Annotated in this window: 60 protein-coding genes and 1 pseudogene; 44 read left to right on the top strand and 17 right to left on the bottom strand. The window is 55.5% G+C overall.

Annotated features, from left to right (window positions below; translation table 11 throughout):
* Positions 1-63 precede the first annotated feature (63 nt).
* The 25 genes and pseudogenes from K1Y77_RS17340 (at position 64) to K1Y77_RS17225 (ending at position 24,153) form a co-directional block, all read left to right on the top strand.
* Positions 64-1,047: a major capsid protein gene (locus K1Y77_RS17340; RefSeq protein ID WP_264431587.1), complete on the top strand. Its 984-nt coding sequence runs from the start codon at positions 64-66 to the stop codon at positions 1,045-1,047.
* An 11-nt stretch (positions 1,048-1,058) separates the two neighbouring features.
* Positions 1,059-1,367: a hypothetical protein gene (locus K1Y77_RS17335; RefSeq protein ID WP_264431586.1), complete on the top strand. Its 309-nt coding sequence runs from the start codon at positions 1,059-1,061 to the stop codon at positions 1,365-1,367.
* Entirely contained in the window at positions 1,367-1,948 is a 582-nt protein-coding gene (locus tag K1Y77_RS17330; RefSeq protein WP_264431585.1) for a hypothetical protein, read from the top strand. Before K1Y77_RS17335 ends, K1Y77_RS17330 begins: the two co-directional genes overlap by 1 nt.
* Before the next feature lie 7 nt (positions 1,949-1,955).
* Positions 1,956-2,378 carry a phage tail terminator protein gene (locus K1Y77_RS17325; RefSeq protein WP_264431583.1) on the top strand — a complete coding sequence of 141 codons (423 nt, stop codon included), beginning with the start codon at positions 1,956-1,958 and terminating at the stop codon, positions 2,376-2,378.
* 59 nt (positions 2,379-2,437) lie between these two features.
* Positions 2,438-2,665 carry a hypothetical protein gene (locus tag K1Y77_RS17320; protein ID WP_264431580.1) on the top strand — a complete coding sequence of 76 codons (228 nt, stop codon included), beginning with the start codon at positions 2,438-2,440 and terminating at the stop codon, positions 2,663-2,665.
* Complete coding sequence (locus K1Y77_RS17315) at positions 2,646-3,608, top strand: hypothetical protein (protein WP_264431578.1); 963 nt, start codon at positions 2,646-2,648, stop codon at positions 3,606-3,608. The genes K1Y77_RS17320 and K1Y77_RS17315 overlap by 20 nt, the downstream gene beginning before the upstream one ends.
* Positions 3,609-3,727: 119 nt before the next feature.
* Entirely contained in the window at positions 3,728-4,072 is a 345-nt protein-coding gene (locus K1Y77_RS17310) for a hypothetical protein (RefSeq protein ID WP_264431576.1), read from the top strand.
* Positions 4,024-4,407 carry a DUF1799 domain-containing protein gene (locus K1Y77_RS17305; protein ID WP_264431574.1) on the top strand — a complete coding sequence of 128 codons (384 nt, stop codon included), beginning with the start codon at positions 4,024-4,026 and terminating at the stop codon, positions 4,405-4,407. Before K1Y77_RS17310 ends, K1Y77_RS17305 begins: the two co-directional genes overlap by 49 nt.
* A 72-nt stretch (positions 4,408-4,479) precedes the next feature.
* Positions 4,480-5,862 carry a WYL domain-containing protein gene (locus tag K1Y77_RS17300; protein ID WP_264431572.1) on the top strand — a complete coding sequence of 461 codons (1,383 nt, stop codon included), beginning with the start codon at positions 4,480-4,482 and terminating at the stop codon, positions 5,860-5,862.
* A gap of 2 nt (positions 5,863-5,864) precedes the next feature.
* Positions 5,865-6,326, top strand: a complete 462-nt coding sequence (locus K1Y77_RS17295) for a hypothetical protein (protein WP_264431570.1) — start codon at positions 5,865-5,867, stop codon at positions 6,324-6,326.
* An 89-nt stretch (positions 6,327-6,415) separates the two neighbouring features.
* Positions 6,416-11,452 (top strand): annotated as a pseudogene (locus K1Y77_RS17290) (EF-hand domain-containing protein); the annotation flags it as partial.
* Between the two features lie 231 nt (positions 11,453-11,683).
* The gene (locus K1Y77_RS17425) at positions 11,684-13,891 is read left to right on the top strand and encodes an EF-hand domain-containing protein (protein WP_406567296.1); all 2,208 of its coding nucleotides are present in this window, start codon (positions 11,684-11,686) and stop codon (positions 13,889-13,891) included.
* Positions 13,888-15,372, top strand: coding sequence for a hypothetical protein (locus K1Y77_RS17285; RefSeq protein ID WP_264431566.1), 1,485 nt, complete (start codon positions 13,888-13,890; stop codon positions 15,370-15,372). The genes K1Y77_RS17425 and K1Y77_RS17285 overlap by 4 nt, the downstream gene beginning before the upstream one ends.
* Position 15,373: 1 nt before the next feature.
* The gene (locus K1Y77_RS17280; protein WP_264431565.1) at positions 15,374-16,243 is read left to right on the top strand and encodes a hypothetical protein; all 870 of its coding nucleotides are present in this window, start codon (positions 15,374-15,376) and stop codon (positions 16,241-16,243) included.
* Positions 16,240-16,917 (top strand): hypothetical protein, encoded by a 678-nt coding sequence (locus K1Y77_RS17275; RefSeq protein ID WP_264431563.1) that lies wholly within the window; start codon positions 16,240-16,242, stop codon positions 16,915-16,917. Before K1Y77_RS17280 ends, K1Y77_RS17275 begins: the two co-directional genes overlap by 4 nt.
* A 9-nt stretch (positions 16,918-16,926) precedes the next feature.
* Positions 16,927-17,424 carry a hypothetical protein gene (locus tag K1Y77_RS17270; protein ID WP_264431561.1) on the top strand — a complete coding sequence of 166 codons (498 nt, stop codon included), beginning with the start codon at positions 16,927-16,929 and terminating at the stop codon, positions 17,422-17,424.
* A gap of 9 nt (positions 17,425-17,433) precedes the next feature.
* Entirely contained in the window at positions 17,434-18,483 is a 1,050-nt protein-coding gene (locus K1Y77_RS17265; protein WP_264431559.1) for a hypothetical protein, read from the top strand.
* Positions 18,484-18,534: 51 nt separating this feature from the next.
* The gene (locus K1Y77_RS17260; RefSeq protein WP_264431558.1) at positions 18,535-18,894 is read left to right on the top strand and encodes a four helix bundle protein; all 360 of its coding nucleotides are present in this window, start codon (positions 18,535-18,537) and stop codon (positions 18,892-18,894) included.
* A gap of 263 nt (positions 18,895-19,157) precedes the next feature.
* Complete coding sequence (locus K1Y77_RS17255; RefSeq protein ID WP_264431556.1) at positions 19,158-20,216, top strand: reverse transcriptase/maturase family protein; 1,059 nt, start codon at positions 19,158-19,160, stop codon at positions 20,214-20,216.
* Complete coding sequence (locus K1Y77_RS17250) at positions 20,198-20,839, top strand: DUF4376 domain-containing protein (RefSeq protein ID WP_264431555.1); 642 nt, start codon at positions 20,198-20,200, stop codon at positions 20,837-20,839. The genes K1Y77_RS17255 and K1Y77_RS17250 overlap by 19 nt, the downstream gene beginning before the upstream one ends.
* A complete protein-coding gene (locus K1Y77_RS17245; protein WP_264431553.1) occupies positions 20,829-21,101 on the top strand; it encodes a hypothetical protein in 273 nt (90 codons plus the stop codon). Before K1Y77_RS17250 ends, K1Y77_RS17245 begins: the two co-directional genes overlap by 11 nt.
* Before the next feature lie 353 nt (positions 21,102-21,454).
* Complete coding sequence (locus K1Y77_RS17240) at positions 21,455-21,667, top strand: hypothetical protein (RefSeq protein ID WP_264431552.1); 213 nt, start codon at positions 21,455-21,457, stop codon at positions 21,665-21,667.
* A 303-nt stretch (positions 21,668-21,970) separates the two neighbouring features.
* A complete protein-coding gene (locus K1Y77_RS17235; protein WP_264431550.1) occupies positions 21,971-22,918 on the top strand; it encodes a hypothetical protein in 948 nt (315 codons plus the stop codon).
* A gap of 612 nt (positions 22,919-23,530) precedes the next feature.
* Complete coding sequence (locus K1Y77_RS17230) at positions 23,531-23,806, top strand: hypothetical protein (protein WP_264431657.1); 276 nt, start codon at positions 23,531-23,533, stop codon at positions 23,804-23,806.
* Between the two features lie 44 nt (positions 23,807-23,850).
* Positions 23,851-24,153: a hypothetical protein gene (locus tag K1Y77_RS17225; RefSeq protein WP_264431654.1), complete on the top strand. Its 303-nt coding sequence runs from the start codon at positions 23,851-23,853 to the stop codon at positions 24,151-24,153.
* 219 nt (positions 24,154-24,372) lie between these two features.
* Here K1Y77_RS17225 and K1Y77_RS17220 read toward each other — a convergent pair whose 3' ends face one another.
* The 17 genes from K1Y77_RS17220 to K1Y77_RS17135 form a co-directional block, all read right to left on the bottom strand.
* Entirely contained in the window at positions 24,373-24,516 is a 144-nt protein-coding gene (locus K1Y77_RS17220; RefSeq protein ID WP_264431652.1) for a hypothetical protein, read from the bottom strand.
* Between the two features lie 66 nt (positions 24,517-24,582).
* On the bottom strand, positions 24,583-24,843 hold the full coding sequence (locus tag K1Y77_RS17215) for a cupredoxin domain-containing protein (RefSeq protein WP_264431650.1): 261 nt from the start codon (positions 24,841-24,843) through the stop codon (positions 24,583-24,585).
* 2 nt (positions 24,844-24,845) lie between these two features.
* Entirely contained in the window at positions 24,846-25,088 is a 243-nt protein-coding gene (locus K1Y77_RS17210; protein WP_264431648.1) for a hypothetical protein, read from the bottom strand.
* A 37-nt stretch (positions 25,089-25,125) separates the two neighbouring features.
* Positions 25,126-25,776 (bottom strand): ParA family protein, encoded by a 651-nt coding sequence (locus K1Y77_RS17205; protein WP_264431646.1) that lies wholly within the window; start codon positions 25,774-25,776, stop codon positions 25,126-25,128.
* 194 nt (positions 25,777-25,970) lie between these two features.
* The gene (locus K1Y77_RS17200; protein WP_264431644.1) at positions 25,971-26,186 is read right to left on the bottom strand and encodes a helix-turn-helix domain-containing protein; all 216 of its coding nucleotides are present in this window, start codon (positions 26,184-26,186) and stop codon (positions 25,971-25,973) included.
* Positions 26,183-26,986 carry a hypothetical protein gene (locus K1Y77_RS17195; RefSeq protein ID WP_264431642.1) on the bottom strand — a complete coding sequence of 268 codons (804 nt, stop codon included), beginning with the start codon at positions 26,984-26,986 and terminating at the stop codon, positions 26,183-26,185. The genes K1Y77_RS17200 and K1Y77_RS17195 overlap by 4 nt, the downstream gene beginning before the upstream one ends.
* A gap of 221 nt (positions 26,987-27,207) precedes the next feature.
* Positions 27,208-27,465, bottom strand: coding sequence for a hypothetical protein (locus tag K1Y77_RS17190; protein ID WP_264431640.1), 258 nt, complete (start codon positions 27,463-27,465; stop codon positions 27,208-27,210).
* Between the two features lie 14 nt (positions 27,466-27,479).
* The gene (locus K1Y77_RS17185) at positions 27,480-28,262 is read right to left on the bottom strand and encodes an ORF6N domain-containing protein (protein ID WP_264431638.1); all 783 of its coding nucleotides are present in this window, start codon (positions 28,260-28,262) and stop codon (positions 27,480-27,482) included.
* A gap of 254 nt (positions 28,263-28,516) precedes the next feature.
* Positions 28,517-28,753 carry a hypothetical protein gene (locus tag K1Y77_RS17180; RefSeq protein WP_264431635.1) on the bottom strand — a complete coding sequence of 79 codons (237 nt, stop codon included), beginning with the start codon at positions 28,751-28,753 and terminating at the stop codon, positions 28,517-28,519.
* Complete coding sequence (locus K1Y77_RS17175) at positions 28,750-28,881, bottom strand: hypothetical protein (RefSeq protein ID WP_264431634.1); 132 nt, start codon at positions 28,879-28,881, stop codon at positions 28,750-28,752. Before K1Y77_RS17175 ends, K1Y77_RS17180 begins: the two co-directional genes overlap by 4 nt.
* A complete protein-coding gene (locus K1Y77_RS17170) occupies positions 28,881-29,573 on the bottom strand; it encodes a hypothetical protein (RefSeq protein WP_264431631.1) in 693 nt (230 codons plus the stop codon). The genes K1Y77_RS17175 and K1Y77_RS17170 overlap by 1 nt, the downstream gene beginning before the upstream one ends.
* 166 nt (positions 29,574-29,739) lie before the next feature.
* A complete protein-coding gene (gene rdgC, locus K1Y77_RS17160) occupies positions 29,740-30,891 on the bottom strand; it encodes a recombination-associated protein RdgC (RefSeq protein WP_320055290.1) in 1,152 nt (383 codons plus the stop codon).
* Positions 30,881-31,447 (bottom strand): hypothetical protein, encoded by a 567-nt coding sequence (locus tag K1Y77_RS17155; RefSeq protein WP_264431629.1) that lies wholly within the window; start codon positions 31,445-31,447, stop codon positions 30,881-30,883. Before K1Y77_RS17155 ends, rdgC begins: the two co-directional genes overlap by 11 nt.
* 10 nt (positions 31,448-31,457) lie before the next feature.
* Complete coding sequence (locus K1Y77_RS17150) at positions 31,458-31,739, bottom strand: hypothetical protein (protein WP_264431626.1); 282 nt, start codon at positions 31,737-31,739, stop codon at positions 31,458-31,460.
* Positions 31,740-31,744: 5 nt separating this feature from the next.
* Positions 31,745-32,182 (bottom strand): hypothetical protein, encoded by a 438-nt coding sequence (locus K1Y77_RS17145; RefSeq protein ID WP_264431624.1) that lies wholly within the window; start codon positions 32,180-32,182, stop codon positions 31,745-31,747.
* Entirely contained in the window at positions 32,175-32,432 is a 258-nt protein-coding gene (locus K1Y77_RS17140; RefSeq protein ID WP_264431622.1) for a hypothetical protein, read from the bottom strand. The genes K1Y77_RS17145 and K1Y77_RS17140 overlap by 8 nt, the downstream gene beginning before the upstream one ends.
* Positions 32,433-32,573: 141 nt before the next feature.
* Positions 32,574-33,227, bottom strand: coding sequence for an XRE family transcriptional regulator (locus K1Y77_RS17135; RefSeq protein ID WP_264431621.1), 654 nt, complete (start codon positions 33,225-33,227; stop codon positions 32,574-32,576).
* Between the two features lie 191 nt (positions 33,228-33,418).
* On the opposite strand from K1Y77_RS17135, the gene K1Y77_RS17130 reads away from it, so the two are divergent.
* From K1Y77_RS17130 to K1Y77_RS17040, 19 genes are all read left to right on the top strand, one after another.
* A complete protein-coding gene (locus tag K1Y77_RS17130; protein ID WP_264431620.1) occupies positions 33,419-33,643 on the top strand; it encodes a hypothetical protein in 225 nt (74 codons plus the stop codon).
* Entirely contained in the window at positions 33,640-34,212 is a 573-nt protein-coding gene (locus K1Y77_RS17125) for a hypothetical protein (protein ID WP_264431619.1), read from the top strand. The genes K1Y77_RS17130 and K1Y77_RS17125 overlap by 4 nt, the downstream gene beginning before the upstream one ends.
* Positions 34,203-34,613, top strand: coding sequence for a hypothetical protein (locus K1Y77_RS17120; RefSeq protein ID WP_264431618.1), 411 nt, complete (start codon positions 34,203-34,205; stop codon positions 34,611-34,613). The genes K1Y77_RS17125 and K1Y77_RS17120 overlap by 10 nt, the downstream gene beginning before the upstream one ends.
* Complete coding sequence (locus tag K1Y77_RS17115; RefSeq protein WP_264431617.1) at positions 34,610-34,849, top strand: hypothetical protein; 240 nt, start codon at positions 34,610-34,612, stop codon at positions 34,847-34,849. Before K1Y77_RS17120 ends, K1Y77_RS17115 begins: the two co-directional genes overlap by 4 nt.
* Positions 34,836-35,168 carry a DUF1064 domain-containing protein gene (locus tag K1Y77_RS17110; protein ID WP_264431615.1) on the top strand — a complete coding sequence of 111 codons (333 nt, stop codon included), beginning with the start codon at positions 34,836-34,838 and terminating at the stop codon, positions 35,166-35,168. The genes K1Y77_RS17115 and K1Y77_RS17110 overlap by 14 nt, the downstream gene beginning before the upstream one ends.
* Positions 35,169-35,170: 2 nt before the next feature.
* On the top strand, positions 35,171-35,599 hold the full coding sequence (locus K1Y77_RS17105) for a hypothetical protein (RefSeq protein ID WP_264431613.1): 429 nt from the start codon (positions 35,171-35,173) through the stop codon (positions 35,597-35,599).
* Positions 35,596-35,757, top strand: a complete 162-nt coding sequence (locus K1Y77_RS17100) for a hypothetical protein (protein WP_264431611.1) — start codon at positions 35,596-35,598, stop codon at positions 35,755-35,757. Before K1Y77_RS17105 ends, K1Y77_RS17100 begins: the two co-directional genes overlap by 4 nt.
* A gap of 76 nt (positions 35,758-35,833) precedes the next feature.
* On the top strand, positions 35,834-36,226 hold the full coding sequence (locus K1Y77_RS17095) for a hypothetical protein (RefSeq protein WP_264431610.1): 393 nt from the start codon (positions 35,834-35,836) through the stop codon (positions 36,224-36,226).
* Positions 36,227-36,619 carry a hypothetical protein gene (locus K1Y77_RS17090; protein ID WP_264431608.1) on the top strand — a complete coding sequence of 131 codons (393 nt, stop codon included), beginning with the start codon at positions 36,227-36,229 and terminating at the stop codon, positions 36,617-36,619.
* A gap of 103 nt (positions 36,620-36,722) precedes the next feature.
* Positions 36,723-37,991 (top strand): tyrosine-type recombinase/integrase, encoded by a 1,269-nt coding sequence (locus tag K1Y77_RS17085; protein WP_264431606.1) that lies wholly within the window; start codon positions 36,723-36,725, stop codon positions 37,989-37,991.
* Between the two features lie 230 nt (positions 37,992-38,221).
* Positions 38,222-38,767: a glycoside hydrolase family 24 protein gene (locus K1Y77_RS17080; RefSeq protein WP_264431603.1), complete on the top strand. Its 546-nt coding sequence runs from the start codon at positions 38,222-38,224 to the stop codon at positions 38,765-38,767.
* Positions 38,768-38,777: 10 nt separating this feature from the next.
* Positions 38,778-39,137 carry a phage holin family protein gene (locus K1Y77_RS17075; protein ID WP_264431601.1) on the top strand — a complete coding sequence of 120 codons (360 nt, stop codon included), beginning with the start codon at positions 38,778-38,780 and terminating at the stop codon, positions 39,135-39,137.
* Positions 39,134-39,556, top strand: a complete 423-nt coding sequence (locus K1Y77_RS17070; RefSeq protein ID WP_264431600.1) for a hypothetical protein — start codon at positions 39,134-39,136, stop codon at positions 39,554-39,556. Before K1Y77_RS17075 ends, K1Y77_RS17070 begins: the two co-directional genes overlap by 4 nt.
* Positions 39,557-39,958: 402 nt before the next feature.
* A complete protein-coding gene (locus K1Y77_RS17065; RefSeq protein ID WP_264431598.1) occupies positions 39,959-40,459 on the top strand; it encodes a DUF1441 family protein in 501 nt (166 codons plus the stop codon).
* Positions 40,452-42,527, top strand: a complete 2,076-nt coding sequence (locus tag K1Y77_RS17060; protein ID WP_264431596.1) for a phage terminase large subunit family protein — start codon at positions 40,452-40,454, stop codon at positions 42,525-42,527. The genes K1Y77_RS17065 and K1Y77_RS17060 overlap by 8 nt, the downstream gene beginning before the upstream one ends.
* A gap of 11 nt (positions 42,528-42,538) precedes the next feature.
* Positions 42,539-42,766: a gpW family protein gene (gene gpW / locus K1Y77_RS17055; protein ID WP_264431594.1), complete on the top strand. Its 228-nt coding sequence runs from the start codon at positions 42,539-42,541 to the stop codon at positions 42,764-42,766.
* A gap of 1 nt (position 42,767) precedes the next feature.
* Positions 42,768-44,264: a phage portal protein gene (locus tag K1Y77_RS17050; RefSeq protein WP_264431592.1), complete on the top strand. Its 1,497-nt coding sequence runs from the start codon at positions 42,768-42,770 to the stop codon at positions 44,262-44,264.
* A gap of 2 nt (positions 44,265-44,266) precedes the next feature.
* On the top strand, positions 44,267-45,445 hold the full coding sequence (locus tag K1Y77_RS17045; RefSeq protein WP_264431591.1) for a head maturation protease, ClpP-related: 1,179 nt from the start codon (positions 44,267-44,269) through the stop codon (positions 45,443-45,445).
* A gap of 35 nt (positions 45,446-45,480) precedes the next feature.
* A complete protein-coding gene (locus K1Y77_RS17040; RefSeq protein WP_264431589.1) occupies positions 45,481-45,849 on the top strand; it encodes a head decoration protein in 369 nt (122 codons plus the stop codon).
* Positions 45,850-45,853: the final 4 nt, after the last annotated feature.

Raw genomic sequence — 45,853 nt, 5'->3', positions numbered from 1 at the left:
CACTGATTGCCCGTTCTGGGCAATTGATAACCGCAATCCATTAAAGAGAAAGAGAGGCTTACTATGCCTGGTGTTTTTGATTCCGATATTTTCACGATGGTATCGCTAACGGCGGCCATCAATGACGTTGAATACCTGCCCAATCAGATTGGCTCTTTGGGCCTGTTTGAACCCGCCGGAGTTAGCACCACCAGCGTGCTGATTGAAAAGGACGGTGAAAAATTGGGCTTGGTTGAGAATAAATCCCGTGGCGCGCCGGGCACGGTAATCGGTGGCGATAAGCGCTCTGGGTTTACATTCACCACCGCCCACTTGCCGACGACTGCCACAGTACTAGCGGATGAAGTGCAGAACGTGCGGGAATTTGGTAGTGAAGACTCGATGAAGGCAGTGCAGTCGGTGGTCAATCGCCGCCTAGCGAAGATGGCGCGCTTTATCGACATTACCCACGAATATCACCGCATTGGTGCCATGCAAGGTAAGGTGCTGGACTCTGACGGCACGACAGTCATTTATGATTTGTATCAAGTGTTTGGGATTACTGAAAAAAGCGTAGTTATGGCCCTTGCTACCGCAGGAACTGATATGCAGGGGAAATGCCTCGACATCCTCGAAAAAATAGAGGAGGGGCTTGGCGGGCTTTCTTTCACTGGCGCAACCGCCATGTGTGGCAAGAGTTTTTGGCGCAAATTCATTAGCCACAGCAAAGTCAAAGAGGCATACGAGCGTTATCAAAATGGTGAGCGCCTGCGTGCCGACCCACGTGATGCCTTCTATTTTGGTGGCATCTACTGGGAGCGCTATCGCGGCGGCGGTAAAGTGAAAATCCCAGACGATCAAGCGCGTGTTGTACCGCTTGGCGTGATGGATCTATTCATTAGCCGCTTTGCCCCTGCACCTTACGGCAGCACCGTTAACACGCTTGGGCTACCGTTCTACGCCTCTTCTGATATGTTGCCTCACGACAAAGGGGTGGAGCTAGAAGCGCAATCCAACCCGGCGCACCTTTGCACCCGCCCGCAAGCGTGTATCAAGCTCACTGAGTAAGCGGGTGCCCCATGGCCTTCTTTGACCAGTACGCTAGCCGCCTGAACGAGGCGGCTATAAAACACCTCAGCGATGGCCTTTGCACTTACCACCCCGTCCCCAACGCCGCCGACGTTATCGACGTGCCTTACCAGTTCGATAACGATTTTGAAGTGATCGACGAGAACGGGTTAGGTCGCAAGGTCAAAACCCTGCTAGTGCCGGTGGCGAAGGTGGGCGAGGTAGACCGCCGTGCGGAGTTTACCGTCAATGGCCGTCGCTGGCGCTATGGCTCAATCGTGGAGGACGACGGCGCGTTTGTCAGAATCGAGGTGACGTAATGCGCTATCAATACGACATCAACGAGCTACAGGCACTGAAAAACCGCTACGACCCCAAAACGGTCGAAAAGGCGTTTCAGCAATCGCTTGATCGCACCCAGCGGAAAGCCGCAACGCACATATCAAAAGCGGTGCGGGATGACTATCACGTCAGCGTTGCCGATATTAAAAAGCGCCTCAAAATTCAGCGGGCACGGCGCGATGCGTCGCGCTCGCTGCTGTATACGGGGCGTAAGCTGCCGCTAGATAATTTCAAACCGAAAACCACCCGTGCCCGCGTGGTTATGGCCACCAGCAAGCGCGGCACCAAGTTTAAAACCCGCAGGCGCGGTGCCAGCGTGCAAGTGCGCAAAGACACCGGGCGTCAGGTGGTCAAGGGCGGCTGGTTTGCCAAAGGACGAATCTGGCGGCGGGCGGATAAAGACGACAACGCCAGCAAGCCCACTATGCAGTTTGGCCCCTCAATCCCCGGCATGGTAGCCCACCACAGCGTTATCGATAGCGCCCAAGACATGGTGCGCGAAGATCTGCCCCGGCAGTTCAGCGGGCGTATGGACTACCTGCTAGGCCAGAGAAAATGAGGAACCCATGCAGGATTACGACATAACCAACGCCCTAAAAGCCCGCGTTGCTAGCGAATGCCCAGGGTTTGCAGTGGTTGATGAGGCGTGGTTTAGCGAGCCTATCGACGACTACAACGACAAAACGCCCGCCGCTTACGTCTATCTAGCGGAAGACTCAGCGGAAGCCGCCAACGAACTCAGCCGCCGTCAAGCGACAGCGCAGGTTTATGGCGTGTTCATTATTTGCGAAACCGGCGACACGTTTCGCGCCCAGCGGCATCAAGTGCGGGAAGCGCTGTTTGGCTGGCAGCCCCCCGGCAGTAGCGGGGTAATGGCGTTTCACAGCGGGCAAATGCAGGAAATACGCGGGCGTTATGTCTGGTGGCGTGAATACTGGACGCTCGAAACCCCTAACGCGCTAACCGCGTCCCGCACCGTCACCATCTAACCCGCCCCACAACCCAAAGCCCCCGCCGCGTGCGGGTTTTTTTATGCCCGGAGGAAACCATGCCTACCAAGCAAGGCGGAAAATTTCGCCGCAAAAACGGCGAGCTAACGCAAGTGAGCGAGCCAGCTAAGCAGCAACGCTACGGCGCTCACGCTGAACACCCAAGCAAAGTGGAAAGCGGCAAGCACAAAGCCGCAGCCCCCGCCGCCGCGCCTGCCGCAGCCCCTAGCAGCGCAAAAACAGTCACCAACGTAAAGGGTAAAGACGATGCCAACGCCGCTACTTGAGCGAAAAAAAGCCATCGTGGTATGTCTGGAAACTGAGTACGGCGTAGCCCCGGCGATTGAAACCGGCACGCTGATGCTAGCCACTGAGCTGAGCATTACGCCCTACCAAGGCAATACCGTTGAGCGAACGCGCATCCGCCAGGAAATGGGCGGTTACGCGCAAATTAACACCGGCCCCAATACGCAGGTGCAGGTTACCGTGCCTTGGAGCGGTAGCGGCACAGCCCCAGTCATTGGTACAACGGTTGTGCCACCTGCTTGGGGGCTGTTAGCGCGCGCGTGCCAGATGCAAGAAGTGGAAGACCTGGATGCGGGCGAAGTGACCTATGCCCGCACAAGCAACGAGGGGGATTCGCTCACAATCTACTACTTGCATGACGGCCAACAGCAGTGCGTAAAAGGCGTTCGCGGCACCGTGACAGGCAGCGCGGCGACCGCCGCGTTACCTACGCTGGCGTTCACTATGACAGGTTTGTACGAACGCCCAACTACGGTATCGCCCATCACGCTGAGCGTTGAAAATCAGGCCGATGAGATCCCGGTGAATTTCGAGAACACCACCGAGTTCACATTGCTGGGGCATGAGGCTATCGGTCAAAGCTTTAGCTTTGACCTGGCTAACACGGTGACCTACCGCAACTTGGTTAACTACGAAGGTGTTCATATCACCGATAGCGCCCCCACCGGGCAAGCGGCATTCCAAGCGCCGCGTATCGCTGATTTTGATGTGTTTCAAAAGATCGAATCACACCAAGTGGTTACCACCGGCGCGGTGGCGTTCTCGCACGGCACGGTGCCCGGCAACATTGTCGGCGCGCGCGGGCCAAAAGTGCAGATGGCCAGCATGACCACGCAAGACAGCGACGGCATTACCCACGTGCAAAGCGACCTGCGCTGGCTGTCGGTGGAAGGTGACGACGAGCTGGTATTGTTCGCCAAGTGATGAAGGCGTGAACTAATCACGCATAGCTAAAAAGCAAGCAACTAACGACGCCACGCCCGCTTTATGCGGGCGTCGTCGTTTCTAGCGTTCCCAAAAAATGAAACCCAGGAGTATTACCCATGGCTGCAGCCTATGTTGTTGGACTCGCTACCGTATTTAAAACCGTTGCTATCAAGCGCCCAGGTCGCGAAGAAGAGGAATTTACCGCTGAAATTCGCGTGCGTGATATTGACGAGCAAGAAGCGTTACAAGAAAAGCAAAAGAATGGCGAAATTAAAGGGTTTGAGCACGTGATTGATGACGTGATTACCCTAAGCGGCTTTGCCGACGCAGACGGCAACGACCTGAAAGTGACGAAGGAAATGAAGGCCAAGCTGGTCAAAGACCCCTATGTATTGATGGGCTGTGTGCGCGCGTGGAACCATGTGCAGCAAGGCGTGCCGGAGTACACCGCAAAAAACTAAACGACCTTGGGCGCACGTGGGCGGGCGCTCAAGGTAGTACGAAAAACGAGCTAAAAAGCGACTTAGACGCTTGGGGAGTCACCATCCCTGAGCGTTACAAGAAGCCCACCAGCGTTGTTATTTGGCCCTGCAACGTTACCGCGTTTAACGTGTTTCGAGATTGTGCCAGCCAGTGGCGCTACCTAACCCCGCCCATGGGCAGCCCGGTGCCTATGGGCATCGAGCGTAGCCAGCTAGAAAGCACCATGCGTATGCTGGGCGTTGAGGATCAGCGCGACACGCTGCGTAAAATCCAGCATATTGAGGCTGGCGCGTTGGAAGTGATGCGAGGGTGATAAAAGAAAATTAGCAAAGCTGTTAGTGCTCCTTTATGGTTTTTACGGGAACCATAACAAGGGGGAAGGAGCATGGATTTGTCACTGTATGAAGATCCTCAGACAGGCCGCTTCAAGCCTAAAAAGCTGTCGATCACGAAAAGCCCAATAAAAATTAAAGATGTAACCGACCTCTCTAATATGCGAGAGGATTTAAAAGGGTTGCTGATGAAGGAGGCTGAGCCAATATTCAATCAGTTTTTCAATGATGAATATGCTCATGAGCTTGAGGTGGAGGAGGTAGATTCCGCTTTCAACCGCGCAACCAAAGAAACGCTTGGTGATCTTTACTGTTTCAAGGGGCATTACTCGGATCTCGAAGAGCTTTTATTAATGGGGGATGATGACGAATCAATGTCTCTTAGCCTTTCTGAGCAGCAGACGCACCAAGCCCTAAAGCTAAATCTTATCCGTCGATGGACGCCCTCAGCAAAAGGGGATTGGTTGTCACTGCTTATGCGCGGCCACACGGTGCCAGAGTTGAAGGCGTTGATGATAGGTAACGGCCTTGAGCCAAAGGGTAAGAAGCCAGATTTAGCCAGTGATTTAGCCGCCTTTGCGTTAGTCAATCCAGAGAAAATGCCGCCCACTCATGAGTTTTTGCCGGGCGACGGACTTGAAGCCGCATTAAAGGAAACGGTCACTAATATGGTGTTCGTTTTGAGCGGCGAAATCGAAAGCCACCCTTATTACTACCAATACAACGTTTGGTCTGAGCTTATGAGGGAATGGCCTACCTACGAGTGGCCTTGGCTTCCTAACATCATAAGTTCGCATGGTGGGGCACCTGCGTCGGCTGCCGTGCGTGATCGCGGGGTTAGGAAGAAGGTTTCGTCTAGAGATTCGTTCGAGCCCGATGATTGGAAAGAAACGTCTGCGCCTGCGGCTCGCTTAGAAATATCAGTGCCAAAGCGAACTGTCGAGCAGCCTCGTGTCATTTCTACACCCCAGCCGCCGAAGCCAGCGCCTTCAAATAGTGAAAGCGCTTGGGCGGCAAATGACTTTGAGGAGCCGATAGAGGTGCTTTTCAAATACCAGGGCGAGCGGGATTCAGTACCTAAAGAAAGGCATGTTCAAATTGATCTGGTGTTTGCTAAAGGTGGGCGCGTATTCCTGAAAGGCATGTGTTTGAAGAGCCAAGGCATGAAGATGTTTATGGTGGATCGCATAAAGGGTGGCGTGGTAAGCCCTGCTACGGGTGAGCTGATAGACCCGCGTGAGTTCACCAGGGTAGATGATTTGCGGCAAGCTCTTGCGCAACTGAAAACAAGGCCAGCCAATAAAATCGTTAGCCCGCCAGCATTTGAGCATGCTCAAGAAAACACTGCTAAGGCAATTCCCGAAGAGCCTTCAAAGCCAGTAACCGTTAAAAAGCCCAGTTTTATTAGTCGCTTGCTTGCCAAGCTGGGGGGCTAAACGTGTTGAAAAAAGAATGGAGTCTCATTCTAGTATTTATATCGAAAATCGCTTATGGCGATGTAGTTGTTATTGATACTCACGTTTCAAAAGACCCTTTAATCTTTGAAGTGACAATAGAAAATGCCTCAGATACCGCAGTTGCGAGAGGGTATATCGCAGCTCACTTTGTAACCCCAGGGCGAGAAGTGCCTTGGGTAAGCTCTTGGGAGCAGCATTACTCAGTACCAGGGGGTGTTGAAAATGGGGAGGCTTATACGCTTGAGCTGTCAGCGCCGCCTGAGATTGCTGATATACAAGATTATGAAGTAACTGCTGAGGTATTTTTTTTCTCAGCTTTTAGCGAAAACAGAGCGCCCTTAAACGATGACGCAGAATTTGTGGCGGCAGAGTTAGAGCGGCAGCGTCTTGAGTCAGAAGCTTTGCAGGCTGATCTTGATGAGATGATGAAAGTTGGTGAATAGCCAGAGCCCCGATCATAAGTAATTAAAACCACTTTAATAATGCCCGCCGCTTGGCGGGTTTTTTGTGCTCGTAATTTGAGGTAACCCCTATGTCACGTCGATATACCACTGAGTTTGTAATCAAAGGCGACAGCTCTAGCGGTGTAAAGGCGTCGCGGGATCTGCAGCGAGCCAATGCCGACTTAACACGGGAAATGCAGCGCGCCGAGCGCCAAGGCGATGAGATGGCCGCCAGTTTTGAGTCTGCGGGTATCCGCGCTCAGAAGCTGGCCACGTTTACAGCCGCCGCCACGGCAGCCGTTGGCACAATGGCAGTTAACCAGACCCAGAATATTGCCCAGCAAGACGCGCTGGCGCAATCGCTGGGCGTTAGCCTGCAAACCCTGCAGCGCTGGGAATTTGCCGCCAAGGCTGCAGGTATGCAATCTGGCGCAATGGGGGACATCTTCAAAGATACCGCTGAAAAAATCGGGGACTTTGTTAATACCGGCGGCGGTGAAGCGGCTGATTTGTTCGAGGTGTTAAACCTCAATATCCGCGATTTGATGGACTTAAGCCCAGACAAGCAGCTGCTGGCCGTTGCTAAAGCGTTTGATGAAGTGGGCAACCGGGGCGCGAAAATCGCTTTTATCGAGGGCTTGGGTAACGATGCCACCCGATTGCTGCCGCTGCTTGAAAACAATGCCGAGGCGTTGAGAGAGCAGCTAGGGATTGCTGATCAGCTGGGGATCACAATACCGGAAAGTGATATTCAGGGCATACGTGATGCAAGCCAAGCATTGAATGAGCTGACGGGGCTTGGAACTGCGTTTGCCAATACTGTTGCGTCTGAATTGGCCCCGGGCATTGCCAAGCTTTCTGGTGATGTGCAGCAGTTTGTTACTGACATGGGCGGCATGGAGTCTGTTGTCGATCGTGTAGCAGATGGCACCCTGCTATTAACTGGCGTACTGGCAGGGCGTTTTGCTGGCTCGCTGGTTACAGCTACAGCTGCCACGTTATCAAAAATTAGCGCTGACCGTGCCCATATTGCCGCTCTTGCGGAAGCGCAGGCAATGGAGGCCTCACGTGCTGCGACCTTGGCGCGAACGGCGTCTAATTTGCAAAGCATCGCTGCCCAGCGTGCGGCTAGTGCCGCCCAAGAGGCCGCTCAGGAGCGTAACGCCGCAGCGATGGATGCACAGCGCCTGCAACGCTTGCAGGCGCAGCTAGCCGCAGAGAAAGCCCTGGCCGCGCAACGGTTGGGCGAACAGGCGAACGCCGCTGGCCGCATGCAGGTGCAGGCCCGCATTAACCAGCTACACACGGCAGAGCTGGGCGCTATTAACCAGCTAACCGCCGCCAACGGGCGGCTTGCCCGGGCAGAAGCCGCCGCCACCTCTGCTAAGAAGTTAGCCTCGGCTGCTAGCGTAGAAAAAGCACGCGCAGATACCGCCGCTACTGCAGCCGTAGGCGCATATACCGCTGCAACAAGCGCCGCCGCGCGCGCCAATGGTGTTCTGGCAACGTCTGCCCGCGTGGCGGCTGGTGCTATGTCTCTAGTGGGCGGTCCGATGGGTGCTGCCGTATTGGCCGGTGGCGCGATTTACTATTTTCGCGAAGAGCTGGGTCTTGTAGCGCCAAAGATTCAATCTGCGACTGATCGCGTAGACGACATGACAAGCGCGCTGGATGCTAATTCAGAAGCCGCGCTTAAAAATGCAAGGGCAATGCTGGAGGCTGAGCGACAGTTTCAGCAGTTCCGGCAAGCTACGCTGGCTATGGATGTTTCGCGTCAGCAGCAGGTAGTTGCCGATGAGCAACGGCAATGGGATGCCGTAGGCGGTCAAGAAGCTTTTGGGATGGGCATGCGCAGTGAGGCTCAGCAAAAGCTATACGATTTGCGGCTTGAATTATTAGACACCCGAAAGGCTATTGATGCAGCGGGCGGTTCTGTCACTGAGATTGATGCAAAGCTTGAAGAATTAGAGAAAACCACCCGTAATTTAATTACGCCGACTGGCTATTTGGGCGATGCTAACAAGTCTGCCGAAGCTGCCGCCCGCAAGGCTCAGCAAGTCGCCGAAGCCCAAGCAAAAGCGCTGGTGGGCATTCAGCAGGAGATGGACCCGCTGCTGAAAGACCACGCTGAATACGTAGAGCGTTTGGGCGTGCTAGATAAAGCCCTAGCCGATAGCACGATCAGCGAAGAAGCCTATGGCGAAGCGGTGCGCTGGAACGCTGAGCAGTACCAGCGGGCGGCCACCGGTGCCGAGGATTACGAGAAACAAACTGAAACGCTGGTAAGCACTTACGACCGTCATAATCAAAAAGCCCTACAGCTACAAACCGCGCTTGAGCAGATTAACCAACGCTACCGCGCGGGCGAGATAGACGGCGAGCAGTACACGCGCATGATCGGCGGCATCCGCGATGAGATGCAACAGCTGGCGTTAGAATCTGACCCCGCCGCACAGGAGATGGCGCGCGCGTGGGAAGAGGCTAGCAACCGCATTGATGAAACGTTTGCCGATGCCTTCACCGGCGCGTTTGATTCGTTCGATGATTTTACTGATCAACTGCTAGACGGCTTTAAGCGCTTGCTGGGCGAGCTGGCATATCAAGCCACGCTCAAGCCCATTGTTGTGCAGTTTACGCAGCAAATGGGCGGCGCGCTGGGAATACCTGGCGCTGGCGGTGCTGGCGCTGGCGACGGCTTGGGCGGCCTAAATATTGGCTCGCTGAAAAACGGCTTTCAGGCGCTTCAAAGCGGCGTGGGTGGCATTCAGTGGGTGGGTGCTGGTGGTGCGCAGGCGTATGGCGGCACAGGCTTTGCTAATGCGGCAACGTCTGGCACAGGTGCAACCGGCTTCATGGGCGGCAGCCTGCAGAATTTTAGCGGCATGCAGGGCTTAGCCAGCGGTGGGGCGGGCGCGGCGGGTGGCTACTTGGGCACTAAAGCAGGCGCGGCGCTGTTCGGAAAAGAGGCAGGCAGTTCGTTTGGCGCGACGGCTGGCGCGGTCATTGGTACATATTTTGGCGGCCCGATAGGGGCGTTTGCGGGTGGCACCATCGGCGGTGCGCTTGATTCCCTGTTCGGTAGTAAAAATCGCGCACCCTCGTTTGATTTAATGACGACCGACCGCGACCCAAACACTATTTTTGAGGATGTTCAGCACGGTGTAAAAGCCAAAAGCGCGTTCGGTAACGTCGGCTTTCACGGCGGTAACACAAATCGGCTCCAAGAAACCTTTGGCTCGTTCGGCAAAGCGACTGATTTTCTTGAAGCTATCGCGGCGAGTGATAATTTGCTTGCTAGCCTTGCGCGCTCGCCAGAAGAACTGAACGCGATGAGCGATGCAGTAAAGAGCGTGCGCATCACATCAAGCGACGCCGCTGGCATTGCAGAGCAGTTGGGTAAGCGGACAATTGCGGCTGTCAATGCCATCGACGGCGAGTTCGGTGATTTTATCGGCGGCTTGGGCAGCGATGTCGATACAATTGTTGCCCGCGCTCAGTCAGCGATGAGCGCCCTGAATCTGCTCGGATCAGCGAGTGTTAATCTCAACCTGCAGTTCGATGCCTCGGCATCCGGCGCACTGCGCGCGGCTGACAGTATCGCGCAATACGCAGGCGGCGTTGAGCAGCTCGCCAGCCTGCAGAGCAGTTACTACCAAGCGTTTTTCACCGATGCTGAGCAGGCAACGATTCTGCAAGGGGATCTAAGCCAGACCCTTGCAGGTATGAATCTAGTGCTGCCGCAAACTCGCGACAGCTACCGCCAGTTGATTGAGTCTCAAAACCTCAACACCGAGGCCGGCCAGCGTAATTACGCGCAATTGCTGCAGCTTGCCGGGTCGTTCGACCAGTTGCAAACACTGCTTGAGCAAACGGGCGGGGGCGTTCACCGTTTCGGTGATCGTCTTAGCGAGCTAAACGACAAAATAGGCACGCTAGAGGACGACGTGCGCAGCGCCTACCAAGCGTTTGAAAATCAGGCGTTTGGTCAACAGCTGGCGCTGCTTGAGTTGGCGGGCGACAGCACAGCGGCATTAGCGCTACAGCGCGAGCGCGAATTGCTCAGCATTGACCCGCTGTTGCATGAAACGCAGCGCGTTATCTGGTCAATTGAGGACGAAACCCAAGCCAAGCAAAACGCCATCGGCGCGGCTAAAAACTATGCCGCCTCGCTAGCGCAGGTGAGCGACCAGCTAGCTAGCACGTTTAACGGTATTAACGCGTGGGTAGACCAGCAAAACGCCACCGGCGGCACGCCGCGCTCCAACCTGGGCGAAGCCCAAGCGCAGCTTGACCGGCAATTGGAGCTAGCGCGAAGCGGCGACCGCGACGCGCTACAGTCAATCACGCAATACGCCGACCGTGTGCTGCAAGCCAACGACACCTACAACGCCAGCGGCACGGCGGGGCAAGCGATTCGTGATGATGTGCTAGCCGCGCTGGAAGCGCTTCCGGAGCAGATCAGTCCGGAAGAGTACATAGCAGAGGAGATTAAACAAGCATTACGCGAGCAGACCCAGGGCATTAGCAGCCAATTGGGCGATGTGTTGCGAGGTGACAATCCGAGCAAAATCGCGGGCAACTTGGCAGGCTACTTTACTACCCTGGCGGGCGGTATCGACGGCGTGCTAACACGCGAGCAGCTCGCTATCGTGATGAGCGGTAAAGCGACGGATGCCGAGCTGCAGGCGATTATGCGCGCGGTAGACCTCAACGGCGACGGCGTGATGGATGGCTTAGAGAGCGTCATCATTCAGTCGCTACCTACAGATGCCGTACTAGGCACGGTGCTGCGTAACAAAATGAATGAGCTGGACAAAAACCAGCTGACTCATGCGCAGATCCGCACTGCACTATCACCCATCGCCACCGATGCCGAAATTGACCGCTTGATACGCGAAGTGGACGTAAACGGCGATGGCATCGTTACCCGACAAGAGCTAACGAACAAGCGTGTGGGCGGCTTGGCGGGCGGTATTGCTAAGAGCCTAAACCCTGCGTTTGACATGCTCGACGGCAATTTAGACGGCAAATTAACGTTTGCCGAGCTGTCAAAAGGCCTAGATGGCATCGCGACCGACAAAGAGCTGCGCAGCATTATGCGCGCGGTGGATCTGAACGGTGACGGCGTTATCAGCGGCTTAGAGAGTGTCATCATTGCGGGCATGCCCACCGACAGCATTTTGGGCAACGTGCTGCGCGGAAAAATGAACGAGCTGGATAAAAACCAGCTGACTCATGCGCAGATCCGCAACGCGCTATCGCCTATTGCCACGGATGCCGAAATTGACCGCTTGATACGCGAGGTCGATGTAAACGGCGATGGCATCATTACCCGACAAGAGCTAACGAACAAGCGCGTGGGCGGCTTGGCGGGCGGCATTTCGGGCAGCCTGTCTAGTTATTTTGGCTCGCTTGAAGATGGAATTGGCGGCGTTTTGACGCGGGACCAGCTTGCTAAAGTAATGGGCGGCAAAGCCACCAACGCCGAGCTTCGCGCGATTATGCGCGCGGTAGATCTAAACGGTGACGGCGTTATCAGCGGGTTAGAAAACGTCATCATTGCCGAGATGCCGACTGATAGCATTTTGGGCACCGCGCTGCGTAACAAAATGAATGAGCTGGACAAAAACCAGCTGACTCATGCGCAGATTCGCACCGCACTATCACCCATTGCCACCGATGCCGAAATTGACCGCTTGATACGCGAGGTCGATGTAAACGGCGATGGCATCGTTACCCGACAAGAGCTAACGAACAAGCGCGTGGGTGGCTTGGCGGGCGGTATTGCTAAGAGCCTGAACCCTGCGTTTGACATGCTCGACGGCAATTTAGACGGCAAATTGACGTTTGCCGAGCTGTCAAAAGGCTTAGACGGCATCGCGACTGATCAACAGCTGCGCAGGATTGTGCGCGCAGTGGATCTAAATGCCGACGGCGTTATCAGCGGCTTAGAGAGTGTCGTTATTGCGGGTATGCCCACTGACAGCATTTTAGCGGGAGTGCTAACAAAAGAGTCGAAGCGGCTGGGCAAAGAGCAGTTGACGCAGGCAGAGGTTCGGGCCGCGTTAAAAGGTCTGGCAACTGACGGACAAATCAACTCGCTGCTGAATAAAACGGACGTGAACGGGCACCGGATATGGAGCCGACAGGGCGCGACTAACAGCCGCTTGGCGGGGCTTGCTAAAGGCATCGGAAGCGCGCTTTCGCCGATGTTTAGCGACATTGATACAAGTCTTGATGGTCTGATTGATTACAAGGAGTTCAGCAAAGCGTTTAGCGGCATGGCGACTGATAAGGAGTTGCGCAACATTTTCGGTAAGCTAGACGAGGATGGTAGCGGGACGATTGATCGGTTAGAAGCGCTGGCGCGAACGGGAGAAGGGACAGAAGACAACACCAAGAGCTTGGAAGAGCGAGCTTACGATCAGCTAGCATCGCTAAATGGCTTAGTGGGCGAGATGAGTCGCACAACTGATCAGTTTGTAGGGCTAAACAGCAACATCGTTAGCCTGAAAGACTCGATCAATGCGCTGGGTGTCGCTCAAGCCGATATAGCTCGCATCGAGCGCGAGCGTAAGGGTGCAGAGATTGCAGCTCAAGCAGGTATGACGCTGGATCGTCGCAATCAGCAGCTGGGTGAGCGCGGCGCTGTGCGCGGTGAGATAGACAGGATCAACGATGCGTACAAAGGCATCAACATGGGGCAGGTCAAGTACCGCGCTCAGCTTGATTTAAAAGATGGGCTTGACGGCTGGCATACAGCTAAAGACGGGAATCAGGCCAACTGGGAGGGCTGGGAGTCCGACTTTGACCGCTTTGTCGGCACGCTGCGTGATGCAAATCTAGGCGCGATGAGTCAGTCAGAGTTTGATAAGTGGGTTGCGCAGCGTGAGAAGCAGTCAAAAGGCATGTGGTCTGCGACGCATGTTGAAACCGTCGCTGAACGTGTCCGTTCGCAAGAAATATTGCGCCGGCATTCGATTGAGATGGCTCAGCTAGACAGCTTGAGGGAGCGTCTAGAAAACGCTAACAGCTTAATCAGCAGCTTTAACGACAGCATCGTGCAGTCGCGGCGAGACTACAAAGAGGCAACTGGAAAAGCCGCGCCGTTTGCGAAGGGCGGCGTCTTCGAGATGGGCAGAGTAGCGACTAACTCTATCGTCTCAAGCCCAACGCTGTTCGACATGGGATTGATGGGCGAGGCAGACCCGGAGGCGATTGTGCCGCTATCGCGTGGCGATGGCGGGCGACTGGGCGTTGACGCCACTGGATTGATGCGCATCCCTGATGGCCCGCTAGAGCTGCCCATGCCTGATATGCCTCTACCGCAATTCCCCCAGCTAGGCAGTAATGACGTGCTGCAGGTGCTGCAAGACGTTAAGCGCGAATTGCAAGAATCACGCAAGGAAAACAAGCGCTTGCAGGAAGAAAATAACCGTCATGCCGCCGCCGCCGTCGCAGTTCAGCAGGCAGGCTTTAACGGGCAAATCAACGAGCAGAAAAAGAGCAACGCGGCGCTTGGCACGATGGCGAGCAAGGCGCGGCTTGAGGGGGCGCGTCGATGATCTGGCTACTACGGATAGACGATGCGCTAGACGATGCGGGCGCGACGGTCACGCTGCGCTTTGCGTCTGGGGAGTATCGCGACCCCGACGGCTACGGCTGGCGGGTGGGTATTCAGCAAGCGGGGCTATATAGGGCAGGGCTATTTGCGGGCGATATTATCCGTAATGCCTCGCGCTCTGGCTACGGCGAAACCACGCTGATTAACGTCGATGGCCGCTTTGATTATCTCGCAGACGTGGCGATGGATGGCCGCGTAGCCGTTTTATCGCTCGCGACGGATGACGGCGTCGAGGAAGCCTGGCGCGGCACCGTGTCCCGCGTTGGGTTTGAGCGCGGCATTGTGTCGATTACGTTGCGTGACCCGATTGAGTTACTGCAGTTACCGCACCCCAACACCCGCTACGCAGGCACGAACGTTGCGCCCGATGGGCTTGAGGGTACCGACGACGACATAGGCGGCACCGTCAAGCCGCGCCTGTATGGGCAAACCCGTAACGCCGCGCCGGTGTTAGTCAATGAGCAAAAGCTGATTTATCAGATTAGCGACATTGATTGCACCGTTATCGCTGTGTACGACAACGGCGTGCGGCTAGATTTTGCAGGCACGTACGACAGCGCGGAAGACCTGGAAAATGAAGGCCCGCTGCCTGGATTTTGGGAAGACTGGCAGCCGCCGCGCGGCAAGTGGCGGCGCTACCAGGGCTATATACGTCTCGGCACGCCGCCCAGCGGGCAGTTAACGGTGGCCGCCAACGGCGCTCAGCAGTTAGCGGGTGATGTGATGGCCGCGATAGCCAGCGATGCAGGGCAAACGCTACACAGCGATGACGTTGCCACGCTCAACGCCTTGGGACAGTTGCGCATGCTGGTCACCGACGAAACCAGCACAGCGGATCTGCTCGACCGCATTGCTGTCAGCGTGGGCGGCTACTGGCGCATCGATGCCACCGGCACTATTCGTGCGGGCGTCATTGAGCCACCCACTGCCCCAGTATTGACGCTACGCAAACACCAGATCCTGCAAATCACACGCGAGGCAACAGGCGCGGGCGATAACGGGCTGCCAGTGGGGGCGGTGGTGGTGGAAGCCGACCCGATTGAGGTAACGCAAACCGATTTGGCGGGCGCGGTCACGGAAGGCAGGCGCGCGCGGCTTGAAAAAGCGGTGCGTGAAGCGGTGGCCACCAGCACGGCAACGCAGGCCCGCCACCCGCTGGCGGGTGAATTGCGCATTAGCTCACGGCTAGCGACTAGAGCAGAAGGTAAAGCGGTGGCGGATCGTGTGCTGGCGCTAACGTCCGTGCGGCGGGATAGCGTGACAGTTGAGGCCCGCGTAACGAGCGCCGCAGGCCTGCGCATTGGCAAAGGACTGCGATTGGAAACGCCGCGCCTTGGCTACAGCGCTGGCCGTAATTTTCTGATTGTAGGCAGAGAGATAGATGCCTCCAACAATCGTCTCACACTGACGCTATGGGGCTGATATGAGCGATAGACACAGCACGTTTTGTTGGCCCAACTACGTCAACGAAGGCACGTTAAGCGGTGGGTCATGGAGTAGCGAGCTACCTCGCGACAATCTGCAAGAGCCGATATTTGCAGAGGTCGCAGAAAGCGCCGATTTGAATACCGCTAGCACGCAGTTTGACGTGACATTTCCGCGTTTTCGAACCGTGGCGATGGCGGCATTAGCGCAGCACAATCTGACAGTAGCGGCGCGCTGGCGGATGCGCATTTTTCGCGACACCGCTGCAACGAATGAAATGTGGGATAGCGGTTGGCGCGATGTTTGGCCCGCCGTTTACTCAAGTAGCGAGCTTAATTGGGAAGACTCCAATTTTTGGAGCGGTAAACCATTTGAAGAGGATCGGCAGGATTTTACGCCGCTGGCGTGGATGTTTGCCGATGCGCCCCAGGTGTGCCGCCGCGTGCGTATTGAGATTGATAACCCGACCAACCCCGACGGCGTTGTACGCATCGGGCGGGCGTTTGTTGCCAATGCCTGGCGCTCACAGTTTAACGCTAGCTGGGGCATTCAATACGGGTTAGATATTGGCACCACGTTCGAAACGGCTGACAACGCAGACGAAACCGAATACGCGGACCCAAAAAGCGCACGACGTACCGTATCGCTGGATCTGTCGCACTTATCCCAGGAAGAAGGGTTTTCGCAGATCCACGCGATGATGCGCCGCCAAGGGCTGCATAAAGAGGTGTTCTACACCGAAGAGCGCACGCCAGGGCCGCAGTCGTTTGCGAAATCCTTTATCGGCAGGCTATCTAGCGTTAACCCGCTGACGAATCCCTATCACGCTAACTATACCAATGCGGTCACGCTGCGGGAGATCCTATGACGCCACGCCAGTATGTGGGCCTGCGTATCTCAAACGACGCGGAAGCGGTGCCGACGCTTAGCGATATTGACGAAGGGGATCTAGCTATCAACCTCGCCAGCGAGCGCATTTACATGCGGTTTGGCGAGCAGATCCGCGACATTACCGACCGCTATACCCGTGCTGAAATGGATCAGCTACTAGAAGGTAAGGCGGATGCCACGCACGGCCACACATGGACTGAAATCAGCGGCAAACCTGCCACAGCGACGCGATGGCCTGCGTTTAGTGAAGTGACAGATAAGCCAGCTAGCTACCCGCCCACCGCTCACGGCCATGGCTGGAACGAGATCGACAGCAAACCTAGCACGGCAACCCGCTGGCCAGCGTTTAGCGAAGTGACAGATAAGCCAGCTAGCTACCCGCCCACCGCTCACGGCCACGGCTGGAACGAGATCGACAGCAAACCCAGCACGGCAACAAGGTGGCCTGCTTTTTCGGAGGTTACCGACAAGCCCGCCACGTATCCGCCGGATTCGCACGCGCACACGCTCAGCCAGATAACCGACGCGGGCACTGCCGCTGGCGCTGACGTAGCGGATTTTGACCCGGCGGGTACGGCGGCTAGCGAGGCGTATGCCGTGCGGCGTTACGTCGATAGCCGCCCCGATCCACTGTTAATGCACTTTCTGTAAGGAGCCGATATGGCGAGCGTGACATTCCCCCCGGAGCTGGGCGGTGATGGCAGTACGATCACCGACGACGACAACCCGAACACTGGCCTTGAGAACGACGGCCACCGCGAGCGCTTTGTTCCTGCGCTGAAAAATGCAGTTGCAGTCGCGGGCAATGCAAAGGATAGCGCCGCCCAGGCTCGATCAGACCGCCTGACTGCAACAAGCGCCGCCGCTCAAGCGGTGAGCGCAAGGGGGACGGCAGAAAAAGCCGCGCAAACCGCCACCCAGGCCGCAACGGCGGCTACTGCATCGGCGCAGGACGCCGCAGGCATCTATCCCAGCGTTGCGCAGGGGTTGGGCGCTACCGCCGCTGATCAGTTCTTCAAAGTGCCCGAAAACGGCTATCTGCAGCTATACCGCAACAGCAACGGCGCGGCAGAGCCGGTGCTTAAACTCGCTTCTCAAGAAGCATTGATAAAGCTCAACGCCCGCCCCGATCCGCTGCTTACATCGTTAATTTTTTGAGGAAACACCATGGCCCTACGCACACACGCCAAAGCCCTTACGGGTAGTGATCAAACGATTTTTACAGTACCCCAGGGCACGGAAGCCACTGCGCACAGCATCTTGTGCACCGGCAGCGGCAATCTAACGCTCAAGTATTTCAACGCGGCGACGAACACCACGCACACAGTGTTTAACGGCAAAGCGGTCGCCGACGAAGTGGCGCTAGAAAAATCGTTCAACTTGGAGGCGGGCGACCGCTTTATTGCCAGTGGCAGCGGCCTGCAGTTGTTTGTGTCTGTGTACTACGTGGGCAGCAACGCGGGTAGCGCGGTACTCGCCTACGGCCCTGGCCCGCAAGAGCTGCTTGCGGGCGACATGAATGCGGGTTATTTCGGCGAAGTATCTGCCGCCGAGTTTTACAGCGGCGACCGCCTTGCGTTTGAGCTTGGCGTAACCGAGGGCGTGCTGCAAAACAGCAACGCAGGCTGGCTGAAATTTGCGCGTAAGGGCAAGGTGCTTTTCGTTGCCAAACAGTCGTTTATGCATACAGTTAGCTGGGATCATTTGTATCAGCGCGGCATCGTGTACGGCACGAATGACAACGGCAAACATCCGCGCGGCACGCCCGTTAATCAGTACACAGTGGTCGAGCACGGCGGCAACCGCTTTATCGTACGCCTGCTAACCGGCGCTGGCGCTGATCCGTTCCCAGAGTCGGAAGAGCTGTTTTACACTGATGATATGGTGCAAATAGATGTTGGCGGCGGATCAGAGTGGAATGAGCTGATGTATCGGGTACACACTGACGTGCCCACCAGCGACGGCACCGATGGCCAGACACCAAACCGCCACGGCGGCCCCCAGGTGGGCGATAATTGGGCGACTTTCAGCAACGCCGAGCTTAATATTAGCGGCAACGGTCGCGCGTGCTGGGTTCAGGAAATGAGCGATACAGTCTCCTCCGGCCGCGCTCTCCGTGGCAATGTTGACCTCGCGTCCTTCTATCGCATTACGGCGTCGGTTGCGTATAGCATTCACGGTTGGCGGCCCGCCTTGGAACTAATCCCTAACAACTAATCCGCGAAGCGGGCGGGCTTGACCCGCACGTGTAGCGTAAGGATAAGCACAGTGGAACGTGATAGCCTCATTCTTTATGCGAAAGCAGAAGCGCTATTTTTCCAGGTCTACCCCGCGTTTAAAAACTACCCTAAGTCCGAAAAGTTCGCGCTTTGTGCGCATATTAAGGGCTGCTTTGTAAATCTGTTAGAGCGGTTAGGGTTGGCTAAAATGGTGCCCAGTAAGCGCAAAACGGCGCTTCAAGAGGCGGCGGCGTATATGAATAATTTGGTAACGCTTTTTCGGTTAAGTAGAAGCGAGCGCTATATCAGTGCTGGGTTCTTTGCTCAGATCGATTTAAAAATTACCGAACTTAAGAAAATTCTGATAGGCTTTATGAAGTCTGCTAGCAGACCCAGGCAAACGCCGTAACTCCTCCAACCGCGCTAACCGTGGCAATGATGACCTCGCGAACTTCAATCGCAATACGGCGTCGAATGCGAATAGCAATAACGGTTGGCGGCCCGCCCTGTTGTTTATTTCATCTTGTCGGTCAAGGCTTACAAGAGATGATGTTTGTGTTTACACACTACAAGGGGGTGTTTGTCTGCTGCCAGTGATTAACTTCATTCAGCAGAAAACCGTAAGAGGGCGCTACTCATCGTATTAGCGCCCTCGCTTTTTTAAGGACAGCAATGTTTCAGCGCATTGTTTCAGAAGCTAATTTTTACGCTGCGTATCGAAAAACCCAAACGGCTAGCCCGAAATTTAAAGCCGCTGCGATACGCTTTGCCGCCAACGAAACAGAAAACTTGGAAATATTAAGACGCGAAGTAGCATCCGGTAATTATACGCCCGAAGACTACGAAGAGTTTGTTGTGTTTGAGCCGAAAGAGCGCGTGATATATGCGCCCAGGTATCGAGACAAGATTGTTCAGCATGCCATTAATGAAACGCTTCGCGACTTTTACGAGCCCAAGTTCATCTTCGACAGTTACGCCTGCATAAGAAATAAAGGAAATCATAAAGCAGTTAAACAGGTTCAGCGGTATATGCGCAACGCGTCTAGGCGTTACGATGAACCTTGGATTATAAAAGCCGATGTTCAAAAGTTCTTTTACAGCATTAATCACGATGTTGTTAAAGGGATTATAAGAAAAAAGATAAACTGCACTAAAACTGTCGCGTTATTAGATAAGATTATTGATAGCTCGCCCAATGATATTGGTTTACCGCTTGGCAATTTAACGTCTCAATTGCTCGCTAATGTGCTGATGAACGAAATAGATCAACATATAAAGCGGCGGTTAGGCGTGCGCTACTATGTGCGATATGCCGACGATCTAATAATGATCGTTGATGGCAAAGCTAATGCGGGCGATGTGCTGGCCGCTATCCGCGCGTTTGGGCGCGACGTAATACGCCTGACGTTTCCCGACCGCAAATGTTTTATCCGCCCACTGCGCCCGCAGCAAGGGCTAGAGGCGCTGGGGTATCGCATCACCCCGGCGCGCATCACGCTAACCTCTAAAGCTAAATCCCGGATCATTAAGCGCCTTGGCGCGTTTGATCGATTGCTGCACGCGTTTCGCTTAACGCCCGCTGAGGCGCTGCAGTCGCTTAACAGCTGGTACAGCTATGCACAGCTCGCAGAGTGCGAGCGCTTCATTGCACACGCCTGCCAGCGAACCCGCTATATCGATTTTATCAACCAACGTTTCCACGTGAGGCCGCTATGCTACGCGACGATATGACCCCGATGACCTACCGCATCCGCTTTTTAGACAACGACATCGAACGGACACAGTACAGCGACGACCGCCGCTACTATGAGCAGCTCATTGCTCAGCACGGTCATTTGTCTGACCTGCAGATAGAGCCGCTAACGCTCACGCCTGAACAGCAACAACGGCTGGATGCTATCAAGGGCGCTGATGTGAGCGCTCACGATGCGGGCGTTTACGTGCAGTACGGCACAACAGAGAGCGACGACACTGCGTTTTTCGATGCCGTTAAATTGCTCGACTACCAGCGCGCCCAGGTAGAGCCACACGTAAAAGCGCAGCGCAAAAAAGCTGAGGCGCTGGGGGTGACCGTTAAGGGCGTGCGCTACGACGGCAGCCCAAGCAATCGCAATGCTATTCAAGAGGCGCTTAACGCAGTTAATCATTCCGGGGCTACTGAGTTTCCGGTCTGGAAATGCAGCGACAATCACACCCACGCCAATCATCCCGCGTCAGACGTGCTAGAGGCGCTGATTAAAATTGGTCAACGGCGCTCTGTATTGATTGCAAAAGAAGCTGAGTACATCGAGTTAGCTGCAGCGGGCGATGCCGATGTAATGGCGCTAGACTGGGCAACGGTCTATGACAACTGATCGACTCAACCAAGCCGGTGGGCGGCTGTTACGCCTCGCCGCGCTGGGCAGTCAGCTAGTCAACGTAATCGCGTTCGACGGCAGCCCCGATGAAACCGTGAGCGGGCGCGCCTACCGCCAAGGCGTGCTGCAAGGCTGCGCGAAATGGGAACGCCGCCGACGCTGGATTAACCGCGCATTTTGGTGGCAGACCGACCACTGCCGAGGCAGCCACCTGCAGGATCTACGAATGGCGCGGGCGATAACGGCACTTTACGACTAACCGCTAACGCGGTTTTTTTGGGTCTGCAGAAAGCCCCGCGCAGCGCTGGGGCTACTCAGTATGACACAAATAAAAAAATCCAAAAATTAAATACCATTCTTAAAAACCTGCATTATTATCAATGCGTTGCGTTTGATTTGTAGCCGCTAACTTTTGTGGTTTTATAAGAAAGCGAGTGGGTAGTGAGCATAATTTTGGCGAATTGAGCGAATCCTTAAAATAGGTAGTGCATAGCAAAAATCGCTTAAGGAAAGCCGCGCAGCGTTTCTCCATTAGCATTATGCGGTGTAGTATGATGCTGTATAAATACACAGTTAAGAGGCCGTAAATAGGCGCGCCGGGGAGGCAGTACAATGATTGATCAGCAGGGCATGACGCAGGGATTTAACAACAACGCATTAGTGGGGATTAATCAGCGCGACACGCTGCAAAATATCGATGTGATGCTGGAGTATTTGCAGACAAACGGCGAGGATCAGCACGCGGGCACCCACATGATTCTAACGCTGGTGCGTGATGCGCTGGGGCATGAGCTGCAGCAATCGGGTAAGCTGGGCGCGCACTGACGGCGGGTTGAAAGCGTTTTGAAGAAATTTTTTTAACACAGTTCGTGTCAAAACGCTTTTTGGATGCTAGGATTGGCAAACAGTGAATTGTTGATCAGAGCTGGGCAGCACTTATCAACAATGAAGAAATACTTATAAATTAACCAGATAGACGCCCAAAAGAAAAGCCCCAGTTTGGCGCTGGGGCTTCTCGGATGTTCTGCAGCACAGCGGAAAAACTGGGAAGCAAAACCGACATATCCAGTTTAACTGCTGTACAGAGCGCGGGCAAGTCTCAAGCGAGATTTGCGAATGGATGCAGCAATGAAAGCGCCCCTAGTCTGGGGGCGGGCGCAGTATGAACACCCCGGCAAATACTGGGGCACTGGCAACCGGTGCGGGCATGACCCCGCGAAGGGCGAGTTTGAACGCTATTGCCAGCCGCTGAAAAAAGGGCAGCTGCCCAAGCTACTGCAATCCCTTATAGACGGTGCGAAAGCCTACTACACCAGCCCCGGCTTATTGCCCATGTTGGCCAACTTGAACGGCAAGGCGAACGCGGACGGCAACCCCCGCTGTAACCGATCTGAGGCCCGCGCTGCTGAGTCGCTTGTTCTCTCTGCTATCATTCAGTTTACCGAGTTCGCCAGCCTGCGCGTGGGAACCCCGCTAGCCGATGGCGGTTTTAAACACCGCAGCTGTGCGGAAATTGCCCGCGTGGCGGGTTTGCTTGCCCCAGGCAGTACCCCCGAAGCCCCTGAGCCTAGCCAACGCTTTTGGCGCGCCTTCCGTCGGCTGAAGCTGGCGGGCGCGTTTACGGTGCATTTGCAGCATGAAGTAAAAGCCGACGGCACCAAGCGGGCGCGGCCTGCTGTGAAGTTGTTAAACCCGGATTTCCTGCTGGCGCTGGGGCGTGTGGGCTACCAGCGTTTTAAAGAATTTCGGGATTGGTGCAGCAACCGCATTAAGAAAGCCCGTAAAAAGCACCGCGAGCAGTTCCCCGCCCAGCACGATGCCGCCGAAGCTCGCCGCCGTTTAGCGATGGAAGTCAACGGCCCCAAGGCGATGTATAAGCAGCGCCGGGGTAAGAAGGATCTGCCCGACGCGAACGATGAAAAAGAGCTGCAGCGGCGCTATAACCGCGAGGCCACCGCGTATTTTGCTGAGATAGTGACGAATAACCCCGGCGCGAGCTATGCCGAGGTTAACAAGCTGGTACGCATCAAATACCCGCCTTATGACGAGTGGCTAGACCGACAGCGACGACACTAGCCCGCCGCTAGTCCGCCCCAAACGCCATACAGCGCCCCACGCCGGGCGCTTAGCCCGTGGCTAAGTGTTACCCCTGCAATGTTTCCCCGCTTTTTTTAGCGCCGCGCTGGCGTAAAATCCCCCCCGATCTAACCCCAATACCACCCCAAGCAAGCACGATACCCGCCGATGATTCGAACCCCCTCTAAAGATATAAAATTAAGTGATTTGAAATAAAACTTAGGTGATATGGCAATAAATTAGCTGTACACCGTTAATATGCTTTTCTTATGTAATTAAATAGGTTCAGCTAACCCCCACTAGCGTGGGGTTTATCCACAATGCCCGCGCAAGCGCGGAAGCTCTCTCAAGGGCAAGGGCTTTAAATGCCTGCGCAAGCGCAGAACCGCTTTATGCTGACGCCCAGCGCGGCGCGCTGGTTGTCCCAGGGGCTGCGCCCCTGTACCCCGCTCAAAACCAAACCCACCCCGTTAGGCAGCGGTAAGGGGCAATGCTCTACTGGGTCGGGCTTCGCCCGTTCGCCGCGCGGGTATAATTTAAATTTATAGTTCAGCGGGCGGCTTGCATGTCGCTACGCGACATAAACCCCTACCCCCCGGTAAACTGGTGACCATGAACTTGACCCGCACCCTCTTCCAGCTGCAAGCCATTCGCTGCGATGACTGCAATGGCCATGGCTTTACCCACGGCCTATTTCATCGCTTCCCCTGCGATGCGTGCGGCGAGGTGGGCTACGTGCAGCAACATGGCCAGCGGCGGTTAGATCGGCTGGCCATTGGCGTCATTGCCCGCGTGAAAGCACAGCAGCAATCAGCGGCGGCAGCCTGCCGGGTAAACCGGGGCACGCCTGATAACTGGGTGCTAAAAAATAATTTCCGGGGTGATTAGTGGCTGCTATAGTGGGTAAAATGTCACGCTAAATGGTGCCGCCAATGCCTCGCCCCAAGCAGATGAACGATAACGAAGTGGCCACCTGGCTAGCGGTGCTGCTAGACACCGCGTTCGACCCTGCGCATGATGCTGTACAGCAGCAAGGCAAGGCGCAATTGCTGGCGCTGGCCAGCGATTTCACTCACTACCCCGATGATTTTCCCGATACCCGCCGCGCTCAGCTGTTGTTGAGGTGGGTTAGCATTTGGCTGCCCGACGACTGGTGGCCACGTCTGCAAAATCGCGTGCGCAAACGTCGTTCACGCGTTGGCGCTGAAAAGTCCGATGCGACTAACCATGGTTAGCTTTTTATTGAATAGCTGTGATTTTTTCCCGCCTATTGAATGAAATTCAAGATTATTGTCATTATCTTGAATTTCTTGTTTGCAGCGCAGCACCGTAAGAATATATACCGTTATCGGAGGCGCGCGACCGTTTAGCCAGGTCATTAACCTGGTTATATGCCTCGCCAAAAATCAGGCACAAAAAAGCCCGGCGGGTGCCGGGCTTCTGTTATCTGTCGATCAGCTTATGCGTGTAATGCGTTCAACGGCACGGCGGGTGATGATGCTGCATTGTGCTAAATAAGCGCTCAGCGCTTCCATTGGCACGGTGTGCAGCTGGTTTAACGGTGTGCGGGCGATTGTGGTATATTCTGCTTTAGACATGATAGCGAATCCCATTGATGTTGTGTCTGCGTTGCGCCTGCAGGGTCTAGCCACCCTGCAGGCGTTTTACTTTTGCGCTTCTAGCCAAGCGCGCTGCTCTTCCAAATACTCATCGATATAAAAGCCGATAGTGCCTAGCGCGTCTTCGTACGTTGAAAACGTGGCGCTGACCGTGCGTGTGAGCTTCATGTAGTTGGTGACGGTCACTTTTACATCGTCGCCTTCCCGAGCGAACACCACCCCGCCCCACAAATTATCCTTGTAAAACCACGTTTGAACGTTCTCGATCCACTCCTTTTCTAGCTGCTCTTTTTCTTCGCTGGCCATGGTTAACCCTTCCCTTTTTCGCGCTTGTAGGCCGCCCAGGCTTCCTTTAGTACGTCCACCATTTGCATGTCATGCTCGACGGCAAACGCTTTAAATTCGCGGCGCATTTCAGGATCAACGCGGAAATTGAGCGGCACTTTTTCGCCGCTTTCCGGCTTAGCAGTGTTGTTGCCCACCACCGGACTGGGCGTGGTGGCGGCTGGCGGTGCGCCTTTGCTGCTGGGTTTGAGTGTGGGTTTTGCCATGCTGCTTACTCCTGCGTTATTGCGTGCTAGCGTTATTTCACGCTGACTGTACGAGTGTTTCAAAGCGGTTGATGATGTTTTGTATCAATTCATCGGCTTGGGCTTTCGGGCCTTTGAACGGCGTTTCGACGATAGATAGCCCTTTGTCTTGGGCTAATACAAAGGCGTCGCGCTCTGGCACTTGGCCATCTAGCACAAAGTAGGGCGTGTGGCTGAGGTAGGCGCGGGCGTCTTGCAGCTGGGCTTTACTCTTGCCCACTTTGCTAAGCGCTATCGCGATGCGTTCAACCGGCACCCCTTCTTTGCTTGTCAGGTTGTTGGCCAGTCGCACGGTGGGTTCTAGGTCGTCAACGCTTAGCGCGGTGGGTAGTACTACTAGATCAGCCAGCCGGGCGACTTCGGCGGTGGCTTTTGTGGCGTGGGGCGCGCCGTCAAAAATCATAAGGTCGTAGGTGTCGGCTACCTTGAGCGCGCTGGCCACGGTGCCAAAGGTTTCAACCGCCACTTCTGGCGTTACGCCATTTTTTAAGCGCCGCTGCAGCCATGTAAAGCTTGTTGACTGGTTAATGTCGAGGTCGGCTATTTTTACATTCCAGCCAGCAGCGGCGTAGGTGGTGCCCAGTGCCCTGCTTAGGGTGCTTTTACTAACGCCGCCCTTCTGGCTGACAAAGGCTATCTTGTATCCCATTGGTCTCTCCTAGTGTCTGCGTTATTGCGTGCTAGCGTTATTTAACGCAACAACGCTAGCACGCAATAACGCTAGTATAGGCAAGCGGCGCTAGGGGTGCAATAAATAACGCTAGCGTTATAGCGTTTTTTAACGCTGTTTATTTTTCAGTGGTTTAGGCACAAAAAAGCCCGCACGGTGGCGGGCTTGGTGGGTTATTTGTTGGCGCGATGTTCTTCTATCAAGCGCTCTAGCGCGACCTGTAATAAGTAGCTCATGTTTTCCCGATAGCCAGATTTCAAGTGCTGCAGGTATTTGCTAGTAACGCCTAGCCGTTCTGCTAATTCCTTTTGACTGCTGGTGATGCTTAACGCTTCTTTGATCAAACCCGGCGCTTTGGCCGGGTCGTGGTGGGTGCGGGCGTCAATCATTCGATCTCTACTGCGTAGTCAATGCCAGCCGCTTCATATAGGTCTTTAGCGAGCCACCCATAACCAAGCGCTTTCACAAGTTCAGCTTCAGTATCAGCCACAACGGCGCTGTGGCGGGTGCGCTCGCCTTGCCAGCGTGTGCGCCCAATTTCCTCGCATACCAGCTTGCCGCCTTTGGTGCGGTAAAGCGTTAGCTCAGTCCAGCGGATGTTGCGCGGGCCTTCAAAATGGTGGCTGCTTGCAGTGGCAACCTGCTCGCCTTTAAAGCGCAGATCGGCATCGTTATCGCGCTCTACTGTAATGGTTTCCATGTCGTCGTCCTCGTCGGTGTCTTCGTCAACTGCTACTGGTCCAGGGCGCTTGGGTAGTCGCTTTTCAGCGGCTACTTCCCACTCAACATTTTGAGCCACTTCGTCACGCACGATCCGCTCAGCGTCGTCTGCATCAATCTCGTCGCCGTCATCATCCACTGCAACGTAGCCCCCCATGTCGAGCACGTTTTCGCAGGCTTCGTTGAACTCGACTTTAAAATCGTAGGCTTCTTCCAGCGACTCGGCGCGGCTACCTTTTTCTGGGTTGGCCATCCAGTCGATGGCGTAAGTGATCTCTGGATATTCCTTGGCACGCAAAACGGTTGATCCGCAAAGCCAGTAGTTGTAGCGCGTTTCGATGATAGGGTCATCGTTATCATCCAGGCCAACAATCTCTTCATGCTCGTCAGCGTTGAGATCGTCAGCTTCAGTGCTTTCGATGATCCAGGTGATTTCGGCCAGCTGCTGTTCAGTGATTTGCTTAGTCATTGTCTTATTCCTTTGCGCCGGTGTCGGGCCGGTACCCTTGGGCGGTCTGCCCGCATCGCCTTAGCGATGACTTAACTATAGGGTATCTTAGATACCCTTGCAAGGGTTTCAAGCAAAAAAAAGACAACTAATTTTTTAACGCTATGACGCTAGCGTTTTATAACGCTGGCGCTCAGGCACAAAAAAGCCCGCGCGGTGGCGGGCTTGGTGGGGTGCTGGCTTTATCCGGCTACTGAGTGGATCTGGAAGTGAAACCGTAACTTAGCTAGTTTTGCGTGGTCATGCTCGACGGCGTCGCCAAATTCCATATCAGGGTTGGCGTCTTGAATGGCCAGTATTTGCGCCTGGCGTGATTCGTCATAAAGCGTTATATCAGCATCGCCTATGGTGTACGCCGCTAGCCGTTTGCTGGGGCACTCATCAATCACCGCTTGCAGCTTCTTTATCCAGGATTTTTCAGCTTTGGTTAGTCTGGCCATGGTGTTAGCTCCTTTTACTGCTTGGCCAGAAGGCCGTTATTAATCAACACTTGTTTAGCAATGGCTTTCCAATCCGGGCGTTTGCCGATGTGGTGTTGGCCGCCTGCCATTTTGCTAACCCACGCGGTGTAGGGCATTCCTTCGCCCACTACCTCTTTTAAAAACGATTGCTGCATATCGCGCCTGAAATCTTCGTACTGGCGCACGTTGTGGCGTAGCGATTGTAGCCGATCCAGCACGGCGGGGAGGTCGTCGGCGCTTAAATCTTCGATGCGTTTTAGGCAATACTCGGTGCGCACGCTGTTGTAAAACCACCCGGTGGCGCTTTGGCGCATGCCGTTAAAGTTTTGAAACACGGCGTTCGCGGCGTTGGCGAGCTGTTCGCGCTGGCGGTGGTCGATGGGCGTGGGGATCGGCTCGGCGGCGGTGGGCTGCATTGCGCCTTTGACGCGGAAATAGCTTTTGACTAGCTGGCGCTGTACCTGCCATGCAAGATCGTCGGTAAACGATTTAACAAGCATGAGGTAGCCGGTTTCGGTGAATAGCGTTAGGCGCGTGGTACTCTCTGGAAATATGTCTGAATAGGTAGCACGAAATTCGTGCCACCTTTTAAAATCAACACGATAGAAGTCTTCGTCTTCAATGAAATGGCGTTTGTTGGCGCTAAAGCTGCGCCGGGCTGTTCGCTCAGGTCGGCTATGTGCTGCGTCAATCATGGCGAAAGTAACAACAGGCTGGCCTTGAAACTCAATATAGGGGAGGGCGACGCCTGAAACGGAAACGGTAGGCATGTTCATTGGGTGAATCTCCGTGCGGTGTGTTCGGAGTTCGCCTTTCGCTGTCAAACGAGGGAGGCGAACCGTGCGCGGGTTGACAGACCGGACACCACAGGGAACCGGCGCACCAAAGGTGCCCCACGCACGGCCCGCCATAATGATCATGCGGGCATAAAAAAAACGCCTACACGATAAAACGGGGCGCTGCGCGCCTGCTTGTGTTTCGAGCTGTCAAACCCGGTCGCTGATTTTGCAGCGACACGGGCAGGGTAGCGCTATGGTGTGCAGGCGTCAATTGCCACCCCCAGTATTTCTGCCACCAGCCAGCAGGCTTGCGGCTCGCCCAGGTGGGCGAGTGCGCTTGTTGCTGTGGCGGTGCTAATCACCAGTGTGAAGGTGTGCATGATGTTGGCGGCGAGTTTGACGTTAGCCGATATAGGGCGGGTATGGATGAATAACAGGCCCGCCACCGCGATGCCTATGGCGATGCCGCATAGGAGTATGCCTATCATGGCTGTTCTTCCTGGTCGATGGGGTCGCCGTTTTGATCGAGCGTGTCCATTTCGGCTTTGGCCAGCATGCCAGCGGCGAACGCGCCCACCGCTGCGATGCAGATTAGGCCGGTGATGAGGGGATGCATTAGTTGGGTTCCTGCATGGCCGCCGCTATGTCGTCGCGGGTGAGGGTGTGGGCGCGAACGTGGGCGATGGTGTAAAAATCCGGGCGGCAATGGGTGTCTGCCCAGGCTTCTATTAGGATCTGTAGCGTTTGTTGTTGTGGCTCTTCTAGCTCGGGGTAGGTTTCGGCGTAGTCGCCGTATTCGTTTTCTGCACGATCCGCCATGGCGTCAATAACAACGTCATCCAGGTCGTTGATAAATTCGCGGGGCTGAGCGAGGCGTTTTACGCCGATGTAAACGGTGTCGCCAACTACCAGCTCGCGGTCTTCGATCAGCTCGCCTAGATCGTCATAGATGCCGCTTTGCCATTCGTCATCCGTTGAAAATACCGTTTCGGGTGGTGGCGCTGGGGTGGCTGCCGCTTCGGCGCGTTCTAGGCGGTCGTATTCCGCTGCTAGTAGCGCCATGGCTTTGATGATGTTGCGCTTGGGGTCTTCGCTGGGTTTCCACCAGTTTTCGTGCCATGGCCATACAAACGGCGCTGCTTTGGTCATAGCGAACCCTGCCGCTTGTTCGCCTGCGCGCATTGCGTAGCATCCAGCTGCCCATGATATTCTCCCTGGTTTATTTTGATCGTCATGTTCAGCGGTGAACCCTTCTTCGTGGATTTGGCGCTGACGCTCTTCTAGGGTTTTGATGATGGCGGTGTGCATGTTGTCGGTTCCTGTTGTTGCGTTATAGCGTGCTAACGTTATTTAACGCTGGCGTTTTTGTGTAGCCAGCGCCCGCAGGCGGGGCATATTGGGTTGCTGCCTAGCATCCAGCCGGGCACGTTATTTAGGCGGCAGCGGCTGTTGAGGCAGCGGTATTCAACGGGTTTCATGCGCCGCGCTGGCCGTAGGGGTTGGGTATGTGGCCGTCACGTATTAGCTGTTCATGTAGCCGTTGCGCGCGGTTGTAGCCGATGGTTAGACCTCGCTGCAGCTTGGTTACCGTTACGTTTTCACGCTGCTGGGCGATTAAAATAGCTCTTGGGTATTCGGAATCTTCCTCTTCAAATCCGCCGACCTGTTCGCCGGGGTGGCTGTCGTCGGGTCGGGTGCCTGTTTCGCTGGCTATTTCTCTGACGCTAATGCCGCCTAGCATGGCGGCTAGGCTGTCGATGGCCTCCGCTAGGGCGTTGGCCATCAAGAAAAAATCGCTTTCTAGGCGGGCGATGCGGTCGTCGCCGTCGTCTTGAGCGTCGGCTTGCTCGATGAGTTTGTCGCCGTAGCGCAGCGATTTAAGCGTTAGGTTTTCGGTAAGCACGGCGCTTACGTTGTCGTTGATCGTGACCGCTAGTTCAGTCGCTAGCCGCCCGCTTTCTAGTAGCTGCTGTATTTCGTCGCTGTCTAAATCGACTTGGTTAGCGGCTATTTTGCCGTCGTCGCCTTTTGCTTTTAGCGTGGCTTTGTCACGTAAAGCGAGGTTGGCCGGGCGGGTGCTGGCATCGCCTAGCCAATCGGTCATGGCGCGGATGGGCAGCGTTTGGGTCGTCAGCGGGGTGACCTTGAGCGTGCCCAGAGTTTGGCGTAGCAGGTCTAGCAGCTCTTCACAGCGGGTGCGGCTGGCGCTGTTGATGATGATGCGGTTGCGCTGTATGTCCCACCATGCGTCAATTTTGGTGCTTTTGACGAAAGCGCGGGGTAACAGTTCTTCGGTGATTTGCTCTTTAAACGCGGTTTTTTCGCCGCGTGTGACCTTGCGGCCTTCGCGGGTCTCAATCTCTTCTACCTTCTCTTCTAGCGCTTCTTTTACGACGCTACCGGGCAAGATGCGCTCTTGTTTGAGCATGCTAATGAGTCGGTGCCCCTGGCTTTCGTGCAAATACACTTGGCTGGCGCGGCCTGCTGGGGGCGTCCAGCCGTAGCGGCTGGCGTCGGCGCTGCCTAGCGGTTTGGCGGCATCGCCCGCTAGCATGTCGTTTAACGCGATGCTGTCGAGGGCTTCGTTGTTGTGCAGCTGGTAAACGTTGATGTTGTTAAACCACATGATGGGCTGTTCCTGTGTTGGTGTTGTCGTTGCGTTGCGCGCTAGCGTTATTTAACGCCCGCTTTTCTTCGCGCTGTTTTTGGCGTTTTTGGTTGCGCACCTTGTTGCCGATCTTGCCCGCTTCACTTGGCGATGCCGGTGGCGTGCTTAGCGCTTTTTCAAGCGTCCAGCCCATCACACTCATGCGTCGGTAAACCGTCGCGGTGGTTAGTCCATTTTGTGCTGCCTGCTTGCTAATAGGGTTTTTCATCCGGTCGTGATATGCCTGCAGCTTTTTAATAATTTGCTGATCGGTTAGCTCGGTGCCTTTATTGCGTTTGCGATAGTGGGTAATAGCGGTTTCTGGTAGCCCTGCTGCTAGCGCTGCTTGCCGTGCGCTGCCTTCCACGTATTTTCCTAACCGTTGCTGATGTTTCTTGTTAATCGGCGTCGTTGCGGCTTTTCGTGGGCTGTGACCCAGCCGTAGCCGCGCTTGATAGCAGTTGCGGCTAATGCCGTTCTTTTTAGCTAGGTCTTGCCAGTATTTGGGCGGCAGTTCGTTGGGTAAGATTTTCACAATGGTCACCTCACGCTGTTAAAACGCGTTCTTGTTCGTGTGGGTAGTGGGGGTTGTGGTAGCACCATTCGCTGCGTATGCGGTGGGGGAAGTGGTAGCCATCGCAATAGCAGGTGTACTTTCGCCAGCCTCGGTTATCTGCCCATTTATCAATGACTAAGGTGTCGAATTGACCGCAGTGCTTGCAGCGTATGCGGCGGGTATAGTCGTTCGGGTGCTTCGCTTTGACTTGCCGACCACGACAGGCGCGACAGCGGCAGTGCCTGCGCCGTGGGCCTGTAATGATGTGCATGTTCACTAGCTGGCCTGTTCCTGTAGGGTGTAAGCGGGTAGCGCGTAGGCGTCGGCCATGGCGCGGTGGCTGCGCACATTGCGCTGTGAGCTAACTGGGCTGCGCGAGGGTTTCGGGGCACGGATGGCCATTAAATCGCCGGGGCTTGCGTTAATGCTCAGCGCGGCGAGCATTAAGCAGAGTGCACGGGGTAGTAGTACGCCCAGCACAAACGCGCGTGTAATCATGTGTGGCTTTGATTGCGCGCCTAGCTTTGCCCGCAAGCCTCTTTCTAGCTGCTGCTGTTCGGTGCGGCTGGTGCCGTGCATCACGGTGATAGCGCTGGGTGCGTTGCCGTTGGCCAGTGCTACTAGGTGGGCGATTTCTTGCGGCGTTAGGTGCTGGCTGGGATGGCCAATAACATCATCATCGCGCCATTGCTGGCGTGGGGCGGTGTTATTCATAACCGCCCCCCATAGCGAGTTCTGCCAGCGCGTTTTTTATGTCTTCAAGGTCGTGGCGGTGGCGCGAGATAAGCGCGTGCAGGTTGTCGAGTTCTTCCGCTGGGTACTCGCCTTCGTCTAGCGCGCACTGAGCCATTTTTTCAAGCGCACACGCGATAGCCACGCTTTCGCGCAATTCATGATGTAGCGCTTTAGGCGTGCGAATGGTCGGTGGCGATGCGTTGATGGATGCTAGCGCGTGCGTTGTCATGATTAGTGCTCTCTTGTTTACACAGTCTGTGTAAGAATGACACTAAATGTGTAATTCAGCAAGCCAAAAAAACGGCACTTTGTGGGTGCCGTCGGGTTGTTGCGGGGGTTTTGTCGTTGCTTTTGCTGTTAGTACAAAGGCTTAGCGTTCGTGTTCGATAATGGCAACACGACCAATAATGTTGAGTGCTTGCAGCTGGTCGGGGCTTAGGGTTTCGTCGGGGTATTGGTGACTGTTTTCGGCGCTCATGGTGTAGCTGCCGTTAATTTCTGGGCGTATCCAGCGTAGCCATATTCTATCGCCTACCAAAATTGCGAACAGGTCGCGCACGCTGGCAGGTTTGCGGCTCATATCAATTAACGCTAAATCGCCCTTGCTGATCACCCCTTCCATGGCGTCATCTTCGGCTTTCACGGTGATTAAGTTGCTGTGCTTTAACCCCTTTTCGGCTAGATAGTCGTCGCGGTAGGCCGCTACGTCGGTAGCATTTTGCACCGTTAGCGAGCCATCGCTAGTTTTAACGGTGGTGCGGTCTAGCACGACATAGCGGCTGTCAATCATTCGGTTTGTCCAGCCGACAAAATAGCCGGGGTTGCAGCCGGTGACGTTGCCGATGTCTTCTAATTCTTGGTAGCCGGGCATGCGTATGCCGAGTTCCCAGTTAGTGTACCGGGAGCGCACGTACCCCAGTGCTTCTACGGCATCGCGAATCGACCACCCCAGGTGCTTGCGCACTTCAACTAACCGATCAGCGATTAGTTCTTTTTTGTCTTGCCTGCCGCTTTGCTGTGACATTTTTGCGTCCCGTTTATCTAACTCGCCGTTGATGCCGTCCGTGTGCGGTTTCGGTGATTAATTTTCGGGTAAATATTACCTCTTAGGCAATAGTAATACACAAAGCGTGTAATGGGGGAATAAAAAAACCTTTGTACGCGGGCAATCTTCACGCTAGTCTTAACACACTTAGTGTTAAATGGTGTGCCAAAGTGTTGCTAAATGATTGGATAGATCAAGTCGGCGGCCCTGACTGTGCGGGCGAGCTGCTAAGCGAGAAGCCGCGCACGGTGATGAGCTGGTATCGGTTTGATCGCGCACCTAGCTTGCGCACCGCTGGGCGCATTGTCAGCTTGACCGCTGGCGCAGTGGACTACAACGGCATCTACGCCCCTTGGGCGGCGGTGCTGGCTGAGCGTGATGGGGTGGCAGCGTGAGCGCGTTCATTCACCCTGCTGGGCTGGCGCAAAGCGAAGGCGTTACGGCAATTGGTGAGCAGTATGGCTTGATTGGCTATGCGCGCTATTTGCTGGTGCTGGAAACCCTCGCCGCTGACCCTGCCCCCGTTTCGATGAGCTATGAGGCGTGGGGCGATTTGATGCAGGCCGACGACGATAGCGCCCACGAATTTTTGGCGTTTTATCAAGAGCAGGGGCTGTTGGTGGTCGAGGATGATGGCAGCACGCTAACGGTTCACAGCCCCGACTTGCAGCGCGTAGACCCCAGTAGCGCCCAGGCACCCACCGACGACACGCTATACACCCACGCTGATCAGTGGGCGAGCTGGTTTATTAACGACCTCGCTTACCCGCTTAAAACCGCCAATAGCCCCGAAAACCGCCGTTATTTCGCCCGCTGGTGCGCTTCCCGCGTGACCGTGGGGGATATGAGCGCGGCGGTTGAGGTGGCGATTGAGCAGGGTAGCGGCGTAACCGTGGCGGCACTACACCAACACCTACAGGCGCTACGCGCTAAACGACTACAAGAGGCAGCGGAATGCTATTAATCGGTATCGCAGCGGCTAACCCGCTGGCGCGTGAGCAGGTGGCTAAGGCCATGAAAGCGGCGGGCGTTTGTGCCGTTTCGTGCTACTCAGACACGCCCGCAAAAGCGAACAATTCCCCCCGCGAAATGCTACGCCGCTTGGATCGCCTGAACGAGATGATCAAAGCGACCCCGGCAAAAGGCGCTGAATGCCTAGTGGCCGTGCATCTAGTGCATGAGGTGGAGGCTAGCCGCATTCGCTCGCTGGGCGGCCATGTCGTGCATGTTGAGGGCGTGCCGAGCGACGAAGTACCGATTGTACGTGGCGATTTGCTGGTAACTGCCACCGATGGCGGCCACCGGCACTTTATCGATGGCGAAGCCGCGCTTTCTGAGCTTTGGGTAAACAAGGGGGCGGCGTGAGCAGATACGCACGGGGCGCGGCCATTTTGGGCGCTAATCCGCTTTTTCGTGAATTTATCACGGCTACTACTGGCCGCCCGGTTCCTGATGATAAGGCGGCAGCGGCGGAAGTTCGCAACGCGTGCGGGGTGCTTAGCCGCCGTGAGCTGGATGGTAACGAGCAGGCCGGGCGGGAATACCTGGCGCTTGTTGAGCGGTTTAACGATTGGCTGGGGGCGCGTCATGCAGCGTCATAACATGCGCCGCCGTGTGCCTAGTGTGTCTAAGTACGGCAATAAAAAGGTGGAGATTCACGGGCATAAATTCGACTCAAAAAAAGAGGCGAATTATTACCTGTATCTGCTGAGCGAGCAGCAGGCCGACCGCGTAACTATGTTCCTGATGCAAACGCCGATAGCGTTGCCGGGCGGTGTGAAATACATCGTTGATTTTGTCGTGTTTCGCGCTGATGGAACGGTTGAGTGGATCGACGTTAAAGGCATGCGCACAGACGTTTACAAGCTCAAAAAACGGCAGGTCGAAGAGCTGTACCCGCTGACGATCGTGGAGGCGTAGCGGTGGGGCGTCGCGCGGCTAACGATCTGGATGATTTGCTAGAGCGCTGGGCGCGCTGGTGCCTTGAGTGCGCTGGCGCTGGGTTTGGTACGTCGGTTTTGGGGCTGTTGATCGACAACGGCGGCATCGTTAGTCGCTCAACTGGCGGCACCGGCGGTGAGCCGATGTGCGCCCAATCTTACCCGCTGGAAGAGCGCATAGAGTACGCGGTGGTGGCGCTGGCGCGTGACGACCTGTTGGCCGCTGACGTGCTGCGCTTGGAGTACAACGCGGGCGTTGCGCGAGTAGTTAATCGCCGCAAGCTGCGTGGGTATGACCACCGCAATATTGGCCAGCTGCAGAAGGCGCACGCGCTGGGCGTAGGGGTGGCCACCTACCGCCGCAGGCTGGCAAAGGGGCGTGCGCAGATAGAAACGACGCTAGCACTATGACTACTAAAGCGGTTAACCGCGTGTTTCGTGTGACCGCTTTAGTAGGCAATGAGCGAAAAACGTTTTCGATGGTGGTGCCTGCCGCCACCAGCAAAAAGGCAGCAAAGCAAAGCGTTATCGCCCGCTTTGGGGCGCATCGAGTGGTAAGCGTTAAATAACGCTAGCACGCTATAACGCAGTAAATGGCAATGAGCGTTGGCGCGCTATTCAAAACCGACAGTAGGAGGGCAGTAGATGCCTAATTTAGATTACCCCCGGCTAGTGACTGGGCATGCCGTTAGCGGCAGCGGGCGCGGCGATATGGGGCAGGCCGTTATTGCACACGGCCCCTATTCCCCAGGGCGTGCGCAAAACCATTACCTGATTGGTGTGGGCGCTGACTGTGAGCTGATGAGCGGCGGCGCTCAGGTATTGGGCTGCATTAGCTTTCAAGACGGCAACCCGCAGGAGGTGGGGCCTAATGGCGTGACGATAGAGGCGGTGCTGGCGGTGTGCGCTGATCGCCTTGAGCATTTTCAAGGCGGGCCGCATGCCAACCGTTATAACGCTGAGGCGCTAACCGGTATTGAGCGCGCGCTTGAAGCGCTTAAAGACCGCACGCGGGAACGTGATGCAGGGGGTGCTTAAATGGATATTTTCGGTATAAGTGATGCCGTTTGTGCATCGGCTGACTCGTATTTTAAAGAGTCTCACGCCACTGGCCGTACTGCGCGAATGCTTGAGCTGCTAAAGCCGGGTGACCGTGTGGTATGTCATAGCTGGGAGGATCACCGGCAAATGCACAAGGTGTTAGCGCGACTCAATTTGAAAGACGTTTTGCCGGTCTTGGTGCCGGTTGATAAAAGCCATCATATTGTGACTGGGTGGCCAGCGGCTCGCGGGGTTACTTATTTTACTCACGAATGGCTAGAGGCTTACTGGTTGCATGAAATGGGCCGTATAAAAAAAGACCTTCAGCAGTTAAGTTTTTTTTCAAGCTATCAGTGCATAGCCTTTAAGAAACTAGGGCTATCTAAGTAATCATAACGCTAGAACGCTAGCGTGATATAACGCAATAACGCAACGGCTCAGCCCGGCGCATTGACCCCCTGGCGGGGGCGTTGCTGTCTCGGAGTTTGAGCCAATGCCCCGCACTGTTGTACTTCCCCTTTCTGATGCTGCCATTAAGCGGCACATTCAAGACCCTGATATTTTCCAGTTACGCGACCCGCGTTACCCGTTGCGGGTGCGCTTTCATGCGTCCCGTGAGCGTGCTAGTTGGTACGTGGTGCGTTATGCAAATGGTGATGATCATTGGCACCGTGTGGGGTATTACCCGGAGCTAACGACCCGCGCGCTGCTGGCGCGGCTGGGCGAACTTGAGGCCCAGTTGGCGCTTAACCCGGCGGGGCCGGTGGGCGTTGATGCGTGGGAGACTGCCGCCGATCTGCTGTGCTGGTATCGCGACCGAGTGGCTAGAAGCGGGCGCTTGTCGGGTGCGCGTAAATCTGCCGCCAAGACGGCTATCAATAAGCATTTGTTGCCGCTGTTCGGTAGTGAGCCGCTTAGCGCTATCACCCCCGCCCGCATCGATAGCCAACTGATATGGCCGCTGCAAGAGTATTTTTCCGCGTCGTATGTGCGGTTGATTTTTGGTGTGGCCAAGCAGGCATTTAAGCAAGCGCACACGTTAAACCTATTGGACGCCAACCCGCTGGCCGGGGTGAATGTTAGTGATTTTATCGATGTGAGTTCACCCCCTAAAGCCGGGGCGTTAAGCGCTGCTGAGGTTCCCAGGGTGATAGCGGCGCTACGTTCGTGTGACGCACCGGGGTGTTTTCTGCTGTTGCTCATGCTGCTGTTTGGTACGCGGATCGGTGAAACGCGGCTGGCTAAGTGGAGCCAGTTTGATCTTGAAGCGCGTACCTGGACCATCCCTCCCGAAAACACAAAATCAAAACGACAACACCGGCTTCCCTTAACGCCGATGGCGCTAACCCTGCTAACCCGTTACCGCAACTATCAAACCGCGAACGGCTATCGTGGGGTTTATCTGTTCCCCGGCGGCACGAAAGGCAAGCCGTTATCTAAATCAGCGGTGTTTGATCTTGTCGTCACAGCAAGCGGTGGTGAGTGGCATTCCCACGACCTGCGAAAGCTGGCGCGAACTACCTGGGCAGATATAGGCGTTGAGTATCTAGTGGGTGAGCTGTTGTTAAATCACCAGCTGTCTAAATTAGATCGCACCTACATTCATACCTATGTTGAGCGTCAATCACTCGATGCGTTAGAGCGTTGGCATGCATGGCTATATGAGCGCGGTTTTAACGTGTTTCTGACCGAGACAGAACCAAGATCGTCGTTTTATCACAACAGCGCCCACGCTCAATGGTGGCAAGGCGCGGCGGGGTGATGGGCAAACCTATCTGTTAAGAGTATCCAGAGCATAGCGCGGTGGTGGTTGGTATGCTGGCATGTAACACTTTCGCGGGGGATTTAACACGCATGGTGTTGCATTCGGTGATAGTTTCATCTATCGTTTATGGCAAGTGGGGTTTTTGCGTTCCCCCGAAGCCCTGCAAGTTTCCCTTATCTTATTGGCCGCCCCTAATCCGGGCGGTTTTTTTATGCCCGAGGTTTGCTATGCCTGCCCATTCCCCAATGCATTGGTTTGATGAGGCAGAGTTGCTGCTGATTGAACCACCCGCCCCAGTTGATAACCGCGCGGGCAACGTGTCGGCGTTTCTCGATATGTTGGCTCATGCGGAGGGCACTACCCGTTATGGCAATCAGGACGGCTACAACGTGATGGTGGGCGGCGGGCTGTTCGATAGCTACCACGATCACCCGCGCAAATCGGTTTGGCTGCCCGCTTATAAGATCCGCTCAACCGCTGCTGGTCGTTATCAATTCCTGATTCGCACATGGGATGACCTGGCTAAGCGTTTCGGCTTGAGCGACTTCACCCCGGCTAATCAGGATCTAGGCGCGGTGCATCTTATCCGCCAGTGCAGGGCGTTATCGCTGATACATGAGGGACGCATACGCGAGGCTATTCACGCCTGTCGCCGTATCTGGGCGAGCCTGCCGGGTGCGGGTTATGGGCAACGCGAGTTAGCCACTGATGAGTTATTGCAGGTCTATCACGACGCTGGCGGCGTTACCGTCGATCAATCGCGGCCTGCCTGAGAGGTATGCCATGAGTAATCAAAAAGAGAAGCGCACCATGCCAAACAAAGATCCAAGTAACTGGCAGTGGCTGGTTAACGCTATTCCCTATCTATCTCTAACGCTGGTGACATTCGTTGCTGGATTCGTCAGCGTTTTGCATAACGGCGGCGCTTGGCCTAAAGCGTTCATGGCGGCAACGCTGGGAACGCTATACGCGGTGCCGCTTTACCCTGTTTTTCTTTGGGTAGCTGAGCGTTACAGCATGCCGGAAGAGGCAGCGTTCGCCGCTTGCGTATTCCTAGCCATCATGGGCGTTGAGTGGGTGCGCAACAAAGCCGATGCGTTGTATGACGTGCTGCTGGGCTTCTTCAAAAAGTGGCTCAAATGATCAGCCGCTTGCTAGGCGGCTTAAAGCCGTGGCTGCTGGTGGCAGTGCTTGCCGCCGCGCTTGCTGTTGTCGCCTATGTGCTGGTGTTGCGGTCACAGCTGGATAGCGTGCAACACCAGCACGCTAAGAGCCAAGCCGCTTTAGACATAACCACCGCGACTTTGGCGGTGCAGGTAGAGCAAAACCGTTTGTTGGTTGAGGCGTTGGATGTGCGCGAACGTGAATTAAACGACGGCGCGCAGCGCATCGACCGACTGCGTGCCCAGGCAGAAGCCTTGGGGGCAGACGATGCGAATGATGTTTCTAAAGCGTGGGCTAATCAACGCCTGCCTAGCGATGTTTCTAGCTGGGTGCGCGACCTCATCACCCCCGGCGATGCAGGAGCCAAGAGTTCAGGAGCTGCCGTGGTTTCTGACTGAGCCGCGCCCTGCCCCAGTGCGCGAGGTGACACACAACCGTGACCTGCTTCGCCTGCTAGCCGACTACGAAGCATTGCGAATGAGGTTCAACGCCGACCGCCGCGCTGTCGCTCTGATCTTTCGCAAGCAGAAAGACGAGGATTGAGCGTGCTAGAAATTATGTTCTTTTTTGGTGCAAAAAAACGCGGGTCCTTCTGGCTGGCGTTTGCTTAGACCACGGGGGACAGCAGCCCCGGATTTCGGGAAATTTTCGGGTTTTCAGGGTGTACCGCCGCAGGTGGGCATAATCCCGCGCGGTTGAGCGCGGCGTTAATTGAGCAAGCTGTACATCAAGGCGCTTGTTTTTAATCAAATCATGTACAGCTGAGCGGGGGTAATCAGCGCCGCAAGAGGTGGGCATCTATGGGCGAGGTTTTGAATAGCAAAGATGCCTACAACTGGTCTGTAAGTAAGATTGGCCAAGCCTTCGGTTTAGACCGTCGAACGGTGGCAAAGCGCCTGCAGGAAAGCGGCGTTTCCCCGGCGGGATCAAAGCGCGGCAACCCTACGTATGCGCTGTCCGATATTGGCCCGGCGTTGTTTGGTGAGAAGAAGCCCATTGCTGGTGGTCTGGATTTTGATCAATTCCCGCATGAAAGAAAGGCTTGGTTTCAATCTGAAACTGAGCGCCTGAAAGTTGAAACCCAGCTTAAACAGCTTGTGCCTGCGCATGAGTTTGCCCGTGAAATGAGCATGCTTGCCAAGACGGTAGCGGCTGGCCTGGATTCATTGCCCGATGCGTTGGAGCGTGATGCAGGGCTAGCCCCCGAAGCTATCGAGCGCGTGCAGCACGTTATTGATGCGTTGCGGGAAGAGATGTACCAAGCAGCGGTAGGGGATACGGAGAGTGCAGACGATGGCTAAAACTGCTGACGCTGCCGCTATCCGCCGCGATATTGCTACGCTGTTACGCCCGCCGCGCAGGGTGCGGGTCAGTGAGGCGGTGGCCGAGTCGATGTACGTGGTACACGGTAACGGCACTAAAACGCTTTGGAAGCCTGACAAAACCCCCTACATGATTGAACCCATGGATTGCATGGGGTCGCGCATGTATGACGCGGTGATATTTGTTGGCCCGGCGCGTACAGGTAAAACCATCGGGTTAGTTGATGGTTTTATTTGTTACAAAATTATCAATGACCCCGGCGATGGGCTGGTGGTGCAAATCACTGAGGCTAAAGCTAGCGAGTACAGCAAAAAACGTTTACAGCGTAGCTTTAACGCCTCGCCTGAATTATTGAAACGGCTCAGCCCGCGCGGTCACGACAACAACGTTCACGACATTATTTTTCGCGCTGGCAACATGCTGGCGATTAAGCATCCCTCAAAAAATGTTTTCGCGTCGTCGGACTATCAATTTGTGCTGCTGACCGACTACGACCGGATGACCGAGAACGTAGGCGGCGAGGGTTCCGGCTGGGTACTGGCTAGCAAGCGTACTCAAACGTTTGGCTCGACTGGCATGACGTTAGTAGAGAGTTCGCCCGGCAGGCCGGTGCTAGATGCTGATTGGCAACAGCCGGAGAGCGAGCCGCACCGATCCCCGCCGACTACTGGGATATTGGATCTATACAACCAGGGCGACCGCCGCCGCTTGTACTGGCAATGCCCGGAGAATGGTTGTCGCCGCTGGTTTCAGCCGATTCAAGAAAACTTCAACATGCTTAGCGCGCGGGTGTTTTGTCCGCATTGTGGGAATGAGCTAGACCCAAACTTAAAGCGTGAGCTGAATTTGTCGGCGCGCTGGGTGCCCGAAGGTTGCGAGTTAACCCTTGACGGTGAGCTGATAGGCACCCGCCGTGAAACTCGTATTGCATCTTTTTGGATGGAAGGCCCAGCGGCATCGGATCAAACATGGGCTTCGTTGTTAAGCAAGCTCAATGCAGCCGAAGAGACATTTCAAACCACCGGCAATCAAAAAGACCTGCAATCGGTTATCAACGTTGACTGGGGTCGCCCCTACGTTAACCGAACCCCAGGCACCAAACGATCAGGCCAGCGGCTAAAAGATCGCGGCGAAGCCTACCAGCATCGCACCGTGCCCCATGGGGTGCGGTTTCTTACTGCCGCTGTTGACGTTCAAGGCGGTAAAGATCGCCGCTTTGTGGTGCAAGTACACGGCTGGGGGCCAAACCGTGAAACCTGGCTTGTTGACCGCTTCAACATCAAAGAAGATCGCGGCCCCGACGGTGACCAACCGCCCCGGCACATTAACCCCATGACGCAGCCCGAAGACTGGGATTTGCTAACCCGCGACGTGCTAAAGCGTACCTATAAGCTGGCGGATGGCAGCGGACGGCGTATGCCGGTTCTAGCCATGGGTATAGACACCGGCGGCGAAGGTAAAGGCACTGAAAGCGTTACGTCTCAAGCGTATGAGTACTATCGCCGCTTAGTTAAAGATGGCCTGCAAAGTCGAGTTTATTTGCTCAAGGGCGGCAGCACCAAGACCGCTAGCCGCATTCGTAAAACAGAGCCAGATAACACCGGGCGAAAAAATCGCAGTAGCGGCGCGCGCGGCGATGTGCCGCTTTACCTGCTGGGCACCGACACGCTGAAAGATACCGTCGCGGCGATGATCGACCGAGAGGAGCCCGGCGCGGGCTACCTGCACACGCCGGATTGGCTGCAACTTTGGTGGTTTGACGAGCTGACCTATGAAGTGCGCGACCCAGCTACCGGCAAGTGGTCGCGGCCCGGCAGTAAGCCCAACGAAGCGTTTGATTTGTTCGTCTACAACCTTGTGGTGTTCATCCTGCTGAAAGGCGAAAAGATCGACTGGCAAGCGCCGCCCACATGGGCCGACCACTGGGATGCCAATCTATTGGTATTCACCCCTGATGATCCCGACGCCGACACTGCCCAGCCGCCAAAAGCCGCCGCTGCACCCGCTGCCAAACGCCGCCGAAAAGTGGTGAAACCCAGAATTTAGGAGCGCCGCTGATGGCCTTCACGACCGAACAGCTTGCCGAGGTTCGGCAGGCCATTATTGATTTAAGCACCGGCAAGCGCGTTGTCTCGATTACCCAAAATGGTCGAACAGTGCAGTTTGACCGCACCGGACTGCCAGAACTTGAAGCGCTTGAGTATCGGATTAAAACCGACATACAAGCGCAAACCGGAAAGCGCCGAACGCGCACTCGCTTGGTCATGACCAATAAGGGGCTGTGAAATGATCGCAAATAAGCCCCGCATCCGCATGACCGTGCGTGATGGCAAACAAGTGCCGGTGCGCGCCTATTACGAGGGCGGCAGCCACCGCCGCCGGATGGCAGGCAAGGGCACGGCGGTGACCGGACCCAACGGCCCCATCGAAAACTCGCTTTCTACGCTGCAGGCCCGCAGCCACCACGCAATTAGAAACAACGCATACGCCGCTAGCGCTAAAGAAAAATACGTTTCCAATTTGGTAGGCACTGGCATTAAGCCTCAGTGGGGAAACCCTGTCATACAAGCGTTATGGGATGAGTGGGTAGAAGAAAGCGACGCGGACGGTATAGATAATTTCTACGGCCAGCAGGCGCTTGCAGCGGGTGCGCAGTTTGAGGCGGGCGAGGTATTGGGGCGGTTTCGCTACCGCCGCACCAGTGACGGCCTAAGCGTACCGTTACAGCTGCAGGTGGTCGAAGCCGAACATCTAGACCCAGCGTACTCGCAAGCCTTTGGCGGGCGATTGATCAAGATGGGCATTGAGTTTAATGCCATCGGCCAGCGCACCGCTTTTCATTTGTGGCGCTACCACCCTCACGAAAACCTAACGATGGAGCTAAACACGCGGGTGCCAGTGCCTGCAGATAACGTTATTCACATGTACCGCCGCACTCGCCCCGGCCAGTTGCGCGGTGTGCCAGAGCTAACCAGCGTCATTGTGCGGCTCTATGAGATTGACGAAATGCAGGACGCCACGCTAGCGCGGCAGAAGCTGGCGCAATTATTTGGTGCGTTCGTTAAACGAAAAACCAATCAAGACCCAGAGCAGGAAGGGCCATATTTTGGCGAGTTAGTGAAAGCCCCAGGGGAAGTAGAGCGCTTTGAAGAGTTTACGCCCGGCGGCATTCACTACATGGAAGATGACGAAGAAGTCACTTTCTCGGCACCGCCAGATATTCAAGGCCAGTACACCGAGTGGCTACGTACTGAGCTGCTGGCGGTGGGCGCTGGCGCTGGGCTTACCTATGAGCAAATGACCGGCGACCTAAAAGGCGTCAACTACAGCTCAATACGTGCGGGCCTTTTAGAGTTTCGCCGCCGCGCTGAAATGCTCCAAGCCAATTTAATGGTGCACCAGTGGTGCCGCCGCGTCGCTGCCAAGTGGCTAGATGTGGCGGTAATTACTGGGCGGCTAATCATTCCTGGCTACTGGCAAATGCGCAAAGAGCTGCTGGCCATCGACTGGATCGCGCCCAAGTGGGCATGGGTAGACCCGCTAAAAGAAGTCACCGCCGACATGCTCGAAGTGCGCGCAGGCTTTGCCCCGCGCAGCGAGAAAGCAGGCGAGCGTGGTTGGTCGCTCAACCTGCTGGATGCAGAAATTGCCAAGGGCAACCGGAGCGCCGACACCTACAAACTGGTGTTGGATTCAGACCCCCGTATCACGGCCAAAAATGGCGGGCTGCACAAAGCGCTTGAAGCATTGGCCGCCAACGACGACGAAAACGAGGACGATTAACCATGACATGGTTTACAGCACAAGCGCTGGCGAGCAACCCGCGAAAAGCAAAGGTGGTGATTGATAAGCCGATTGGCTCAGATTACGCGCCTGATTGGATTGTCGATTTTCGCGGCGAAAAGCCTGCCCGTGAGTTTATCGCCGCTGTTGATGAGCTAGGCGAGTTAGACGAGATCCACCTTGAAATGAACTGTCCTGGTGGTGATGTGGCCAGCGGCGTGCGTATCTTTCACTACCTCAAAGACCACCCCGCCCAGGTACACGTAAAGGTGACCGGGCAAGCGGCAAGCATTGCAGTAACGATCATGCTGGCGGGCGATACGCGCACCATGGGCGTAGGCACCACCATGATGACCCATCGTGCTAGCTCGCTCATGGTGGGTTTTTATAACGCCAAAGAGATGCGCGATACCGCCGACAATCTCACGAAGTTTGATGATGCAATTGTTGATTTGTTCGTAATGGCGACAGGCAAAACCGCCGACGAGATCAACGGCTTGCTAGATCAAGGTGACACCGTAATGAGCGCTGACGAAGCGCTCGAATGGGGATTCGCTACCGACAAAGACGCCAAGCTGCAGGCAGTAGCATGCGCCGACCTTGCGCACTTTAGAAAGCAGCTGGAAGAGCGTGGCGAGCTGATCAATCTGCGCGCAAAAGTGGGGGCTGTTAACGCCACCATGACCGCCGCCGATGCGTTAGCGCTGGCGTTCGACATTACCCCTGAAGAAGCCGAAACCCAAGCTGCTGACTTAGGTGATCAGATTATTGCCCTACGGCAGCAATCCCCCGGCAATGCCAGCGAAAGCAAGCCGCTAGCGCTGATTGCTAAGGCGCTAAATCTTGAGGTTTCCGCTATTCAGCAGACGCCAGAAAGCGCCGTTGCTGCCATTGAGGCGCTGCAAGGTGCCCAGCCAGAGCAGGCGGTTAACGCAGAGCGCGCCCGCGTGACCAGCATCATTAAGGCCTGTCAGACCACTGGGCAACCCCAGCTAATGGAAAAGCTGATTAGTAACGGCATGGATGAAACCCAGGCCAGCGAATACGTGATGGACGTAGCCGCCGCACACGGCGAAGGCCAGCACATTCACAACGGCCATTCCCCCGAAGGCGGGCAAGCGAAAAGCAAGGGTATTGATTACGACAAAATCTATGCCCGCATCAGCCCCAGGCAGGCATAGCCTGCCCTCATTAACTCAACAGAAGAGACAGCGTTATGCCAACTAAAACACACATCGAAAGCACCCACACTGGCGAGCATATTTTATCCGAGGCCAGCGGTGCCCGCTCCCGTGAGTCGGGCATGCTGGCCAGTGGCAACCTGCCAGCGGGCGCGGTGCTGGCGATGAATGGCGCAGGTGATTACGTGCCGCTAGCGCCTGCCGCCGCCGACGGCACCGAGGTAGCCAAGGCGGTGCTTTATGGCGCTGCCGATGCCAGCGAAACCCCGCAGCCTATCACCGTGCATGTGCGCGCTTGTGAGGTTCACGGCGCATTGCTGGGCTGGCCAGAAGCTGCCGACGAGGCCGCAATTACCGCAGGCACCAACGACCTAGTAAGCCGTGGCGTGATTGTCCGCGACTAAACCG

Origin of the sequence: Halomonas qaidamensis (assembly GCF_025917315.1) — a bacterium.
Taxonomy (GTDB): domain Bacteria; phylum Pseudomonadota; class Gammaproteobacteria; order Pseudomonadales; family Halomonadaceae; genus Vreelandella; species Vreelandella qaidamensis.
Note: the sequence above shows the minus strand (reverse complement) of the source record. Positions and strands in the feature narration are given on the sequence as shown.

Excerpts from the sequence above, each read along its gene's own strand:
- K1Y77_RS17150 (WP_264431626.1), bottom strand. The coding sequence starts at position 31,739 with ATGCACATCATTACAGGCCCACGGCGCAGGCACTGCCGCTGTCGCGCC.
- rdgC (WP_320055290.1), bottom strand. The coding sequence starts at position 30,891 with ATGTGGTTTAACAACATCAACGTTTACCAGCTGCACAACAACGAAGCC.
- K1Y77_RS17180 (WP_264431635.1), bottom strand. The coding sequence starts at position 28,753 with ATGATAGGCATACTCCTATGCGGCATCGCCATAGGCATCGCGGTGGCG.
- K1Y77_RS17050 (WP_264431592.1), top strand. The coding sequence starts at position 42,768 with ATGATCGCAAATAAGCCCCGCATCCGCATGACCGTGCGTGATGGCAAA.
- K1Y77_RS17205 (WP_264431646.1), bottom strand. The coding sequence starts at position 25,776 with ATGGGATACAAGATAGCCTTTGTCAGCCAGAAGGGCGGCGTTAGTAAA.
- K1Y77_RS17045 (WP_264431591.1), top strand. The coding sequence starts at position 44,267 with ATGACATGGTTTACAGCACAAGCGCTGGCGAGCAACCCGCGAAAAGCA.
- K1Y77_RS17225 (WP_264431654.1), top strand. The coding sequence starts at position 23,851 with ATGCCTCGCCCCAAGCAGATGAACGATAACGAAGTGGCCACCTGGCTA.
- K1Y77_RS17095 (WP_264431610.1), top strand. The coding sequence starts at position 35,834 with ATGCCTAATTTAGATTACCCCCGGCTAGTGACTGGGCATGCCGTTAGC.
- K1Y77_RS17325 (WP_264431583.1), top strand. The coding sequence starts at position 1,956 with ATGCAGGATTACGACATAACCAACGCCCTAAAAGCCCGCGTTGCTAGC.
- K1Y77_RS17060 (WP_264431596.1), top strand. The coding sequence starts at position 40,452 with ATGGCTAAAACTGCTGACGCTGCCGCTATCCGCCGCGATATTGCTACG.
- K1Y77_RS17100 (WP_264431611.1), top strand. The coding sequence starts at position 35,596 with ATGACTACTAAAGCGGTTAACCGCGTGTTTCGTGTGACCGCTTTAGTA.
- K1Y77_RS17220 (WP_264431652.1), bottom strand. The coding sequence starts at position 24,516 with ATGTCTAAAGCAGAATATACCACAATCGCCCGCACACCGTTAAACCAG.
- K1Y77_RS17265 (WP_264431559.1), top strand. The coding sequence starts at position 17,434 with ATGGCCCTACGCACACACGCCAAAGCCCTTACGGGTAGTGATCAAACG.
- K1Y77_RS17090 (WP_264431608.1), top strand. The coding sequence starts at position 36,227 with ATGGATATTTTCGGTATAAGTGATGCCGTTTGTGCATCGGCTGACTCG.
- K1Y77_RS17145 (WP_264431624.1), bottom strand. The coding sequence starts at position 32,182 with ATGAATAACACCGCCCCACGCCAGCAATGGCGCGATGATGATGTTATT.
- K1Y77_RS17330 (WP_264431585.1), top strand. The coding sequence starts at position 1,367 with ATGCGCTATCAATACGACATCAACGAGCTACAGGCACTGAAAAACCGC.
- K1Y77_RS17300 (WP_264431572.1), top strand. The coding sequence starts at position 4,480 with ATGGATTTGTCACTGTATGAAGATCCTCAGACAGGCCGCTTCAAGCCT.
- K1Y77_RS17245 (WP_264431553.1), top strand. The coding sequence starts at position 20,829 with ATGACAACTGATCGACTCAACCAAGCCGGTGGGCGGCTGTTACGCCTC.
- K1Y77_RS17120 (WP_264431618.1), top strand. The coding sequence starts at position 34,203 with ATGCTATTAATCGGTATCGCAGCGGCTAACCCGCTGGCGCGTGAGCAG.
- K1Y77_RS17075 (WP_264431601.1), top strand. The coding sequence starts at position 38,778 with ATGAGTAATCAAAAAGAGAAGCGCACCATGCCAAACAAAGATCCAAGT.
- K1Y77_RS17135 (WP_264431621.1), bottom strand. The coding sequence starts at position 33,227 with ATGTCACAGCAAAGCGGCAGGCAAGACAAAAAAGAACTAATCGCTGAT.
- gpW (WP_264431594.1), top strand. The coding sequence starts at position 42,539 with ATGGCCTTCACGACCGAACAGCTTGCCGAGGTTCGGCAGGCCATTATT.
- K1Y77_RS17200 (WP_264431644.1), bottom strand. The coding sequence starts at position 26,186 with ATGATTGACGCCCGCACCCACCACGACCCGGCCAAAGCGCCGGGTTTG.
- K1Y77_RS17215 (WP_264431650.1), bottom strand. The coding sequence starts at position 24,843 with ATGGCCAGCGAAGAAAAAGAGCAGCTAGAAAAGGAGTGGATCGAGAAC.
- K1Y77_RS17320 (WP_264431580.1), top strand. The coding sequence starts at position 2,438 with ATGCCTACCAAGCAAGGCGGAAAATTTCGCCGCAAAAACGGCGAGCTA.
- K1Y77_RS17335 (WP_264431586.1), top strand. The coding sequence starts at position 1,059 with ATGGCCTTCTTTGACCAGTACGCTAGCCGCCTGAACGAGGCGGCTATA.
- K1Y77_RS17190 (WP_264431640.1), bottom strand. The coding sequence starts at position 27,465 with ATGGCCAGACTAACCAAAGCTGAAAAATCCTGGATAAAGAAGCTGCAA.
- K1Y77_RS17140 (WP_264431622.1), bottom strand. The coding sequence starts at position 32,432 with ATGACAACGCACGCGCTAGCATCCATCAACGCATCGCCACCGACCATT.
- K1Y77_RS17285 (WP_264431566.1), top strand. The coding sequence starts at position 13,888 with ATGATCTGGCTACTACGGATAGACGATGCGCTAGACGATGCGGGCGCG.
- K1Y77_RS17275 (WP_264431563.1), top strand. The coding sequence starts at position 16,240 with ATGACGCCACGCCAGTATGTGGGCCTGCGTATCTCAAACGACGCGGAA.
- K1Y77_RS17040 (WP_264431589.1), top strand. The coding sequence starts at position 45,481 with ATGCCAACTAAAACACACATCGAAAGCACCCACACTGGCGAGCATATT.
- K1Y77_RS17065 (WP_264431598.1), top strand. The coding sequence starts at position 39,959 with ATGGGCGAGGTTTTGAATAGCAAAGATGCCTACAACTGGTCTGTAAGT.
- K1Y77_RS17175 (WP_264431634.1), bottom strand. The coding sequence starts at position 28,881 with ATGCATCCCCTCATCACCGGCCTAATCTGCATCGCAGCGGTGGGCGCG.
- K1Y77_RS17250 (WP_264431555.1), top strand. The coding sequence starts at position 20,198 with ATGCTACGCGACGATATGACCCCGATGACCTACCGCATCCGCTTTTTA.
- K1Y77_RS17235 (WP_264431550.1), top strand. The coding sequence starts at position 21,971 with ATGAAAGCGCCCCTAGTCTGGGGGCGGGCGCAGTATGAACACCCCGGC.
- K1Y77_RS17070 (WP_264431600.1), top strand. The coding sequence starts at position 39,134 with ATGATCAGCCGCTTGCTAGGCGGCTTAAAGCCGTGGCTGCTGGTGGCA.
- K1Y77_RS17340 (WP_264431587.1), top strand. The coding sequence starts at position 64 with ATGCCTGGTGTTTTTGATTCCGATATTTTCACGATGGTATCGCTAACG.
- K1Y77_RS17240 (WP_264431552.1), top strand. The coding sequence starts at position 21,455 with ATGATTGATCAGCAGGGCATGACGCAGGGATTTAACAACAACGCATTA.
- K1Y77_RS17270 (WP_264431561.1), top strand. The coding sequence starts at position 16,927 with ATGGCGAGCGTGACATTCCCCCCGGAGCTGGGCGGTGATGGCAGTACG.
- K1Y77_RS17280 (WP_264431565.1), top strand. The coding sequence starts at position 15,374 with ATGAGCGATAGACACAGCACGTTTTGTTGGCCCAACTACGTCAACGAA.
- K1Y77_RS17110 (WP_264431615.1), top strand. The coding sequence starts at position 34,836 with ATGCAGCGTCATAACATGCGCCGCCGTGTGCCTAGTGTGTCTAAGTAC.
- K1Y77_RS17185 (WP_264431638.1), bottom strand. The coding sequence starts at position 28,262 with ATGAACATGCCTACCGTTTCCGTTTCAGGCGTCGCCCTCCCCTATATT.
- K1Y77_RS17085 (WP_264431606.1), top strand. The coding sequence starts at position 36,723 with ATGCCCCGCACTGTTGTACTTCCCCTTTCTGATGCTGCCATTAAGCGG.
- K1Y77_RS17210 (WP_264431648.1), bottom strand. The coding sequence starts at position 25,088 with ATGGCAAAACCCACACTCAAACCCAGCAGCAAAGGCGCACCGCCAGCC.
- K1Y77_RS17195 (WP_264431642.1), bottom strand. The coding sequence starts at position 26,986 with ATGACTAAGCAAATCACTGAACAGCAGCTGGCCGAAATCACCTGGATC.
- K1Y77_RS17255 (WP_264431556.1), top strand. The coding sequence starts at position 19,158 with ATGTTTCAGCGCATTGTTTCAGAAGCTAATTTTTACGCTGCGTATCGA.
- K1Y77_RS17230 (WP_264431657.1), top strand. The coding sequence starts at position 23,531 with ATGAACTTGACCCGCACCCTCTTCCAGCTGCAAGCCATTCGCTGCGAT.
- K1Y77_RS17170 (WP_264431631.1), bottom strand. The coding sequence starts at position 29,573 with ATGCACACCGCCATCATCAAAACCCTAGAAGAGCGTCAGCGCCAAATC.
- K1Y77_RS17080 (WP_264431603.1), top strand. The coding sequence starts at position 38,222 with ATGCCTGCCCATTCCCCAATGCATTGGTTTGATGAGGCAGAGTTGCTG.
- K1Y77_RS17310 (WP_264431576.1), top strand. The coding sequence starts at position 3,728 with ATGGCTGCAGCCTATGTTGTTGGACTCGCTACCGTATTTAAAACCGTT.
- K1Y77_RS17315 (WP_264431578.1), top strand. The coding sequence starts at position 2,646 with ATGCCAACGCCGCTACTTGAGCGAAAAAAAGCCATCGTGGTATGTCTG.